The sequence below is a fragment of the Streptomyces botrytidirepellens genome (assembly GCF_003721215.1).
In the GTDB taxonomy this organism is placed as follows: Bacteria; Actinomycetota; Actinomycetes; order Streptomycetales; family Streptomycetaceae; genus Streptomyces; species Streptomyces himastatinicus.
Genome location: NZ_RIBZ01000203.1, coordinates 1 through 47,126 on the forward strand (window position 1 = coordinate 1; position 47,126 = coordinate 47,126).

At 68.3% G+C, this 47,126-nt stretch carries 43 protein-coding genes and 1 pseudogene; 11 read left to right on the plus strand and 33 right to left on the minus strand.

What is annotated here, in order from left to right; translation table 11 throughout:
- Positions 1 to 18: 18 nt before the first annotated feature.
- From EEJ42_RS15550 to EEJ42_RS15560, 3 genes are all read right to left on the minus strand, one after another.
- Positions 19 to 474 carry a DUF6082 family protein gene (locus EEJ42_RS15550; protein ID WP_123100529.1) on the minus strand — a complete coding sequence of 152 codons (456 nt, stop codon included), beginning with the start codon at positions 472 to 474 and terminating at the stop codon, positions 19 to 21.
- Positions 475 to 628: 154 nt separating this feature from the next.
- Complete coding sequence (locus tag EEJ42_RS15555; RefSeq protein WP_123100563.1) at positions 629 to 1,477, minus strand: endonuclease/exonuclease/phosphatase family protein; 849 nt, start codon at positions 1,475 to 1,477, stop codon at positions 629 to 631.
- Between the two features lie 205 nt (positions 1,478 to 1,682).
- A complete protein-coding gene (locus EEJ42_RS15560; RefSeq protein WP_246096747.1) occupies positions 1,683 to 2,105 on the minus strand; it encodes an ATP-binding protein in 423 nt (140 codons plus the stop codon).
- Positions 2,106 to 2,339: 234 nt separating this feature from the next.
- Between EEJ42_RS15560 and EEJ42_RS15565 the strand changes: the two genes are divergently transcribed.
- Positions 2,340 to 3,209: a helix-turn-helix domain-containing protein gene (locus EEJ42_RS15565; RefSeq protein WP_246096748.1), complete on the plus strand. Its 870-nt coding sequence runs from the start codon at positions 2,340 to 2,342 to the stop codon at positions 3,207 to 3,209.
- Positions 3,210 to 3,224: 15 nt separating this feature from the next.
- A complete protein-coding gene (locus EEJ42_RS15570; protein WP_123100531.1) occupies positions 3,225 to 3,428 on the plus strand; it encodes a DUF397 domain-containing protein in 204 nt (67 codons plus the stop codon).
- A gap of 498 nt (positions 3,429 to 3,926) precedes the next feature.
- On the opposite strand, the gene EEJ42_RS15575 is transcribed toward EEJ42_RS15570, so the two are convergent.
- Complete coding sequence (locus tag EEJ42_RS15575; protein WP_148081960.1) at positions 3,927 to 4,781, minus strand: hypothetical protein; 855 nt, start codon at positions 4,779 to 4,781, stop codon at positions 3,927 to 3,929.
- 334 nt (positions 4,782 to 5,115) lie between these two features.
- Here EEJ42_RS15575 and EEJ42_RS50875 point away from each other — a divergent pair, with 334 nt between their 5' ends.
- Entirely contained in the window at positions 5,116 to 5,397 is a 282-nt protein-coding gene (locus EEJ42_RS50875) for a hypothetical protein (RefSeq protein ID WP_184503103.1), read from the plus strand.
- Between the two features lie 60 nt (positions 5,398 to 5,457).
- Here the strand turns inward: EEJ42_RS50875 and EEJ42_RS15585 are convergent, their stop codons facing one another.
- The 3 genes from EEJ42_RS15585 to EEJ42_RS15595 form a co-directional block, all read right to left on the minus strand.
- A complete protein-coding gene (locus EEJ42_RS15585; RefSeq protein ID WP_246096749.1) occupies positions 5,458 to 6,387 on the minus strand; it encodes an XRE family transcriptional regulator in 930 nt (309 codons plus the stop codon).
- A gap of 692 nt (positions 6,388 to 7,079) precedes the next feature.
- Positions 7,080 to 7,754, minus strand: coding sequence for a hypothetical protein (locus EEJ42_RS15590; protein ID WP_123100534.1), 675 nt, complete (start codon positions 7,752 to 7,754; stop codon positions 7,080 to 7,082).
- Positions 7,755 to 7,830: 76 nt separating this feature from the next.
- Positions 7,831 to 8,520, minus strand: coding sequence for a pentapeptide repeat-containing protein (locus EEJ42_RS15595; protein WP_123100535.1), 690 nt, complete (start codon positions 8,518 to 8,520; stop codon positions 7,831 to 7,833).
- A gap of 135 nt (positions 8,521 to 8,655) precedes the next feature.
- Here EEJ42_RS15595 and EEJ42_RS15600 point away from each other — a divergent pair, with 135 nt between their 5' ends.
- Positions 8,656 to 9,123: a MazG nucleotide pyrophosphohydrolase domain-containing protein gene (locus tag EEJ42_RS15600; RefSeq protein WP_246096750.1), complete on the plus strand. Its 468-nt coding sequence runs from the start codon at positions 8,656 to 8,658 to the stop codon at positions 9,121 to 9,123.
- Positions 9,124 to 9,277: 154 nt separating this feature from the next.
- Here EEJ42_RS15600 and EEJ42_RS15605 read toward each other — a convergent pair whose 3' ends face one another.
- From EEJ42_RS15605 to EEJ42_RS15695, 18 genes are all read right to left on the minus strand, one after another.
- Complete coding sequence (locus tag EEJ42_RS15605) at positions 9,278 to 10,684, minus strand: UDP-N-acetylmuramoyl-tripeptide--D-alanyl-D-alanine ligase (protein ID WP_123100537.1); 1,407 nt, start codon at positions 10,682 to 10,684, stop codon at positions 9,278 to 9,280.
- Between the two features lie 894 nt (positions 10,685 to 11,578).
- Positions 11,579 to 12,511 (minus strand): phosphotransferase family protein, encoded by a 933-nt coding sequence (locus EEJ42_RS15615; protein ID WP_123100538.1) that lies wholly within the window; start codon positions 12,509 to 12,511, stop codon positions 11,579 to 11,581.
- 66 nt (positions 12,512 to 12,577) lie between these two features.
- Positions 12,578 to 13,243 (minus strand): PIG-L deacetylase family protein, encoded by a 666-nt coding sequence (locus EEJ42_RS15620; RefSeq protein ID WP_123100539.1) that lies wholly within the window; start codon positions 13,241 to 13,243, stop codon positions 12,578 to 12,580.
- A gap of 11 nt (positions 13,244 to 13,254) precedes the next feature.
- Positions 13,255 to 14,544 carry a phosphodiester glycosidase family protein gene (locus EEJ42_RS15625; protein ID WP_123100540.1) on the minus strand — a complete coding sequence of 430 codons (1,290 nt, stop codon included), beginning with the start codon at positions 14,542 to 14,544 and terminating at the stop codon, positions 13,255 to 13,257.
- Positions 14,541 to 15,548: a phosphotransferase gene (locus EEJ42_RS15630; RefSeq protein WP_184503104.1), complete on the minus strand. Its 1,008-nt coding sequence runs from the start codon at positions 15,546 to 15,548 to the stop codon at positions 14,541 to 14,543. Before EEJ42_RS15630 ends, EEJ42_RS15625 begins: the two co-directional genes overlap by 4 nt.
- The gene (locus tag EEJ42_RS15635) at positions 15,545 to 17,056 is read right to left on the minus strand and encodes a Gfo/Idh/MocA family oxidoreductase (RefSeq protein WP_123100542.1); all 1,512 of its coding nucleotides are present in this window, start codon (positions 17,054 to 17,056) and stop codon (positions 15,545 to 15,547) included. The genes EEJ42_RS15630 and EEJ42_RS15635 overlap by 4 nt, the downstream gene beginning before the upstream one ends.
- 46 nt (positions 17,057 to 17,102) lie before the next feature.
- Positions 17,103 to 18,248 (minus strand): LLM class flavin-dependent oxidoreductase, encoded by a 1,146-nt coding sequence (locus tag EEJ42_RS15640; RefSeq protein ID WP_123100543.1) that lies wholly within the window; start codon positions 18,246 to 18,248, stop codon positions 17,103 to 17,105.
- A 40-nt stretch (positions 18,249 to 18,288) separates the two neighbouring features.
- Positions 18,289 to 19,392: an Ldh family oxidoreductase gene (locus tag EEJ42_RS15645; RefSeq protein ID WP_342778294.1), complete on the minus strand. Its 1,104-nt coding sequence runs from the start codon at positions 19,390 to 19,392 to the stop codon at positions 18,289 to 18,291.
- An 87-nt stretch (positions 19,393 to 19,479) separates the two neighbouring features.
- Positions 19,480 to 20,313 (minus strand): aminoglycoside phosphotransferase family protein, encoded by an 834-nt coding sequence (locus EEJ42_RS15650; RefSeq protein WP_246096751.1) that lies wholly within the window; start codon positions 20,311 to 20,313, stop codon positions 19,480 to 19,482.
- Between the two features lie 239 nt (positions 20,314 to 20,552).
- On the minus strand, positions 20,553 to 21,956 hold the full coding sequence (locus tag EEJ42_RS15655) for an NsdA family TPR-like regulatory protein (RefSeq protein WP_123100546.1): 1,404 nt from the start codon (positions 21,954 to 21,956) through the stop codon (positions 20,553 to 20,555).
- A gap of 112 nt (positions 21,957 to 22,068) precedes the next feature.
- Positions 22,069 to 23,253, minus strand: a complete 1,185-nt coding sequence (locus EEJ42_RS15660) for a GNAT family N-acetyltransferase (protein ID WP_123100547.1) — start codon at positions 23,251 to 23,253, stop codon at positions 22,069 to 22,071.
- 14 nt (positions 23,254 to 23,267) lie between these two features.
- Positions 23,268 to 23,807 carry a MaoC family dehydratase gene (locus EEJ42_RS15665; protein ID WP_246096753.1) on the minus strand — a complete coding sequence of 180 codons (540 nt, stop codon included), beginning with the start codon at positions 23,805 to 23,807 and terminating at the stop codon, positions 23,268 to 23,270.
- Entirely contained in the window at positions 23,804 to 24,676 is an 873-nt protein-coding gene (locus tag EEJ42_RS15670) for an HpcH/HpaI aldolase/citrate lyase family protein (protein WP_123100548.1), read from the minus strand. Before EEJ42_RS15670 ends, EEJ42_RS15665 begins: the two co-directional genes overlap by 4 nt.
- A 5-nt stretch (positions 24,677 to 24,681) precedes the next feature.
- Positions 24,682 to 24,900 (minus strand): acyl carrier protein, encoded by a 219-nt coding sequence (locus EEJ42_RS15675; protein ID WP_246096754.1) that lies wholly within the window; start codon positions 24,898 to 24,900, stop codon positions 24,682 to 24,684.
- 5 nt (positions 24,901 to 24,905) lie between these two features.
- Complete coding sequence (locus tag EEJ42_RS15680) at positions 24,906 to 25,934, minus strand: beta-ketoacyl-ACP synthase 3 (protein ID WP_123100550.1); 1,029 nt, start codon at positions 25,932 to 25,934, stop codon at positions 24,906 to 24,908.
- A complete protein-coding gene (gene dmpG, locus EEJ42_RS15685; RefSeq protein WP_184503108.1) occupies positions 25,931 to 26,935 on the minus strand; it encodes a 4-hydroxy-2-oxovalerate aldolase in 1,005 nt (334 codons plus the stop codon). Before dmpG ends, EEJ42_RS15680 begins: the two co-directional genes overlap by 4 nt.
- Positions 26,936 to 26,942: 7 nt before the next feature.
- On the minus strand, positions 26,943 to 27,878 hold the full coding sequence (locus EEJ42_RS15690) for an acetaldehyde dehydrogenase (protein WP_246096756.1): 936 nt from the start codon (positions 27,876 to 27,878) through the stop codon (positions 26,943 to 26,945).
- On the minus strand, positions 27,868 to 28,656 hold the full coding sequence (locus EEJ42_RS15695) for a 2-keto-4-pentenoate hydratase (protein ID WP_123100567.1): 789 nt from the start codon (positions 28,654 to 28,656) through the stop codon (positions 27,868 to 27,870). Before EEJ42_RS15695 ends, EEJ42_RS15690 begins: the two co-directional genes overlap by 11 nt.
- Before the next feature lie 462 nt (positions 28,657 to 29,118).
- Between EEJ42_RS15695 and EEJ42_RS15700 the strand changes: the two genes are divergently transcribed.
- Positions 29,119 to 30,438 (plus strand): NsdA family TPR-like regulatory protein, encoded by a 1,320-nt coding sequence (locus tag EEJ42_RS15700; protein ID WP_148081961.1) that lies wholly within the window; start codon positions 29,119 to 29,121, stop codon positions 30,436 to 30,438.
- Here the strand turns inward: EEJ42_RS15700 and EEJ42_RS15705 are convergent.
- The 3 genes from EEJ42_RS15705 to EEJ42_RS15715 all read right to left on the minus strand — a co-directional run bounded on the left by EEJ42_RS15705 (position 30,392) and on the right by EEJ42_RS15715 (position 33,531).
- On the minus strand, positions 30,392 to 30,895 hold the full coding sequence (locus EEJ42_RS15705; RefSeq protein ID WP_148081962.1) for an ATP-binding protein: 504 nt from the start codon (positions 30,893 to 30,895) through the stop codon (positions 30,392 to 30,394). The two genes, EEJ42_RS15700 and EEJ42_RS15705, sit on opposite strands and share 47 nt — an antisense overlap.
- A gap of 183 nt (positions 30,896 to 31,078) precedes the next feature.
- Positions 31,079 to 32,320 (minus strand): helix-turn-helix domain-containing protein, encoded by a 1,242-nt coding sequence (locus tag EEJ42_RS15710; RefSeq protein WP_123100568.1) that lies wholly within the window; start codon positions 32,318 to 32,320, stop codon positions 31,079 to 31,081.
- Positions 32,321 to 32,403: 83 nt separating this feature from the next.
- Entirely contained in the window at positions 32,404 to 33,531 is a 1,128-nt protein-coding gene (locus EEJ42_RS15715) for a DNA-binding protein (protein ID WP_123100554.1), read from the minus strand.
- A gap of 911 nt (positions 33,532 to 34,442) precedes the next feature.
- On the opposite strand from EEJ42_RS15715, the gene EEJ42_RS15720 reads away from it, so the two are divergent.
- The 3 genes from EEJ42_RS15720 (at position 34,443) to EEJ42_RS15730 (ending at position 37,276) form a co-directional block, all read left to right on the plus strand.
- Positions 34,443 to 34,943, plus strand: a complete 501-nt coding sequence (locus EEJ42_RS15720) for a TnsA-like heteromeric transposase endonuclease subunit (RefSeq protein WP_184503105.1) — start codon at positions 34,443 to 34,445, stop codon at positions 34,941 to 34,943.
- Positions 34,940 to 35,248 (plus strand): hypothetical protein, encoded by a 309-nt coding sequence (locus EEJ42_RS15725; protein WP_123100556.1) that lies wholly within the window; start codon positions 34,940 to 34,942, stop codon positions 35,246 to 35,248. Before EEJ42_RS15720 ends, EEJ42_RS15725 begins: the two co-directional genes overlap by 4 nt.
- Before the next feature lie 570 nt (positions 35,249 to 35,818).
- The gene (locus EEJ42_RS15730) at positions 35,819 to 37,276 is read left to right on the plus strand and encodes a hypothetical protein (protein WP_148081963.1); all 1,458 of its coding nucleotides are present in this window, start codon (positions 35,819 to 35,821) and stop codon (positions 37,274 to 37,276) included.
- A gap of 385 nt (positions 37,277 to 37,661) precedes the next feature.
- Here EEJ42_RS15730 and EEJ42_RS52840 read toward each other — a convergent pair.
- Positions 37,662 to 37,805, minus strand: a pseudogene (locus EEJ42_RS52840) (IS1380 family transposase); the annotation flags it as partial.
- A gap of 255 nt (positions 37,806 to 38,060) precedes the next feature.
- Here EEJ42_RS52840 and EEJ42_RS50285 point away from each other — a divergent pair.
- A complete protein-coding gene (locus tag EEJ42_RS50285) occupies positions 38,061 to 38,525 on the plus strand; it encodes a hypothetical protein (RefSeq protein ID WP_148081964.1) in 465 nt (154 codons plus the stop codon).
- 15 nt (positions 38,526 to 38,540) lie between these two features.
- Complete coding sequence (locus EEJ42_RS50290; protein WP_148081965.1) at positions 38,541 to 39,287, plus strand: hypothetical protein; 747 nt, start codon at positions 38,541 to 38,543, stop codon at positions 39,285 to 39,287.
- Between the two features lie 415 nt (positions 39,288 to 39,702).
- On the opposite strand, the gene EEJ42_RS15740 is transcribed toward EEJ42_RS50290, so the two are convergent.
- From EEJ42_RS15740 to EEJ42_RS15755, 4 genes are all read right to left on the minus strand, one after another.
- On the minus strand, positions 39,703 to 40,707 hold the full coding sequence (locus tag EEJ42_RS15740) for a hypothetical protein (RefSeq protein ID WP_123100559.1): 1,005 nt from the start codon (positions 40,705 to 40,707) through the stop codon (positions 39,703 to 39,705).
- A gap of 1,164 nt (positions 40,708 to 41,871) precedes the next feature.
- Complete coding sequence (locus tag EEJ42_RS15745; protein WP_246096758.1) at positions 41,872 to 43,635, minus strand: hypothetical protein; 1,764 nt, start codon at positions 43,633 to 43,635, stop codon at positions 41,872 to 41,874.
- Positions 43,636 to 44,419: 784 nt separating this feature from the next.
- Positions 44,420 to 45,700: a helix-turn-helix domain-containing protein gene (locus EEJ42_RS15750; RefSeq protein ID WP_123100560.1), complete on the minus strand. Its 1,281-nt coding sequence runs from the start codon at positions 45,698 to 45,700 to the stop codon at positions 44,420 to 44,422.
- Complete coding sequence (locus tag EEJ42_RS15755; protein WP_123100561.1) at positions 45,700 to 46,026, minus strand: putative quinol monooxygenase; 327 nt, start codon at positions 46,024 to 46,026, stop codon at positions 45,700 to 45,702. Before EEJ42_RS15755 ends, EEJ42_RS15750 begins: the two co-directional genes overlap by 1 nt.
- Before the next feature lie 349 nt (positions 46,027 to 46,375).
- On the opposite strand from EEJ42_RS15755, the gene EEJ42_RS15760 reads away from it, so the two are divergent.
- Positions 46,376 to 47,113, plus strand: coding sequence for a hypothetical protein (locus EEJ42_RS15760; RefSeq protein ID WP_123100562.1), 738 nt, complete (start codon positions 46,376 to 46,378; stop codon positions 47,111 to 47,113).
- The last annotated feature ends 13 nt before the right edge of the window (positions 47,114 to 47,126 follow it).

Consider the following 47,126-nt stretch of genomic DNA (forward strand, 5'->3'; position numbering starts at 1 on the left):
GGTGCCGGCGTACAGAGGTCAGACGCTCTCGGGCCCGGTGTCCAGGCGGGCGTTGAACGCCTTTCGCATGGACCGGCTGAAACGCTTGGCGGACCTGTCGCCTGTCGCCTCCTCTTCGCGGTAGCCACCGCAGGCGGCCCAGTACCCGCGGCCGACTTCCTTCTCCATGAACGTCTTCGTCATGAAGTCCAGTCGCTTCCCGCGGGCGAGGCCCAGCCTGTCCCTCAGAGCAAGGGCACACGCCTGTTGGTTGGCGTTGATGAGCTCCACGAATTTCTTCTCGTCTACCTCCTCATCCATCCACTCGGGCATCCACAGCTTCGCGAGGTGAGGACGGTTGGTCAGGTGGGTCAGCCAGTCGTGATGGATCTGGGCGACGATCGCTTCGTTGCGCTGTCGCTGGTGTAACTGCCTTTGCACGATCAGGGCGACTCCGACGGCTGCGACAACAAGGATGGCGTACGCGATGTTCATCCGGTGGTCCCTTTCTCGTGGTGTGTCTTCGTGGGTCAAGCCGACGCGGGGCGCGCCCCTCCAACGGGAGATGAGTGAGGAGCTGCCGCCCCGCGCCGGGGCTTGGAACCGTCCAACGGGCGGGGCCGAAGCAACCGGCCCGCCGGACGGTGATCTATGCTGCGACGGGCTCCCGTCGCGGCGGGTGGAGCACGCCGGTGCGCGGCAGGTCCTGAAGCGCGTCGAGGTTGAGTGTGGCGACCACAGGCAGGTGGTCGGAGAGGGCCCGCGTGGTCTCCGTATCCACCACCTCGTAGGTGCACAAGGCGGGAGCCATGGCGGGTGAGAGCAGCACGTAGTCGCTCCGGTGGTCCCACAGCTCCGCCTTGTTCCAGTAGCCGGCGGTCCGCTGGGCCGGTTCGTGGAGCTGGACTGGCGGATCTATGAATCCGGCCTTGATCAGGGCGGCCATCGTCCGGCGATCCAGGCCGCCGTAGCTGCCATCTGCCCGGACCAAGCGGTGCCTGGACTGCAGTTGGCGCGGGAACCGGGTCCAGTCCGGGGCCTTGCATTTGAGCCCGACGGTGTTCAGATCACCGATCAGCAGCGAGGCATGCTTGGGGGCGGCGTACTCGGTCAGCCAGCGAGCCTCGCCCAGCCGGGCATCCCCATCCACCGGATTGAGATGAGTGTGGAGCACCCTGATGTCGAGGCCATCGATGGAGAGCACGGCGCGAGATGCGGTGTGGTGAAAGGCGCCGGACACCGCGTGCGCACGGAACCGCCTGCACCGCACCCGCGGCTCCCGGTACAGCGTCACCAGGTGACACCCATGGTTGTTCGACGGCGCGAACAGGGGCTGCATCCCCAGCGCCCATGCGGTGTCGTACACCCGGGCCATGTCATCGCGGTCCCAGTGTTTCGCCTCCTGGAGGCCCAAGACGTCTAGCTGCAGACCGGCCAGAACCTCCATCTGGCCCTGCCAGCGGTCGCCCGAACCGTTGAGGAGGTTGTAGGTGCCCACCCGGAGAGTCATCGCAGACTCCCGGCAGCCGACCTGGACGCCTCTTCGCGCACCCCGAGCAGGCCTCGCGCCTGTCTATCAGCGGGCTCACCACCGAATTGGAACCCCTTCAGGGAGTGCTCGGTCTCGGCGTGGAAGGCGGTTACCTCGGTCCAGTAGCCCCTGGCGGGGGGCCGGGGACGCCGGTGTCGGCTGCGCATCTCGTTCACGCGGCGGGCTCCCCCGAAGTCGTGCTGATCTCGATCTCGAACCACACGTCCTTGCCTTCGGCGGTGGGCTTGACGCCCCAGGAGGTGGCCAACTCCCTTAGGAGAACCAACCCCCGCCCGCTCTCGGCGGCCCAGTCCGGAGCGCGAACTACCGGCAGGTCGGTACTGGTGTCACTGACCGTTACGCGCACGCCAGCAGGTTGACGTTGGAGCGTGAGGACGCAACTCGCGGACTCCGTGTGCTTGTCCACGTTGGACAGCAGCTCGTTAACACCCAGCGTCGCAGCTTCCACTAGCTGGTCGAAGCCCCAATGACGCAGGTGCGCTCTGACCGTCCAACGTAAGACCTTGAGGTCCTGCGGGTGAGCAGTCAGCTCCTGCCTGTACTCCCTGATTGCTGCCTCTGCCATGACGGTCATGGCTCCTCCAGCGCCCTGCATCAGCGCATAGCGAACGGGCCGACGCTCTGTTACCGACTGAGCGCCATAGGTGAACTCGCAACAGGTTGGACCCAACTATGATTGCTGCGCAACCTCATCGAACTACAAAATTGGAGAACTGCAAGAAGCGGCTTAGTCCTCTGGCATATGCCGTCCATTGGAGGGGTAGTGTGCGCGACACTGGTGCCCAACACACCTGCAGAGGGAGTAGCGTTGCCAAGCCACCCACGACCGACAGTGCGACGCCGGAGGCTCGGCAGCGAGCTCAAGCGGCTACGTGAAGAGGCCGGCGTCAAGATGGAGGCAGCCGCCGAGGAGATCGGTGGTGACAAGTCCAAGATCAGTCGACAGGAGAACGGACGGCAGCGCGTCACCAAGCTGGAGATCCAAGCCCTGCTCGACCTCTACGGAGTCCAGGACCAGCGGCTCAGAACCGCCCTGACCACGTTGGCGCGAGAAGGACGACGCAAGGGCTGGTGGGCGCAGTACAGCGTCATACTGCCTGACGGGTTCCAAGAACGGCTGGCCATCGAATCCGACGCAGCCCGCATCCACGTCTTCCAGCCCCTGCTGGTTCCTGGTCTCCTCCAGACCCTCGAGTACGCGACGGAGTCCATCCGGGCCGTCGAGAAGAACGCCGGAGAGGAACAGATCGAGTCCTACGTCTCGGTTCGCATGAGCCGTCAGGAGATCTTGCGTCGGGACAGCGCGCCCCAGTACGTGTGCATCCTCGACGAGGCCGTGCTCCGGCGCGAAATCGGAGGCCCGGAGACGATGGCTTCACAGCTTGAGAAGCTGATCGAGGTGAACAGCCCGCCGGAACTGACGATCCAGGTCATTCCCTTCGGTCACGGCTGGCACGCGGGACTCGACGGAGCGTTCAGTCTCTACTCGTATCCGGACCCGATGGATCTGGACGTCGTCAACCTGGACTATCTCGACGGGGCGCTGTATCTGGAGGAAGATGGCCCCGTTGAGCGCTACAAGCTAGCTTTTGACGACCTCCGAGCATCCGCCCTACCGTCACGGCGGTCTATGGAACTGATCTCGCAAGTGGCGCGAGACTTCAAACAGAGAACTTAGAGGCAGGTACACCAGATGATGCGGCACAACCTCCCCGAGGACGCGTGGAAGAAGTCCTCCTACAGCGGCGATAACGGGGGGACCTGCGTCGAAACCCAGATGACCGCCGACGACCTCGTTGCCGTCGGCGACAGCAAGGACCGCGCCTTGGGCGCCCACACCTTCGGACCGGCCCAGTGGCAGGAATTCGTCACAGCCGTCCGGAACGGTGCCCTCTGAACGTGGGTGCCGTTCTCCGAGAGAAGAGCAACCTGGACGCGATCGATTTGAGCGCCCCGCACAACCGCATCGAGATCACGCACCTCCTCTGAGGCGCGGCCTCCATGAGGAACGTCTCAACTCCCGACGACCTGCCACTCCTCTACACCACAGCGGAGTGGCAGGCGTTCAAGCTCGGTGTTCACATGGTGAGTTCGACGCATAGCTTCCGGAGTTCGCCCCCGTCTCCACCACCAGTGGAGACGGGGGGCTCATCGTTGTAAGGGCGGTCGCCAGCGTGGCGGGGCGCGGGAAGCTCCTCATACGCGGTTCCTTGGGTGTGCGGCCGCGGCGGGATGCCGGGCACATCTGGTGGGAGGTCCGTCGGGCCGCTCACAGGTGGAGCAGCTTACCGATCAGATCACGCAGCCCCGCGCCGCTGCACCACTTGCTCTACGCTGCCCGCGCGGGTAACTGCGTGTCGGAAGACTTCAGCACACTTCCGGGGGGCCGAATGGTTCACGGTGCAGGAGCGCATAGATGGCACAGCTTGTAGTGGCGGCCGCCCTTCGGACCGGTCCGGTCAGTGATCCATTTTCGGGCCTGCTGTGAGGTCATGGCCTCAAAGCGCGGATAGTCGCCTGACCCTTCGAAGTCGTCTTGGGAGCTGTGTGGGTCGACGGTGTGGCTGAAGGCGTGCAGCGCGCTGGTGTAGGCGTCGCCTGTCGGCCGCGCGTAGCTGGAGGGGATCTCACGTTTGACCACGGAGCAGGTGGTCTCGTGGAGGCCGTTCCGTCCCGCGGTGAACGGATAGCTCTCCGGCTCCTGCAGTCGATTCCAGCGGGCGTCCGAGTCATCCAGCAGGGCGTCGAACCAGGAGCGGCGTTCCTCGCACAGTGCACACCCACCGTTCTGGCGACACACGGTGCGCAGTTCGTCAGGGTCTTCTGCTTCAAAGCACCGGAGCGGGTTATAGAGAAGATGCGCCGCCTTCAACAGCACACTTTGTGCATCGCGCGCGTTGGTCCGGCCGTGGTGGATCCCGTCCAGCAGCTCCAGAACGGCCGGCAGCTCCACGGTGTAGCCCCAGCCCTCGCGAATTGTGCGCCGACGCTCCTGGGCGAACAGCTCGCCGAAGCCCATGCGCACGGCTGACAGAGTCCCGGTGGCGAACTCGAGATCGACCGCGGCGCCGCCGAACGAGTAATCCGGCGGTACCGGGTCGGGCCCCCATGGCTCCAGCCCGTCGTCGTACTCTCCGAAGGTTTCGGGCGGGGCGCTGATGCGAGGCGGTGGCACCAACTGGCGCTTCGCGGTGGCTCGCGGGTGCCCTCCCGCACGCCGTGCTCTTTTTTTCGGCTTCTTCTTCGGCACCTGAGCCCTCCTGCTCTCCGTACGTCTGCCCTATCAACTACTGGACACCAGGCTGGTCAAGCACTGCGGCTCGCCGATGGCCAGCTGTCAGACTTGAGCGAGGTCATGTCTACTACGGGTGACGGCCCGATGCGGATGGCTGATCACGGTCTCGCACCGTCCGAGCGATGGCCGCCACAGTCGCGCGATGGACGCAGGACTCGGTGGTACTGGCATGATCCCGGTCCTTGGCCCTCAGTCGATGGCGGCAACACGCCGCCACCCGCGCGCTGGCCGCCACTGGTCTTCCTATCCCGGCACCGCGGCCACACCGGAGGGGGACACGCTCGCCGCGGTGAGCAGCCGCCTGTACGCGCTAACCCCGTGGGCGCCCGGCCGGATGGTGCCCGCCCACTCCTGGAGCCGTCAGCAGGCCGCCTCGGTCGGTGTGCTGCTCGCCGAGCTGCACTGCGCTCGCCGTCGCCATGCCTCCCACGCGTCGGCAGCGGCTGAGTACGTGTTCGGCTGCCCGCGCACCACACCCTTCGCGGGCGCAGAGCCTTTCGGCGAGCGGCACGCCGCGTTCGAGGCCGAAGCCCGTGCGTTGCTCGACGCTCACGCGCCGGTTGTTCCCTGATGGAGGCCGCCGTGTTCACCGTCCTGCTCGCCTGGTCCCCTTGGGCGAGCAGGACGGGCATCAGGTGAGCACGCCGACGCGAGCGGCGAGTCCGCGGAGTTCGGTGGTGGTACGCCCGGAAACCAGTAGCTCGGACACCAGGGCTCTGACCGCTGGGCGGGTCTGGGTCTCCTCGCGGGCATGCTTTTCGGCGGCCAGCAGAGCACGAATGCATTCGTCGCGGCGACTCCACCGCCAGCACGCGGTGGCGATGTCGGTGAAATAGCGTGCACGGCGCTCCGTGCTGGGCAGCCGGTCAGGCGCCACCGACCGGGCCGCGGCGAGGGCCGCTGACGGATTCCCCGCCGAGTTCTCAGCGGAGATGCGGTGGAGCTGGACAGTGGTGAAGCTGAAGCCGCCGTGGTCGCGCAGCAGCGGGGTGGTGTCGCCGAGCTCGGTGGCGATGGCGGCGGCCTCGTCGGTCAACTCGCGCATCCCTGCCGTGTCGCCGACGCGGGCGGCGGTGTAGGCGGCGGACTGGATCAGCAGCCCGCGCGCCGCGGCACGGTCCAGTCCGCCCGCGTGCAGGCTGGGATGGTCGGCGGCAGTCAGGGCGATGGACATCGCCTGCTCATGACAGCCCGATCGTCGGGCAAGGACACTCTGCTGGCGGCAGGCTTCGGCGGCTAGCAGGGCGTCATTGCTGGCTTCGGCGGTCTGGCGAGCGCGGCTGGCAGCCAACTCGCCGAGTTGCTGCTCGTCGAGCTTGATGAGCATGCGCGTGGCCAGCAGGTAGCTCTGCGCCAACAACGCGCCGAGCTCGCTCCCGTCGTCGATCGCGGCGCGTGCGTGCCCGGCACAGATGATCCGGGGCAGGCGGACGGCGAGGCTGCTGTAGCGGCACGCGTGAAAATCGGCGAAGGCGCGGGAGAGATCGGTACGCAGGGCTGCCGTCGGCGGGACGGTGGTGCCGGTGTGCAGGCCGAGCATCGCGTCCCGGACTCGGCTCACGAAGGCTCCTCCGAGGGCGGCTTCGTTCACCGGGCGGCTGCTGACGCAGGCCAGTGGGGCGACAGCTGCTGTAGCGGCGGTGACCGCGAGGTTCGCCAGTAACTGCCGTCGTCGCACCGGACCCTCACCACCCTCCCGAGCCACTCCCGCCAGCCTAGAGCCGGGAAGAGAGGGGCAGGCGGAAATTGACCCGATCGCGTGCCCGTACTGAACACCTGACCGAGAGATCAGGCCGGGCGCCTAGAGCGGTCGCCACCAAACATGATCTGGTGACCAACTTGTCCTGCGGCGACCCGAAGGTCCGTCCATGCCTCCTCGTCCAGATGAGGGGCCAGCTCAGCTCCTCGTGGGGCCGGGGTGTGCGTTGGCCGCGTACCCGCATGGGCTCCACCCGGGCCACCGCGCGGCAGCGCCCCACTCTGCCATCGCCGTAGATCACCGCGACATCCAGCGGCTCCGCGCGTCGCCGCCCCTATTCGCGAACTCCCACCGCACATCACACCGAACCAACGCGGCGAGCATCCCGGGATCAGGTGAGGACGCCGACGCGGGCGACGAGTCCGCGGAGCCTCCCATCGGGCCCATATGCGGAATGGGGGGCCAGGAAAAGGCAGGGCCGAGAGCAGGACGGCGTTGCATCGCGTCCACGCGCCGATCCCCAGGGACTCGGGTTCGATCTCGTGTCTGATCAGTCAGGTCACGTTCGGCGGTCGGCCGAGCCAGAAGGCGGCGACGGAGGGCTGGTCGATTCCGGCGGTGGAGCCGTCGTGAGGCAGGAACTCGGTCGGAGCGATGTACCCCTCGCCCGGTTCGAGGCGGATGCGCAGGCAGCGCAACGGGTGTCCTGCGGCGACGTACTGGCGTAAGTCCTCGGTGTGGGGGTAGTGCCGCTCCAGGTCGGAGTGGAGCGCGTGGCAGATCTGCTGAATGTCGTGGTCGCCAATGAGCAGGTAGCGCGGGCCAGGACCGAGGTTGAGGCAGAGCCGTCGACGGCCCTGGTGGCGCCTTGGGTAGGGCAGCCGGTCGAAATTGTCGACGTGGAGGCCGATGCGGCGCTCGGTGGCGGAGTCCTCGGTGGTGGTGGCCCAGTTCCCGGGGCTGGCCGTGCAGCCAAGGAGCTTGGTGGGCCAGCGGCCGTCGAGGGGGTCCAGGCGGGCGGCGGCTTCGAGACGGCCTGCCGGGTCATCCGGGCCGAGGTTCGGAAGCGGCCGGCGTACAAGTTCGATCCGGAGGCTGTCGGGTGTCGAGGTGTCGGCACGGTGCTGCTCGGCGTCGGCGGCAGTGAGCGGCTCCCAATCGCCGCTGCGGACGACAGCGCCGTCGTCGTACCCGGGTTGTGGGTCAGCCGGACGGGCACGATGTCGCACCGGGCGCGTAGGTCGTCGAACTTGTCGAATACGAGCCGTGGGCCCATGGCTGCGCCTCCCGGGGGACAGGTGCGGGTTACTTGTCGTCGAGGTCGTCGCCGTAGGTGACGTCCAGCTCCGCCGCGAGGGCCTCGGCCATCTGCAGCGTCTGTGCCCGGTCGATGGTCACCTGCTTGAGCGAGGCTAGGCCCCGGAGTTGGGAAAGGTTGTTGCCGCGCAGGTCCATGCCGATGTATTTGCCGCCGTTGAACTCTGTCAGCCGTAGGTCGCAGTCGTCGAGCAGGGCCGCGCTGAGGTCGGCCGCGGCGAACGTGGTCTCCCGCAGGGAGCACTGGGAGACGATGACGGGGCCGGTGGCGCGGATGCCGGTGAGGGTGCTGTAGTCGAGCTTGCAGTTCTCGAACAGGACGTTATCGAGGGTGATGTCTTCCAGTGTGGAGCCCATTAGCTTGCAGCTGTGGAAGACCGTGCGGGAGACCTTGCTGTCGGACCAGTGCAGGGAGGCCAGGTCGCAGCCGGTGAATTCCACGGAGTCGACGCGGAGCTTCTCCAGCCGGGCGCGCTGGGTCTTGAGCCCGGTAATGCGCCCGTCCATCAGGTGTGTGTCGGCCAGGTCGAGCGTGCGCAGGGCCGCGTCGCCGTAGTGGAACTGCGCGACGCGGCCGCGACCGCCTTCGAGTGAGGCAACGTTGGACAGGTACATGCCGGGCTGGTCTTCCAGCGAGGGCAGGGCGACGCTCGTGCGGCGGATCGTGCGGGTTCCCATCGGGATGCCTTCCAACGAGGTGGGTCTGGCGTCCACACTCTCTGCCAGAGTGGTCACCCTGCCGGACACAGGTTCAGACGACGCCTCGGAGGGACAATGGCCCATCCGCAGATCAGAAGTTCCTCAGTCTCTGCTGTGCGTTTCAACCCGGATTACGGGGAGTTGTGGTTTGATGAGCTGCAACAGGCGATGCGTGTCCACGATCTGTACGACCAGCTGAACCTGCACCAACGTGGCCGCGTGTGGACACGGGAGGAGTTCATGCTCGGCTTCGTCGGCGATGTCGGCGATTTGGCCAAGCTGGTGATGGCAGAAGAGGGTGCTCGGGAGGTACCGGGTGGGCGTGCAGCACTGGAACATGAGCTCGCAGACTGCCTATGGTCGGTGCTCATCCTGGCCCACCGCTATGACGTCGATCTGGAGGTGGCGTTCCGCCGCACGATGGCCGAGCTCGGCACAGCGATCAACACACGGCTCCCGAAGAACGAGGGAGCTGTCGCGCCTGCGGGTCCAGCCAACTTGGAGGACGAACTCAGGGAGGGGGCGATCGGGCAGAGCAGCTTGTGTTCGGACGTTGCGCCGAAGGCGACACCGCCCCCGTGAACGGGCTCGACCAGTGGAACGCCCAGCCGCCGCTTGCCGCGCCGACCGACGCTCGCCCGGCTCTGTCATGGAGGGCCGGGCAGGCGTGGGGGTGGTCGAGCTGGGCTGCGGAATGGACGTCTGCACAAGCTGCGGGCGGCGCGGTCACACTGTGCTACACCTCATCCGCCACAAGCGTCACGGAGCGCGGCTCGGCGATCAGAATTTGGACCAGCGTCTGCAGGTTGGCAGCCAAAGATGCCTTCACCAGAACCAGATCCCCGGCCGTCAGCAGACCCCGGAGCAGGCTCTCGGCGGCCGCCGGGTCGGGTACCAGGTGGGTCACCGCACCAGTCTGCGCGGCGCCGGCGACCATTTCCGCGGCGTCCCGGCCGCCGATGCACACCACGACGTCGGTCCCGACCTGGCCAGCCAATACGCCAGCCGCCCGGTGCTCGGCTGCAGACTGGTCACCAAGTTCCCCCATCTCCCCCAGAACCGCTACGGTCCGGCGGCCGAGGCCCATGGCGGCAAGCGCTCGCAAAGCGGCGGCCACGGAGTCGGGATTGGCGTTGTACGCGTCGTCGATCACCGTCACGCCGTCTGCGCGCTCGTGCAGTTGCATGCGGCTGCCCGTCCGTGCGACGGCCGAGCTGAGCGCCTCGGCGATCTGTGCGGTGGTCATGCCCAGCGTGTGGGCGACCGCGGCAGCGGCGAGCGCATTGGCCACGTGGTGTTCCCCGAGCAGCCGCAGGCCCACCGATGCTTTGCCATCGGGCGTGTGGAGCTCGAAGTGCGGTCGGCCACCGGTGTCCATCTGGACAGCCTCTGCCCGGAACTGCGCCTCGGTGGCGTGGCCGAAGAGCAGCACGGGTGCCGCACTGCGGACGGCCATCGCCGCGACCAGCGGATCATCTGCGTTCAGCACTGCCACACCGCCCGGAGCCAGGGCCTCGACCAGTTCGCCCTTTGCCTGGGCGGTGGCCTCAAGTCCACCGAACTCGCCGACATGCGCGGCGCCGACGTTGAGCACGAGCGCGATATCGGGAGGCACGAGCTCAGTCAGGTGGGTCAGATGACCGGCTCCCCGGGCGCCCATCTCCAGGACCAAGTACCGGGTGTCGTGCGAGGCGCGCAGCACGGTCAGCGGCAGGCCGATCTCGTTGTTCTGCGAACCGTGCGTGGCCACCGTCGGGCCCATCCGTGCGAGCACGTGCTCGAGGAGGTCCTTGGTGCTGGTCTTGCCGCTGGAGCCGGTCACGCAGATCCGGGTGATCCCAGTCATGCCGTGGATTGTCCAGGCCGCGAGCTGACCTAAGGCCCGCTGGACGTCAGGTACCACGATGGCGGGAGCCTGCACAGGGCGGGATGCCAGTACGCACACCGCTCCGGCCGCCACAGCGGTGCCCGCGAAGTCATGCCCGTCGAGATGCTGACCGGCGAACGCGATAAACAGGCTGCCCGGGGTCGCCTGCCGGGAGTCGATGATGGCAGGCCCTGCCACCACCGTCCCGGGATCGGGGACTCGGCACAGGTCCCCCTGTACCACCTCAGCGATCTGAGCGACGCTCATCGGAAGCATCAACAGCTCCCTCCAGAAGATTAGAGACCTCTCAACCTACCCGGCCCCGAACGCCGCTGGACGCAGTGACACCAATAGGGACAAACCACACCCCATGGCGGCGAGGACCACCCGCGACCGAACAGGGAGGAACTTCCATGACCACTATCGCCGGAATGATCCCGGACACCGGCCTGAAGGCGGGCATGCGCCCGGACGCCACCGCGCTGAAGCTGGGAATGCGGCCCGACGCGGGTGCCCTGTAGGCCGGTATGCGTCCCGACGCCACCGCGCTGAAGGCCGGCATGAGGCCGGTGGCCCAGTGCCGGATGTGCAGGGCCCGGCACCGGCGGTCGATGACGACGGCGCTGCACGTGACGTGACCGGGCAGCGTCGTGTGGGCGGTCACGTCGGCGGGCCCCTCCAGCGCGGCGAGCAGCCCGGCCAGGGCGTCAAGCTCGTCAGGATGGCGGCCGAGGTACACCTCGACGGTCTTGCGGATCGCGGAAGAGCTGGGGGCATGAGCGTCGTCTCGCATTCGACGTGGGGCGGTTGTGAGGGCCGGGCTGTGGAACTCGCGCTGCTCAACTCGTCGTTTCCTGGTCGGGCGGCTGGGCGCCGCAGCAGCCAGCCGCGGCTTTCGGCAGGTTCCCGGCCCCATCGCTGCCACGTTCGACGTACGTCTATGAGTTCCCCTCGTGGACGTGATGGTGGTGTCGCTGTGCTCAACGACGCCGCACCGGTTTCGAACACCTGCGCTTTCGGGCGGGTTGCGCACCCTCGAGTTGGGTGACTTTTCGGAGGTGCGCGGTGCACCGAGACCCTTGCCGTGCAAGAGCACACGTCCGGTGGTGTATTGGCCGAAACGCCGACGCTCAGGTGTCGTCCGTTCCGGCTCACGTCGGGGCCGGTTCGTCAGCGGGCTGGCACGGCGTCGGGTACCGCCGGGCGAGCCCATTGCCACTTACGGGCGCTCCACGGCTTCGGGGTAGGGCCAGCGGTACCGCGGAGGCACGCCAGGCGGTGGTCCGCTTCGGCGCGGCCTTCCGGGCTGGCGGTCGCGTGGCGCAGGGCGAACAGGGCGGTGCACTGGGAGCGGACGTCGCGGATGACCTGGTAGCCGTGCCAGGTGGTGACGTCGTGGCCGTAGACGTGAGCGAAGGCGGTGTAGTCGTCGGGGCTGGCGCCGAAGACGTCGCGGTGCCAGGCGGCGGTGGCCTGGTCCCATTCGCGGTGGCCGATGGAGAGTCGCTCCCAGTCGATGAGGAACGTCCCGGCCGCGGTCGCCATGGTGTTGCCGGGCCCGGCGTCGCCGTGGATGACGCAGACGTGGGTCGGCCAGTCAAGGGCGAACCACTGCTCGCGAAGCCGGGAGGCGTGGGCCGTCAGCCAGTCCTTCTCCTCAGGGGTGGTGTGGGCGGCGGCGATCTGGGCGGGGAAGCGGGCGAAGGGGTCGTGGGCGGGAAGGATGAAGTCGGTGGGCGCCGGGAGGTGGTGGAGGACGCGGAGCATCCGGGCGACATCGGCGGGGCTAGCGGGAGTACCGGGGCCTAGGTCGGTCCAGAAGGTCACGGGGCGCCCGGCGGCCATCACGGGTTCGGGCCGACGGGGCAGGGGGACGGGGACGCCGTTGCCGTAGAGCCAGTAGGTGCCACGGATCTCGTTCAGGGCGCTGGTCTCAGTGCCGGGCTGGTGGACCCGGGCGACGACACCACCGGGTAGGCGCCAGATGCCGTTGTCAAGAGCACGGATCAACTGCGCCTGCCCGGCGTCGAAGCCGGCGCGGAGGCAGGCTTCCCGCAGGGCGGGGCGGGTTTCCTGGCCACTGTACGTAAGAGTGCTGCTCATCGGGTGTGTCCCTGGTCGGGTGGTGGACGGGGGGCTGGAGGTGTGTGGCTGCGGTCGGTGCCGCGCCTACGGGCGGGCGGCGGCCGAGCGGGAGGCATGGACGATCTGACGGGCGGTGCGGAACATCTCGGCGCCGTGGGCATCATCGGGGAAGCGTTCGACGACGCGGTGGTGCACGTACTGCCGGTACGCCAGTTCGGTCAGGCTGCTGAAGACCGTCATGTCGAGCTGCTTCTGGGAGGCGAAGCAGGCCAGGGCGGCCTGCTTGGCGGCCAGGAGGTCGGGGGTGCCGACAAAGTAGAGGTTCGGCTCGAAGTCGTGGCTGTAGGGGGAGCGGAAGTAGTACAGGTCGTCAGCTTCGCGCAGCGCCACGGTGGTGACCTCGTCTGCCGTGATGCGGTGGTCGAGGTGCTGGTCATCGGGGAAGTGGGTGTAAACGACGTCGGGGCGTCGCTCCCTGAAGACGCGGAAGAGCTCCCGGTTGATCTCCACGCGCCGTTCCACGAACTCGTTGTCGGGGATCCGGGAGAAGGAGTACTGCGCGACTCCGAGAAGTGCGCCGGCGGCCAGGCACTCGGATCGGCGCTGTTCGGCACCCTCGGGGGTGGATGCGCCGGGGCTGAGGCAGTGCACCCGTACGTGGTCGCCGGTGAGGGCGTGATCGCGCATGCGCATGCCCATGGCGATTTCGGCGTCGTCGGGATGGGCCACGACGATCAGGACGTCGGTCACGGGTGGGCCTTTCACGAGCGGGGCTTGAGGATGATGGCGCTGTGCAGGGCGCGGCCTTCCAGTCCCTGCCAGCGGAACGGCTCCGTGGCGGCGGTCGGCCATCGCAGGTAGTGCATGCTGCCGACCACGCGGGGCATACCGGCGTGCCGGTAGGCGATCTTCGAGGAGGCGCCGCCGTCGAGGTGGTAGGCGTGGTGGGGGTCGAGGCCGTCGGCCGCGCAGAGTTCGGCGGTCTCTTGCGGGGTGGCGCCTCGGAACGTGTTCGTGTTGGGGGCGCCGTCGAGGATCTTCAGCACCAGCCGCCCGTCGTGCAGAGCGATCAACGTTCGGGCGTGCCGGGTGCTCCGGAACGGGGACTTGCCCAGGGAGGCGTCGTAGGGGGCGGTGAGCCCGTCCGCGGCGTCGGCGACGCTCGGTCCCAGGGAGATTCCCGATTCGAGAGCGTCCACTTCGTGGCCGGCGATCTCGGTGATCTCCACGGGCACACCGAGAGTCACGTCCGCCACGGGACGGTCGGCGCGCAGGATGAAGCTGCCGCTGAAGAGGTCGCTGCCGCCCCCGGGCCGGATCTGGCTCACCCGCAACCCACGCTCCCGGCTGCCGGTCACCACGTAGTCGACGGTCGAGGCGGACAGGGGGGTGACGTTGGACGGCCGGTCGACGTGGCGGAGGAAGCCGGTACGTGGGTGGTCGCGGTAGCGGATCTGGCAGTTCGCGGCGCCGTAGACGAGTAGGGGCGCGGACGGGTCCGGGGGTGTGCCGGGTTCCTTGGAGCCGATCCATCGGTAGGGCAGGCCGCCGAGGGTAAGTGTCCCGCTGGCCGGGAGGGGCTCGATCACGGGCTGACCGTCGCGCACGAGCAGCACGGGCTTTTCGGCGGTCGGCGCGCTGATCACGGTGCCGTTTCGGCAGCAGAAATCGAGGCACGGTTCGGCAGGCTGGTAGGCGGGATCGTCGGAGATGAATGCGAACGAGCCACTCACGGCCGCCAGGACGCTGCAAGTCACCAGCTCGGGCAGGTGGAAGGTGTCGGTTCGGGAGTGCACCTCGGCCCGGACGGCTTCGAGATCGAGGGTGAGCGTATGGACGTTGGTGAAGCTCCCGGCGCCCAGGTCCACACACCGGCTACGTAGGTGGGCGCCGGGCGCGAGCGGGAGGTCCCGGTCGGTGACGCGGACCGCGAAGGCGCGCTGATCCCGGGCCAGGGCCTGGACATCCGGAACGTCGTAGCCGTGGGCGCGAAGCATCCGGATCGCTTCTTGGTCTTCGTCGCTGCGAGCAAGTGCGGTGGGCGTCGTCATGCGGGAACCGTCCCTGGCTGGGCGGCGCGGACGAGGTCCTGGAGAGTGAGCGTCCCGTGGTCGAGCAGGGTGCGCGTCCGCCCGCGGTAACGGTCGGCGAGCGCGGCCGGTTGACCGAGCGAGTAGGGGACGATGCCGTCGCCGAGGCGGTAGAGGACGACGCCAGCGGCCACGGTGGCGGCCAGCACTGCGTCCTGCCGCCTGAGGGTCCGCTTGCCCTGGTAGCCCATGAGCAGCGCCGTGACCAGAGCGGGAAGTTCGTGCGGGCGGGTGAGGTGGTGGATCAGCAGGTGTCCGGCGAAGTAGCCGAGGTCGTAGAGCGGCCAGCCGTGATGGGCGTTGTCGAGGTCGCACAGGCCGATCTGCGCGTCGGTGATGCTGATGTTCTTCGGCGCCAGGTCCCCCAGGACGAGCTGGCGTTCGGAGCGGCCAGCCATCTCCGCACAGGCTGCGTCCAGAACGGGGTGACCCAGGGAGCGGAGGGCGAAGTCCCGCTGATAGGCGGGGAATCGCGAGTCGAGGTTCTGCCGTTGGGGTGCGCGTGCGTCGCGGGTGGCCTGGTGGACGCGGCGCAGCGTGCGGCCCAGGCGTGCCACTTCGGCGGCGGTGGCGGATCGCTCGATCAGGTGCTGGTGGTAGGTACGGCCGTCGGGGAACACGTCGCTGAGCACCATCGCGCGCGTGTCGTCGTGGAAGGCGAGAACGCGCGGGAAGACGCCGGGCGCTGCGGCGTGGTAGAGCTCCAGCAACCGGCGCTCGTCGCCGATGAGCGCCGGGTCGGCGCGCAGGGACGGGATGCGGGCGAAGTGTTCCCGGCGGATCTTGATGATCACGCGGTCGGCGGGGCCGCGTACGGAGAAGACGTGGGCGACGTTGCCTCCGCTGACCCGCTTGGTCACGAGGGGAACGCCCGTGTGAGGGCGGCAGTCGGCGAGCACGCGGGGCAGGGCCGGGCCCAGGAGCTCAGCCAGGGACGGCAGGGGCACCGTGGTTGAGGCGATCACCGCACGATCACCTCCCGGGCCCGGACCGGTGCGGGGATCGCGGCGAGCGTCGGCGTCAGACTCAACGTGGCCTCGGGCGAGGCGCCGCTCCACCGGTGGGCCATCGACAGGTAGGTGCCGGCCATCAAGGCGGCGGCCGTTCGGTGGGTGGTGAGGTCGGAGCGCATTTGGTGACGACTGCGCCGCCCGTTGAGGTAGAGGAGGAACTCGCTCACGCTGCGCCGCCGCGAGGACTGCTGGGTCGGCGCCGCGATCCGGCCGTCCACGGTGGTGAGGGCGTCGTGGTCGAGGCGTGTGTACGGCTTCCAGCCGGGCCGGAAGCGGTCGTTTCGGAAGACGTGCACCTCAACGTGCCGGTCCCCACCGGTCGCGTACCGGTCGCCAGCGCAGGAGTCGTCCTCCAGGGTCTGCAGGGAGTGCAGGTGCAGTGCCTGGAAGGGGCCTTGCTGGATGATGTGCGTCTCCTGCCGTACGCGGCCGTTGCCCTTGTAGAGCGCGGCGGCGGGGGCGAGATTCCCTCGCTGGGAGAAGCCGTTGTGGAACAGGTTGAGGGTGCCGAGGGTGAGGGTGCGTCCGGCCCTGGTGAAGGCCAGGGAGATGCTCGCGTCCACTTCGCCGAAGCCGTGCAGCCCGGTGTGCAGCTCGGCCTCGGTGTACCGGTTGCGGGCGGCGAAGCCGTCGAAGAGCCGCTCGTAGTCGTCGACGCCGAGCTGCGCCAGGAGGTCGACCGGCCGGGTGACCTCGGTATGGACGCGCACGGCGTCGGCGATCTTGCCGCTGGCGTCACCCGCGGCCAGCAGCCACGGGATGATGTCGAAGAAGTGGTAGCCGCTGTGGGCGCACTTGCCGTAGCCGCGGTCGTAGCCGTGGTAGTCGAGGTCGAGCAGTTCGTCCGGCAGGCGCCACTGGCCGTCGCTGTGGAAGGACTGCACGGAGGTGACCGGGCATCCGGTCGCCTCGGCGACCTCGGCGATGAGGTCGCGCAGCTGCCAGAACGCCGGATGGTAGCGGCGCTGGGACTGCACGCTCACCACGACGTCCGGACGGTGCCGGCGAGCGAGCTCGTAGCGGGCGAGGAGGTCGTCCACGTCGGTGAGGATCGCGCCAGCCTGCGCGGGGTCGGTGGAGGCGCTCGGGCGCACTCCCAGCGGCTTGTCCAGCAGGACGCTCAGGCCCCGCTCGAGCGCCCAGCGGGCGTAGACCATGTGTAAGGCGGGTTCGGTGGCCACCACCACCGCGTCGATGCCGCGACGGACCACGAGGCCGTCCAGGGTCTGGCGTACGGCGTCCGGCAGCGTCTGTTCTCCAGCGGGGAACGGCACGATGGGGGTCACCGGCAGGTCGCGCGGTCCGTCGTCGCTGTCGAAGACGGTCAGGACGCTGGCGGCGCCGAGGACGTCCACCCCGCAGACCGTGCCGACCAGGCCGTCGCGCTGTCCGGCGGCCAGGGCGGGCAGATGGGAGCGGCGGGCGTGCGGACCGACGCCGATCACCAGCACGTTCTTCATGTCCTCTCCTCCCACTTCCGCATGCGGGGGCGGTGGGGCGCGGGCCTCATCGGCGTATCTCCGGCGCGAGCCCGCGGCGGCGCAGCTCGGGCAGGATGCCTTCGCCGACCATGTACGCCTCCTCCAGGTGCGGGAAGCCGGACAGGATGAACTCGTCGATGCCCAGGCCCGCGTACTCGGCGATCCGGTCGGCGACCTCGGTGTGGCTGCCGACCAGCGCCGTTCCGGCGCCGCCGCGCAGCAGCCCCACCCCAGCCCAGACGTTGGGGTAGATCTCCAGGTCGGACGGGGTCCAAGAGCCGTCGCGGAACCGTGCGTGCAGGGCGCTCATCCGTGCCTGGCCGGTCGACTCGCTGGCCGCCAGCAGGCCCTGCACCCGCTCGACGTGAGCGGGGTCGAGACCGACGAGGAGGCGCTCGGCCGCGGCCCAGGCTTCGGCGCTACTGTCGCGGGTCACGACGTGGAAGCGGATACCGAACCGCACCTGTCGGCCGCAGTGATGGGCGAGTTCGCGTATCCAGGAGATCTTCTTGGCAACCTGGTCGGGCGGCTCGCCCCAGGTGAGGTAGGTGTCCGTGTGACGGGCCGCAACGGGCCCGGCCTCCGGCGAGGACCCGCCGAAGTACAGGCGCGGCAGCGGGTCGGGCAGAGCGAGAACCGTCGCACCGACGACGTCGTAGTGCTTGCCCTTGAAGGTGAACGGCTCGCCGCTCCAGGCGCCGCGCAGTACGGTGAGGAACTCGTCCGTGCGCGCGTAGCGGTCGGCTTTGGTCAGATGGTCACCGAAGCGGGCATGCTCGTCCCGTTCACCCCCGGTGACGACGTTCAGCAGCAGCCGCCCGGCGGACAGGCGCTGGAAGGTGGTGGCCTGCTGCGCGGCCAGGGTGGGCGAGATCAGGCCAGGGCGGAAGGCGACCAGGAACTGCAGTTGCTCGGTCTCCCGCGCGAGCGCGGCGCACGTCAGCCAGGCGTCCTCGCACCATGTCCCGGTCGGGGTGAGGACGGTGTCGAAGCCGACCGTCTCGGCGGCCTGGGCGATCTGTGTCAGGTAGCCGATCGTCGGGGCCCGGAACCGGTCGGCCGTGACGCGGGCCGGTCCGTCATCGGCGGCCTCGGGGCCGTGTGTACCTCGGGTGCCGACGGTCAGGGACCGGCCGTCGCTGGCGGTGGGCAGGAACCAGTGGAAACGCATTTCGCGCACACTCCAGAGTCGAGAGGATGAGGTGAGGGGGTCAGTCGGAGGTGAAGTCGCCGGTGGCGCGGGCCCGCAGCCGTCCGTAGAGCTCTTCGCCGAGTTCGATGCGTCCGGCGTGCCGGGCGCGCGCCGCGCGGTCCTTGCCCGCCTGGCCGGGCAGGCGTACAGTCCCGCCCTCGCACGTCGCCGCTTGCCGGATCGTCTCGACCAGTTGGGTGTTGGCTGCCAGGTGGCTGTCGCCCTGGTCAACGAAGGTGGGGTTGAGGGCGATGAATGTGTAGCCGGTGGTCCAGGTGGAGTCCACGCCGTCGCTCATGGGGAAGCCGAAGAGCGAGCCGGTGAGGATCTGGATGAGCAGGGAGAGAGCGAAGCCGCGGTGTTCGCCGAAGACCATCGCCGCACGGGCTGCGTCGGGGTCCTCGGTGAACGCGCCGTGCTCGTCGACGAAGCAGTCCCGGGGCAGCGGGGAGCCGGAGCGCCGTGCCTCCCAGAGCACGCCCATGGGGGCCAGCGTGGTCGACATGTCCGCGCTGACCGTGCCGTCGTTGGTCGGGAAGGCGAAGGTGACCGGGTTGACGCCGAGGAAGGGGGTCTGGGCGTCATGCACCGTGGCTTCCGGGCGGGAGGTGTTCGCGACCAGGCCGACCAGGCCGCGCTCGGCGAGCTGCTCACTCCACGGCGCGAGGATGCCGTACCGCTGGGTATTGATCATGCCGACGATGCCCACGCCGTGTCGGCGTGCCTTGCGGGCAGCGAGGCGGACGGCGAAGTCGGCGCTGAGCGGACCGATTTCACGCTGACCGTCCACGACCGCCATGGCGCCGCGCTCATGCTTGATGCGGGGTGGGCCGATGCGCTGGGAGAAGAACTGCGACTCGAAGACGAACTTGGCCACACCGTGCGACGGCTTTCCCCGCAGCTCGCCGTCGAGGTAGTGCTCGACGACGCGGCCGATCCCGTCGCCGGGGACGCCGGCCAGGGTGCAGGCGGCCGTCATGAGCGCGTGGACGTCGTCGATATCGACGTCCAGGCGGGCAGCTCTTGCTGGGCCGGGCCGGGCCGAAGCAGGACTATTCCTCTCGGCGGGCCGCACGCAGGGATGTAAGGGGTGGTCGGGGCCGCTCTCGTGGACAGGTATCACGCGCGTCTCCGTACGTGGTGGTGGGCGGGAAGGCGGCCGGGCCCCGGGCGGCGATCCGTGGCACCCGGGGCGGGCGGGGCAGGCGCGTCAGCGGGGGGCGCGCACCATGTGTTCCAGGACAGTGCGACCCCGGTCGATGAGGACGGTGTCCGCCTTGGTTAGGCCGGTGTTGAGGTAGGAGACACCCAGGCGGGCGGTGAGCAGCACGAGCGCGCGCTGCTCGGATGACGACAGCAGTCGGCCGTATCCGGCCAGGAAGGCGTCGCGCAGGTCGGGGCGGGTGGGCCACGCGGCGCCGCACAACCACACGAGGTCTTCGATCGCGACTCCCGGCGCGGACTCCTCGAAGTCGATCAGGCTGTGGTGCCCCGGCGCCGCGTCCCACAGCCAGTTGCGGGGGGAGTAGTCGCCGTGCCGGTAGGCCAGTGGGAGGCTCTGGGCGAGGTGGGGCAGGCCGCAGGCCGCGTCCCGGACCAGGTCCTGCTCGGCAGGGGAGAGCTGATCGCCGATCCGTTCCAAGATCATGGCGGCCTCGTCGGCCTGCATGTTCACCGACGCCATGATGCGCTGGAGCTCGAGGTCGCTGATCAGCTCCGGGGCGTCGTGCCAGCGGCGCAGCAGATTGCCGGCGAGCCGGTGAACATGCTGTTCCTCGGTCCTTTCCAGGGGCAGTCCCCGTACGACGCGGCCCGGAAGCGCGGACAGGACGACCGCCGACCGATCCGGATCACTGGCCAGCAAGTGCGGCGCCTCGTCCGGGGCGAGCGCCTGCGTCGCATGCTCGCACCCCAGTACCTCCCGCTCGTACTTCTCGGTGGAGGGGTACAGCTTGACGAAGATCTCACCGAGGTCCGCACATACGCGCCAGACCCTGGAGTCCCCGCGCGGCCAGGAGGCATCTGTCACGGTGGCGGTGTCCATGCCAGGGACGTGACGGGTGACCCACTGGTGCAGGCCCGGGGGGAGAGAGGCGGCGTGTGTCATAGGGCTGGCTCTTTCACTAGGTACGAAGGAGGGCATGGTGCGCATTGCGGGCGGCCACTCGGGCAGGTGTCGAATCTATTCAGCGGCCGTGCCCGGCGCGTGGGCATCCGGCACGCGCGGCGGGCCCCGGATCGTGTCCGCTCGCTGCCCGGGTCGCCCGGTGTGTGTCGGCGTTGTCATCTCGCTGCTCCCGCTCCAGTGGTCAACTCGCCGTGTTCCAGGCGTTGAAGGAAGGCGCTCGCCCGAGGCTCGGCGGCCCACGGTGCAAGGGCCCTGGCCACGTCTTCGAGATACTTCCGAGCCCGGGTCGACTCCACCCGCTGCAGCAGGACCAGGGCCCGGTTGCCGTAGTCGAGCGCTTGATCGAGATCGCGTGCCTGGCAAGCGGCGGTGGCCGCGACGGCCATGCGCAGGCCCACGGCGCGCGTCTGGTGGACGTCGGACAGTTCCCCCGCTTGCCGGTTCCAGCCGAGGGCGGCCTTGGGTTTGCACAGGTCGCGGAAGATCTCGGTGGCGTCCGCTGCCAGTCGGCCGTGAGTGACGTAGGAGAGCCGCTCGGAGTCCTGGGACCCGGGGTGGATCTTGTCGAGCCAGGATTCGGCCCGGCTCAGCGCGGTGGTTGCCCCGGTCGCGTCTCCCATACGGCCCAGAGCGCGCGCCTCAGCCAGCTTGGCGAAGGCCAGGACCCGGCGGGAAGCGTGGCGGCGGCCGCGGTGGAAGGCCCCCTGGGCCATGTCGAGAGCCTGGTCCGGCGCGCCCTCCAGGATGGTGTGCAGGGCCATGGTGGTCAGGACGTAGGTGCCCATCTCGATGTCGCCGCCGGCGCGGGCCAGGCGCAGGGCCTGCACGAAGTGCTGCTGGGCGGACGCGCTGCGCCCGCTGTCGAACGCCGCCCAGGCAGCGACGCGGGACAGTTCCGAGGTGATGGAGAACAGCTCGCGCGCAATGGCCTCGCAGTGTCGGACTTCGAGTAGCGGCAGGGCGCGTTCGTTCAGGCAACGCCGGACTGAGCTGATCCACCAGTTGCCGCCTCCGAATTGAGCGTCCCAGAGGCGGGCTTGCTCGGCCGCGTCCTGGAGCTCCTTAAGATCCTCCGCGCCAATCAGCCGTTCGGCGTCACTGCTGTTCTTCTCGGCAGAGTCCGCTGCGTCCGCGGAGTCGGCGGGCACGGCGAGCCATCGAGTGACGGGCAGCACGTAGCCAGCCGCGGCGAACGCGCCGCCCGGCCCGTCGGCGGCGCTCCAGTGGGCGCGTGCGCCCTTGATGGCTTCCTCGCGGTCGCGAGGGAAGTCCCAGCCGCGCGGTGCCGCGTCGGGGGCTACTCCCATGCCGATCTCCTCCACCGTGACCGTTCTACCGATCCGTTCGGTCAACGCGGTGGCGATGTACTGGGGCACGGGGCCCTTGGGTGTTGCTCCGGCGAGCCACCGAGCGACACTGCTGTGCTTGTACGCCGTGGTGATTCCATCCCGCTCGGCCAGCTGGTTGACACGGAAGGCGAGACCCTTGTGACTCATCCCGTGCCCGTTAAGGAGCACAGCGAGCGCCGCGTTCGGCGTTCTGGGACGACTGCCGGTCATCGAGCCTCCATGTTGGGGGAAATTGAGGGTGCCGCGAGTGCTCCGGGGCGGGATCGGCGGGGCCGGCTCCGGCCCCTGTGTGCGGCGGGGCGGTCTGGGCAGTACACAACGGTCAGAAGTACTCAGGCATCCACGGTTCGCGGTCGGCCGTGGCGCGTACGAGCTCCCCCACCGCGCGGGGCTCGCCGTGAACGCCGTCGAGGAGAGCTGCGGCCGGTGTGCGGTAGCCACCCGCGTACCAGTGGGCGAACTGGCGGGGAGTGAGAGCGAGCTCGTGCCGCTCGCCGGGGTAGTGCGTCAGGTCTCCGGCGCCGGACGTGATGCGCAGGAGCAGGGGCGCAGACGGGCTGTCGTCATCGGCGCGCAGGGTGAGCGGGAGGGTGAGGTCGATGTCCTCGGGCCAGCCGCGGCGGCGCACTGCCTCGGCGGGGTCGAGGATGCGCAGCATCCAGGGGTGCCAGGAGGTGGCGGCGGCCGCCCCGGCGCGGCGCAGATGGTTCTGCAGCAGCGGGCCGGGCGGCAGGGCGGTGCGCTGGAACATGACGGTCGGAATGCGGCTGTGGTGGCGTCCGAGGAAGCCGAGCATGGCCGTGGCCGCCTCGCCGGTCGCCGCCCAGAAGTCATGGACGACCAGGCGGCGGCCGTCGGCGCGGTCCAGGTCGAAGGCGATCGCGAGCAGCCCGTCCGAGGCCCGGCCGGGCAGGGCGAAGCGGTAGTGCGTCATGCCGGGGTGTTCGGCCTGCTGCCACTCCGGCCACCAGGAGGGCCGCTGCCACGGCCCGTTCCAGTCCCCGGCGAGCTTCTGCTGCCGCTCCCGGTCCCGGTCGTCGGCGCCGTGGACGATGTCGAAGCCGCAGCCGTCGGTGATGCCGCGCAGCTCCTCGGTGGGAACCGTCCAAGAGTAGACCTGACTCGGCGCGGCCCAGCCCATGCGGTGCCCGTACCCGGTGGAGGCGGTCCATGCCGTCGCCAGGACGGCATCCTGCTCCTTCAGAGGCCGCAGCCTCTCCTCGAGCAGCGTCGACCACAACCGGCTGCCCCGGGCTTCGGGGGCGATGCAGCCGCCCGCCAGGCAGGCGCCCGGGACCGGCCTGCCGCCGAAGAACAGGGGGACCGCGAGAGCCAGGCCGCCGCCGATGACGCGGCCGTCGCGCACGGCCACCCGGGCGTCCGCGTGCTCGCGCAGCCGGGCGACGTCCTCCACCCGGTGCCCGTAGCTGCGCAGCGTCAGGTCCTGATACTCCTGCCACAGCGCGTCGTCGGCTTCGACGACGACCATCGGTGTGCTGCCCGGCATCGGTACTCCCTTCTTCAGTAGGCGGTGGCGGTACGGACCGCCGTCGCGTCGGCGGGGACGAGGAAGGCACGGCTGAGGGTGATGACGCGCTGGTCGAACTGGTTGAAGGCGGTGGTGCGGACCGTGACGACGCCCTGGTCAGGGCGGCTCGCCGAGGGACGGGCCGAGAGGATCTCGGTCTCGGCGCGCAGGGTGTCTCCGACATGCACGGGCTGTTCGAAGCGCACGTCGTCCAAGGCAAGGTTGGCGGTGGTCAGGCCGCTGGTGGAGCGGACGCTCACGCCGATGACCAGGCCCAGCGTGACGACTCCGCACACCAAGGGCCGCTCCCTGCCCGTCCGTTCGCAGAACTGCACGTCGGAGTGGACGGGGGCCACGTTGCCGGTCAGCGCCAAGGTCATGGCGTGATCGGTGTCCGTGACGGTCCGGGCCGGACGGTGCTCGATGGTCTGGCCGACGAGGGCGCCGAACTCCTCCAAGCCGCGGCCGACCACCTCACGCAGCCGGCCCTCGCCGACGGCCCGGTAGCCCTGCACCATGGTCGTCTCTTTCACTGGATGCCTCCGTGGCTGGGTTCGGTACGGCTCCCGGCCCGGTCGAGCACGGCGCGGGCCGCTACGACGAGCGGAGGTCCCACCATCTGGCCGCCGGACCGGACCAGCTGGCCGCCGGACCGGCCAGCGGCGCTCACGACCGCCTGGGCCTGCGCCACCTCTTCGTCGGTGGGGCAGAACGCCGCCCGGATGAGGGGGAGTTGGTCGGGGTGCACGGCGCCTTTGCCGGTGAACCCCAGATCTCGGGCCTCCTGCGCGTCGCGCCGCAGGCCCTCCGGGTTCCCGAGGTCGAAGTACGGCGAGTCGATCGACGGGATGCCGTGGGCGGCGGCCGCCGCGGCGATGGACGAGCGTGCCCACCACAGGGCACTGCTGGTGCGGCGGCACCCGCTGGCGGCCGCGTAGTCGGCCGCCCCGAAGACGACACCGCCCAGCACCGGCGAGGCGAAGATGTCGTCGAGGCGAAGCAGCGCACGGGGCGTCTCGATCAAGGCGCAGACACGCACGCCCGTCGCCGTCTCCTTCAGGACCTGGGCCACCAGCTCCAACTCGCGGGCGGACTCCACCTTCGGCACAAGCAGGACGACGTCGTGCAGACCAGCGTCGGCAACCGCCACCAGGTCCTTCAGCCCGTGTACGGTGCCCGGCGCATTCACGCGCAGCCCGAGCACCGTCGCGCCGTGCACCGGTGCGGCGCCGAGATGGGCCACGGCCGCCGTACGGGCGGTGTCCTTGCCATACGGCGGGACGGAGTCCTCCAGGTCCAGCAGGGCGACGTCGGGCTCCGCGCGCAGCGCCGCTTCCAGCCGGCCGTCCGAGGGCGGCGTGATCAGCCAGGTTCCGCCGGGGCCGGTACGGGGCGTGGTCATGGCCGTCACCTACCGGCGAGGTGCTTGTCGACCAGCTGGTCGAGGGCGCCCACGGTCGTGACCGATGCGAGCCGGTCCTCGCCGATGGTGACGCCGTGCTCGGCCAGCAGCAGGTCCAGCTCGGCGATCGCCAGCGAGTCGAGACCGGCGTCCTCCAGGCTCGCCTCCGGGCGCAAAGACTGCTCGCCCACCTGCAGATGGCCGGTCAGGATGTCTTTCAGCATCGGGTTCACCGGGCTGCCTCCAATCGGTGTGAAGGGTCCGGCCGGTCGGCCACGCAGGGCACGTCCGGCCAGGTGAGGGTGGTGGCGCCCCAGGTCAGGCCCGCACCGAACGCGGCCAGCAGGACCCGGTGCCCGGGGCGCAGCGCGCCGTCGCACGCCGCGTGGGCGAGGGCGAAGAGGATCGACGCGGCGCTGGTGTTGCCCAGGTGGGCGATGTCCCCCAGCACACGCCCCCCGTCGAAGTGGAGCCGGCGGCCGACGGCCTCGGTGATACGGGAGTTGGCCTGGTGGGGCACGAACCGGTCGACGTCGCCGAGGCTCCACCCGGCCGCAGCCGCGGCCTGTTCGGCGGCCTGAGACATGCGGGTGACCGCGTGCTGGAACACCTCCCGGCCGCGCATGCGCATGAACTGTCCGTGCGGAACGACCAGGGCGTCCGCGTGCCGACCGTCGGCGCCCAGAATCACCGGTCCCACCGCGCCCGGCTCACCCACCTGCCCGCGGCGCACCACGAGCGCGGCGGCTCCGTCCCCGAACAGCGCGGCCGTCGTGCGGTCGTCCGGGTCGGTCAGGTGCGACAACCGATCGACCGTGATGACCAGCGCCCGCTGCGCCGCGCCGTCGGCGACGAATCCCCTCGCGACCTGGAGGGCGTAGGACAGGCCGGTGCACGCGGCAGCGATGTCGAAGGCGGCGATCCCGTGCAGGCCCAGGCGCGCGGCCACTTCCGGCGCCGTGCCCGGCATCCGGTGGTCGGGGGTCGCGGTCGCCAGGATCACCACGTCGACGGTTTCGGTCCCCGAGGACTTCAGCGCGGCCGCGGCCGCCCGGACGGCGAGATCGGCCGTCGAGGTGCCCGCGCTCGCGCGCCGCCTCTCGACGATCCCGGTCCGGGTGAGAATCCAGTCGTCGGCCACGCCCAAGCGCGCGGAGATCGCCGCGTTGGGGACTCGGAGCTCCGCCTGCGCGGTGCCCAGACCGCACAGCACAGCAGCGGGGGGATGCTGCCCGCCGCTGGCGGCGAGCGCGGTCACGACGCCACCTTGAGGCCGCGGACGACCTCGTCGATCAGGTCCTCCTGCCCGGCCACGACCTGGCGCCGTCCCAGTTCGGCGAAGACCTCCAGGGGGTCAACGCCCGCGGCCCCGGCGGCCGCCAGCACGCGCGGCTTGAAACCGGAGAACACCCCGGCCAGACCCGAGGCCAGGCTCACCGAGTCGATGACCGGCGGCCCGGCTATCAGCCGGTCATGGGCGACGTCCGCCGCGCGCAGCAGCGCCGGCAGGTCGATGCCGATCTCGTGCCCCGACCGGTGCAGCACGGCGACGAGAACCTCGAGGGACGTGTTGCCCGCGCCCGCCCCGAAGCCGCGCGCGCACGCGTCGATGACGCGGGCCCCGGCCTCGACGGCGGCGATCGAGTTCGCCACGGCCATGGACAGGTTGTTGTGCCCGTGGAAGATCACCGGCACGTCCACCGCGGCGACGATGGCCCCGATGCGCTCGGTCACATCGGCGGGCAGGTAGTGCCCGGCCGAATCCATGATCCCTACCGCCTGCGCCCCGTACTCCGCAGCCCGCCGGCACTCCTCGGCGAGCCGCGCGGCACCGGTCATGTGACTCATCAGGAGCACGGCCTGCGCCTCCAGGCCCAACTCCCGCGTGATACCCAGATGGCGGCGCAACACATTGGCCTCGGTGCAGTGCGCGGCGATCCGCACCACGTCCGCGCCGCAGGCGGCGGCCTGGCGGATGTCCGCACCGGTTCCCCAGCCGGGGACCATGAACACGCCCATCCGACTGGTGCCCGTCAGCACCTCGCGGACGGTCTCCAGCATCGTGACGTCGTCCAGACGCGCGTACCCGATCTGGCGTGAGGACGCGCCGAGCCCGTTGCCGTGCCCGACCTCGACCACCGGCACACCGGCCGCGCTCGCGGCCAGGGCGTACGCCCGCAACTGCGGCACGTCGAGCTGGTGCTGCACCGCGTGCTGCCCGTCGCGGAGCGTCGCATCGTGGACGGTCAACTGCGAGATGTGGCTGCTAACCACGGTGTCCCACCTCCCGGGAGCGCGCGTAGCGCTCGGCCAGCGTCACGGCGGCGGCGTTGATGATCTCCACGTTCCCGGCGTAGGACGGCAACCGCCCTCCCCGGGCAGTGACCGTGACGGTCGCCCGCACCAGGTCATCGACTACGGACAGCGCACTCACCTGGTAGCCGGGGGCGTATTGGCGCACGGCGACGGCCGCGGCCTCGACCGCGTCGCTCAGCGCGCGGGTCTGGATGCCGTACGCGCACGCGGTGATCTGCGCGCGGAAGGCCGGTGCGGGCAGGGCCGGGCTGATGGTGGCCATCACCTTCGCCCGCGTCGCGCCGGTCAGCCGCTGTACCGCGTAGCCGGTGGTGGCGAGGTACTCGTCGAGGTTGTCCCGCGTGGCAGGACCCACGCTGGCCGAGGCCACGGTGGTGACCACCTCGACGTCCTCGACCCGCGTGCTGTTCCTGGCCACCGCGTCCAGCACCGGGAGTACGGCCTGCCCGCCGCAGCTCACCAGGCTCAGATGACGGTCGGACTCCGCCCGGACGGCGTTGACCGTCGGGGTGAGCATGCTGCCGCCGCTGCTCGGCGTGAGATCCACCAGCAGCACGTCGGCCGAGGCGAGCGCGGCCCAGTGGGCGGGGTGCGCCTCGGCCGAACTCGCGTCGAAGACCACGTCGACGCCCGCACGGACCACCGCCGTGATGCCTTCGGTAGAGACTTCACAGCCCAGTTGGGCGGCGCGGCGCAGCGCGCTGGCGCTGCTCTGCCGACTGGCCACGAGTTCGCAGCTCAGCACGGGCGAGGCGTTCAGGCGCTCGGCCAGATCGAGGCCGAGCATGCCAGCGCCGATCACGGCCGCCTTCAGACGGGGCGCGGCGGTCACACGGTCGGTGGTGGAATCGTGGGACGCGCGCGGGGCGATGGCGCTATGCGACATGGAGCACCGCCTGCGGAAGACGGGGAGAGCCGACCGCCACGGTCTGCCCGGCGCCCAGCGGGAGGCTGGCGTGCACGGCTCCGGCCAGCACGACGTCACCGGCCCGCAGTCCCGTTCCGAAGGAGGCCAGCCGGTGCACCAGCCAAGCCACAGAGCGGATCGGGTCGCCCAGGATCGCCCGGCCGAACCCGGAGGCCGCCACGGCACCGTCCACCGTGAGGGTCAGATGCTCCCCGCCCAACTCCGGCACCAGCCCAGGCACGGCCGCGCCGAGGACGAACCGCCCGCAGGCCGCGTTGTCCGCCACGCTGTCGGCGAGCGCCAACCCCTCGAATCCGTACCGGCTGTCGATGACCTCCAGGGCGAGGAACGTGTCCGCAACCGCGTCTCGGATCGCCTTCTCGCCCACGCAGGCGCCGGACAGGTCCGCCCCCAGCCGGAAGGCGAGCTCACCCTCGACGCGCGGCGCCACCAGGTCGCCGATCCGCAACTCGCGGTCCTGTGCAACGGCCATGTAGTCAAGCAGGAGCCCGGAGTCGGGCTGGTCGATGCCGAACTGCTCCTGTATGGCCGCCGAGGTGAGCCCCACCTTGTGTCCGACCACGCGCGCACCGTCTGCAACGCGAAGCGCCGCCCCGTGCCACTGGATCCGGTAGGCGTCGTTCAGCGAGATCTTGGGCTGACGGTGGCTCAGCAAGGACACCGGCTGCCGCGTCGTCTCCGCGCTGCGCAGACGTTGGGCCTCCGCGTGCTCCCACAGCCACACCCGACCCTCCATGAGGTGAAGGCCGGCCGATCCAGGCCGCGAGTGCGACTCTGCGGAGATGAGGAGCGCCTCGAGGAGCCCCGGCTCGTTATCGGTTCTCATTCGTGCAACTCCCTGCTATAGGGCGGGTATACATCGCCGACGGATCCACATCCCACCGCGTGGCCCCACTCGTGGGCAGGGCTCGTGAAGGGGCCTACGGATCGCGATGGGGCTCGCGGCAGACACGGCGGGGATGGCAGGCGAACGTCTTCCCGTGAGTGTGAGGCGGCTCCCTGAACCTGTCTTACAAGACGCAGTGCAGAAGGGTGCGCTACCTGTAGGTGCCTGGTGCTGTGGTGGCGCAGCCGTGCCCGCAGTACAGCCCAACGACGAGATCAGCACCAGCACCAGCGGTCCCTAGGTGTCATCTCTCTGTCATCACTTTGCGGGGATTCCCAGCATCGCGCTGCTCCAGCGTGCTGTGATAGCCACGTGGACGAGCTGATTGGGCATCCGCTGACCTACGCCCGAAGACTCAAGGACTTATCGCAGGCAGGCCTGGCGCTTCAGATGAAGTACCACGCCAAGCGCCGACGAGTCCCCTGCGGCGCCACCCGACAGCGGGTTTCCTTGTGGGAACAGTGGCGAGGCCGCCCCAACGGTCGGTCACAGATGCTGATCGGGGATGCCCTTGACGTGCCCGAAGGACTCGTAGGCGCCTACGACTGGCCGCTGTGGTTACCCGGATACGAGACGCTGTCACCTCTGGGAACCGGGTTGACCATCACCGTCCTGAGAGAGGCCATCGACATGGATCTGGACCGTCGTACCTTCATGTCCCACACAGCCGCGGCCCTGACAGCCAGCGCCCATCAGTGGGCCACCACGAGCCCGGTCCCTATCGTTCGGGCGGGACGGAGTCGCGCAGTCGATCCCGACGTCCTTGATTGGATCGAGTCAACAGCTCAGCGACTCAACAGCTTGGCCACCGCCCAGCGCCAGAACATCGCCCACATTCTCGTCGGCTTCTACCAGGACGTGGTGGACCTTCTGGAAAACGCCACCTACAGCGACAGGGATGAGGTTCGCCTCTACACCCTCGCCGCAACCCTCGCCCAGACCATCGCGTGGCACCGATTCGACCATCAACACCACACCGCCGCCACCACCTACTGGAACGCTGCTCTCCACTCCGCCCACCAGGCCAAAGCCACCGATTTGGGTGCCGGCATCATCGCAGACATCGCGTACCAGAGTGTCTGGCTCGACCAGCCCGCAACCGCCGTGGACAGCCTCACTAACGCTCTCACCCGTGCCACCGACCCCACTGCACGCTCACTGCTCCACCTCCGCCGAGCCCGAGCCCACGCCATGCTCGGCACCCCCCACGCCCGCGCCTGCTACCGCGACCTTGCCGCCGCCGAGCATCACCTCACCACAGCCACAGCTGACCCACCCCCCTGGTGCGCCTGGATGATTCCCGCAGACATTGCGGTGGACACCGGCCGTTGCCTCAGCCTCCTGGACCAACCGCGGCAGGCCGACCACCAGATCACCCAAGGCATCGCCCTCCTTCCCGAGAGACGCACCAAAACCAAAGCGATCTTCTACGCCTACCAGGCGGACAACCTGCTCAGCCAAGGTGACGTGGACCAAGCTGCTGTTACCGCCCGCCAAGCCGTCCAGCTCGCTCAGCCCCTAGGTGCGTCACGATGCATCCAACAAATCAGCGACCTCATCCCCCGATTCATCCCTCACACCAAGATCAGCGCTGTTGAACACCTCCTGCATGACCTCGCGCCACACACGTAGAGTGCTCGCCCAATGCATCGGTCATGGGCAGTCGGGCGGTGATCGTTTTGACGCCCGTGTCCTGGTCCCTGACCATGTGGAGACTCCCGCCACACCCATTCGCCAGGTTCTGGACGATGCGCAGTCCCAGCCCCAGGCCGAGGCTTCCGTCCCCCTCCTGGCGATGCGGAGCCGCAGCCTGAAGGGGGACAGGGACGTAGGGGTGCGTGTCCGAGACGGCCAGCACCAGCACACCCTTCTCGGTTCGCAGGGAGATCGATGCCTCCGGCGATCGCACGGCAGCGTGTCGCACGACGTTGGTCACCAGCTCGGAGACCACCAGCAAAGCGACGTCGATGAATTCCGGGGCCGCCTCCCATTCCCTCAGCACGTTACGCACCGCGTGCCGGGCCAGCGGAACGAATCGAGCGACGGATGGCACTTGGAGATCATGGCAGCGTTCAGTGTCAGTGAGCATGACGATCCTCTCTCCCCGGGACGGCTCAACGCCCAGGGAGGGGAACTGTAAGGCCAGAATCACCCGTTGGTGTTCACCGCTGTGAACTCTGCGGAAGAAAGTTCTGTGCGCGCGGCCGTCTGAACCAGCCTGCGCCGATTCTCTACCTGGCGGCGGAGCTTCCTTACGCGGGGTATCAGCTGGTCAGAGAGGTAGGGCCATCCGGTCGGCCAGCGCGAGGAGACGGCGCGCCTGGCCCGCCGGGAGCTGACGATCGACCAGAGCGCCGACGGCATCACGCACAAGCGCGTTGGCATGCACCCGCTGCGGGGCGATCTTCTCGGCGGTCAGCAGCTCGGCAACGGCCTGGGATTCACGGCCCCGCAGACGGACCAGGGACCGGCCGAGGTCCACGTGGAAAGCTGCTTGGCGGCCCGGTGCTTTGTCCAGGGTCTCGGGATGCACTCCGTCCTGGGCGCGAACGGCGTCCTCGTACATGCCGAGATCGCAATTCAGGCTCACCCGGTGGATACCGACGTTGGTCGGACCGAAGTTGAGATGCCAGTCCTGAGTTTCCCCAGTGTGCTCCGCCAGTCTCGCCGCCTCCGCCAGATGAGCATGGACGTCATCCGCCCGGTCCTCGCCCGGACGCAGTTTGTCCACCGTGATGGATGTGGCCGAGATCAGGTGCAGCTCCCCGAGCAGCGCGTGAGCCGCGGGGGTGATCAGGTGCTGCTCCAAGAGGTTGACCGCGGCGGTGGCCTGCGCCAAGGCCTGAGAGGGGCTGCCAGCGCCCAGCAGGACGTGGGTACGCCAGAACCCGGACAATGCCGTGTGCACCGGATCATCGATCTCGGCGATGACCTCGGCTGCTCGGGTGACGGCGATGAAAGCAAGATCGATGTACCCGAGGTATTTCAGGAGCAGAGTGCAGGCAGGGTGGTAGGTGGCCGCCAGTAGTTTCAGGGCCTTCTGACGTTGCGTTCCCCTCCGGGCATCGGCTGCCGCGTGGAGATCGACTAACAAGCCGGGCAGACGCGACGCCACCTCTCCGTACTCGGCCGCGTGGTAGAGCCGGTTCGTCTCGGCTACCCGGGTGGCCAACGGCGCCAGCGCGTCGGCAGGCGACTGTCGGCCCGGGGGCGCAGCGGGGCTCATGCCCATCAGCGCGAGACGCAAGGTTGGGATCGTCTCATGAGCGGCAGAGGTACCCGAACCGCTCGATAGGAAGGGCTGGCCCAACAGTTCGGTGGGCGTTAGCCCCACTGCTCCGGCAATGGCAATGATGTGGCTGGATCGGTCGAGCAGCCGCTGACCGTTTTCGACCATCGATATGAAGCCGGCCGACACTCCGGCGAACTCTGCCAACTGCCGCACGCTCAACCTCGCGTGCTGGCGCGCGTCTCGCACCCGTGTACCGATCCGCTCGGCACGCTGCTCGTCCACCGCCGACCTCATTTCCATCGCTGTTGGAACAGCGTAGGACCGACTACAGGTCCATGACACTGGCTATGCGAAGTGCTGGAAGGTCAGTGCAGACCTGCGAGAGCGGCGATGCGCCGGAGAGTTGCGGCATCCTCCGCTGTGGCCCGGGCGGGCAGGACGCTGAGGAGCTCGCGGGCGACCGGGCTCAGCCGTACCCGCAGAGGCGACAGGGAATGCGCGGCCACCAGATGTGCGCTGGCTTGACTGATTCGCCCTTGGCGGGCCGTGGCGGTCGCGGCGACAACACGGGCGTCTACGTGCTCAGCACCGACCATCGTGCGGAAGTCCACCGCACCAGCGTGAGCGGCCGCTTCATCTGCGGCGCCGACTTCCAGCGCGATAACAACCCTTGCGCTGGCCGCCGCCGCCATCTGGCGGTCATTCTGGGCCCGCGCGGCAGCAGTGGCGATGTGCTGCTCGGCTCGGTCGCGCCGACCGGCCACCGCGTGAGCGACTGCGGCCAGCAGCAGCTCCGGGTTGCTCCCGTGTCCCTCCTCGCCCCTCCTGGCCCGATTCAGGGCGTGGTCGGGAAACCCTAGATCGAGGAGCAACCGCATCTCTTCAATGAGGACTGCACGCACACCGCGTTCCGGCCCCACCTGGTGCAGGAGCATCCACACCAGATCCCGATAACCGACCCGCCGCAGCAGACCTGCGGCCACCGCATACACCTGTGCCCGCAGTCGGGCAGTCGGCTCTCGACCGGTCACGGAGGCGGCGACCGTCTGATCGGCCAGCGCCAACAGCCCCGGGAGCGCCAGCCCGAGCCCATACTCGTCACCTGCTTCCTCAGCGGTGAGAGCGGCTTCGGTGCGTGCTTCAAGGTCACCGAGCGTTCCAGCCGAGCCCTCCTGGCCAAGGGAAACCTGGATCAGGTGACGCCGTACGTGGGAGGCGACCGCACGAACAACGTGATGCTCCCTGTCGGAAGGGCGGTAGGGCTGACCGGTCAGTTCGGTGAGATCGAGCCGCATCGCTTGGGCAAGAGCTGCCACCAGGCTGCGGCGATCGGCCCAATCCTCACCAGTCTCCAGGGCAAGAAGCTGCTGGCGACTCAGACCCACCTGGTCGGCAAAAGCGGACGCAGCGACGTTCTGCCGTCGACGCCACCTGGCCAGCCGGCGGCCTATCGGGCCTATGGCCCGATCCTCACGGTGTACTTCGTCTCTCACCAGGTCTACTCGCCTACTCCTCGCATACGCCGATGAGGATCAGCCACCAGGCGTACGTCGCGTGTACTTCCTACCTGCAACGCAGGACATCCTCGCGCCACAGGGTAGTCATTCCCTTTCCGAGTTCACGTCCACCGCACTCTGAAGAGCGATCGCCACCCGCGATACATGGCCCAGTCGGTGACGTAGAGACCAGGCGAACGGGTGCCCGCGCCCTGGCGAGGGGCGACGTTCACGGTGCGAGGTAGATAGCAAGAAGGTCACCGGCGCCGTGCGTGAGGGCGGCGCGTCAGGCCCTGCCAGCAGGCGGGGTGTCCAGTCGATGTGTGCGGCGACCCATCCGGCCAGGCCGTGTTCATCGCTCGCCGCAGGCAGGTCGGGATCGCAGACCAGTCGAGGAACTGACGTTCTTCTCGCGCACGGTCGCACACGCAACGACCTGGAGCCCCGCATAGTACCTGCTTCTGAACTCCGTATCAGCAGGTCAAAGGGTGCCAGACCTGAATGGGAACGCTGGAAAAGTGTTCGGGGAACGGTCACCGTGATCGTGCCCCGAACGGGAACAGCTGAGGTCCCTTTCACTAAGAGGTTCAGCAGGGGGAGAAACTAGGAGGTTTGGTCGCGTCGTAGGTCGATGTCCCGTCTCGCCGGATGTTCTCGCTGTCTCAGGTGAGCTTGTTGGATTCGCTGCTGGTCTCGGCGAACGTTGTCGTTGCCGCGTTGGGGTACGCCAGCGGTCTCATGTGATGTTCTCCGTCGGGTAGGTGCGTCTCAGGTCGTGTTGTCGCTGATCTTCGCTTTTCTCACGTGGTCTTCGCTCTCTCGGGCGGTTTGAGCCCGTATTGCTGGCGGCCGGTGCCTGCCGGCGGGTTTTGCTCGGATCAGTTCTGCGTGATCGATCCGGAGGCTGGGTGGTGGATGTCGGAAGGCTGGGGCAGGCCGCGTTCGAGGTGGGGTACGTCGATGACGATTGCGTACGCCGTCGCGAGCCGTTGTCGGTCTGCTGGACGTTGAGGTTCGAGCGGTTGTCGCCGGTGCGTACGATCAAGTCCTATCGAGGGCAGATGTCCGTGACGCGTGACTACTGGGTGGCTACGACGGCCGGGCAGTTGTCATGCGAGTCACACCTGGAACGGCACCACGCGATGATGATGGACTTCGATCCGCAGGTCACGGATCTGGCCGGTCAGCCGTTCCGGCTGTTCTGGCCCGGCCGACGAGGCCCTCGGGGACACGTCCCGGACTTCATTGCCCGGCTCAATGACGGCGGCGGCCTGGTCGTGGACGTGCGTCCGGACGATCGGATCGAGCCGGACGGCACAAAAGACGTTGGTAGGTTCTTCAGAACCGCACCAAGAGTTCAGTCCGCTCGTCGCGACGTGCGGGCGCGGAGGGAAGAGGAGGACCCGTGAGCCACGCACACGGCCCCCTGCCGCAATGGGACATTATCGGCGGGTACGGCAGTGGGACTTACGAGGCCGAGGGCTCGAACGGCATCGTCTGGCGACTGTGGCTGGTCGAGCGGCCCGTCGACGGTGACCCGCTAGCTCCTGGGTACCGTCTGGCGCCCCGCGACAACCTGATCAGCGCCACGTTCATCAGCGGAGAGCATGGCCTGTACCACGCGCTGGACCAGGCAGGGATGCGGATCGCGGCTGACGCCGTCCGAGCCGATCCGGACGGCGCCTTGCGACAGCTCGGGCTCGATGGCCAGTGATGCGCGACGGCACTCGGCACCGCGGCGAGGACCGCGCGAGCCCGATCTTCGAACTGTGCCAGCTCGCCCAGAACTACCTGCAGCGCAACGAGCACTGACCGCGCCGCCGGGGCGGCAAACGGCCCGGCGGGCTCCTGCCCCGGCCCGGCAGCCGGGTTCCCCCCTTCCCTCCCACCCGAGAGAGAGGTACATGAGCGACGACACCACCCGGGCCCTGCTCCCGGCCGTCCCCGAGCCCCCGCCGCACCGCTGGTCCCCACCGGCGGCGCGGCGCCCGCGCACCGCCCCCGGGGCGAGCAGGTGTGGACCACCGCCGACTACCAGCTCACCGAGGCCACCAGGCGATGCTCTCGGCGCCCGTCCGATACTGGGTGGCTGGAGAGCGGGCCGCGAAGGGGCGGGCGGTGACGCTGACCCTGCGGGCGTGATGTGAAGCCCGACAGACCGGAGCTGCTCCTCGTGTAGGAATCTCCAACACAGGAGTTGTCAGAGAGACCTCTTGTAGCTACGGTTTCTTGTGTAGGAAATTCCTACACAAGAAACACAGGGGGCTTCATGGCTGGCACGTCCGTGACCGAGGACGACCTTCGGGAGTTGGGACTGGACCTGTCCGAGGTCGAGGACATCACCGCTATTGCCGACTCCCACGCCTGCCTTGGCAATCTCGCCACGCAGACGCGGGACCTCAACGTCGCCGTCGTCCCCGTCGGCGATCGATGGTTGCACTTCAGTTGCGGCGAGAATCTCGTCCTCTACGACACGTCAGAGGAGGCCAACGCCGCAATGGCCCGGGACATCGCAGACACCATCGAGCTGGTGGTCGATCCTGATTCCCCGGATTGCCACGACGTGCATGAACGCCTCGACGACACCGACGACTCCGTCACCGTATGCGGAGTCGGATCCACGAGCGACGGCTACGACCATGATCTGGTCCTGACCGTGTGGCGCCACAACGGCACCCCCGGCTGGGACTCTCACACCAGCTACGAGTCCGCCCTTCAATCCGCCCTGTACGAGGCCAACCGCATCGCCGAACGTGTCGGCAGCGCCACGGCAGCGCCCCTGGTACAGGCCGTCGAAATCAGCATCTTCGAGGCCGCGATGGACGATGACGGCGGCAGCGTACCCGACGACTACGAGCGTCACATGGCAATCTCCGACGACGGGGAGACGCATTTCCTGGTCGAAGTGGGCGGCCTGTGGACGCACGCGAACGATGGCTACCCCAACGCCATCAGCTGGAAGGAGACCCGTGCCGACGCAGCCCGGAACCTCCTCAACGCCGTCGGCATCAAGAATCTGATCTTGAAAGAGGGCTACAACTGGGTCTCTCCCGATGAACAGGATCGCATCTGTGTCATCGAGCAAGAGGGCAGCTACGCCCTGGTGTGGGTGCTTGGCGACACCGCTGGGCTTGAACCCTGCGACCTCGACCTGGACGACGAGGGCTTGGCCGAAGCCAGTGCCCGAGCTGCCCGAATCCTGCGCGACCACCAGGAATACCAGGAAGCAAACCGCACCACCGAGCTGTCCAGAACGGAGCAGATCAACGCCGACGCCATGCGCCGACGCGTGCTCCTCGACCAAGTGGAAGCCGTGGAGACTGCCCTGGGCGACAATATCCGCCGGGGCCATCACGAGAACTTGATCGGCCGATACCGGCCATCCGGGATCTCCTGGAAGTCCCTCACCAACTCCCTCGGAGAGGACCGCGTGAAGGTCTATGAGATCCGCGACGGCAAGTTCTGGCCCAAGGACTGCACGGTTGTCTATGACCTGGTCACCGACTACCACGGGACAGCGGGCGTACAGGTCGGACCGGACTTCGACTACCTGCCCCCACAAGTAGAGGACAAGTTCGCCAAGCATGGATACGGCCCCGATGAACCGGGCCTGTGGATCCTGGTCTCCCCTGAAGGCGCCGTGGAGACGAACTCACCGGAACCGGCAGCCTCTGTCACCATCGGCATCCCCAGTGACCAGATGCGCGCCCTGCACCGCGCGATCGACGCCCAAAACATGTAGGTGCAAACGACGCGCCGTTCCCCGATGCACAGCGGGGCAGGACCATCTAGGCGTCGCCGACCTGACCGGATGCGGCGGCCTGCTGCCGCCTGCCGATCCACCCACGAGCAGCAGACGCCGGAAGCGGTGGCCGCAGGTTCGTCGGAGCACCGAGCGGCATGCTGTCCTGCGGCCAGTCGCGGTCGCCTTGGTGCAGATGCGTCGCCGGAGGTCGGCAGTGCCCCTCGCGCCGGGCCGCGAAGGCCAGGCGCGCAGTTTGTGTCCGCGCACAGGGGAAGAACGCGAGAACCGGGCAGCTCAGCCGACACACGCTCTCGCGCTGTAACGACGGGCTCAGCACTGCGCGAGCCAGGCGACGAACTCGTGGGTGCCACCGCCACTTGGGCAGCAGTCCCACGACCAGCTCGCCAGACCCGCCTTGGCGGCGGCCGACGAACCTCATCAGCGGGTCGTTGCCGAACGTCTTCTTCCATATCGCGGCGGCGTCCTGCTTCTCGGAGTGCGCCAGGACGAGGACGCCGTCGATTTCACCGCCGTTCGGGCGACGCCCAGCATTTTCGATTCCTGGTACATCGCTTGTGCACGCGGTATCGCACGCCATGCCCAACCGTCAGCCTGCGCGGCATCAATTCGACCGCTCAGAAGTCCCACACGTCACGACCCTAACTCCGGTTTTCACCCATGAGAGGGATACCCCGCGACGGCATTTCGCTGGCATACTGCCGTCGCGCTTGCGAGTTGCGCCGTCAGCGCAATCGTGAACAACAGTGAACGGAGATCACCCGTGTCTCACTTTTCACGAGTTTTCACCCTCACAGCCGCCGCAGCTTCAGCGACCCTGATCGGCGGAATGGTGCCTGCCGCCGCGAGCACCTCTCCAGCACTCGCATCTCGATCCCTTCACCGCCACTGCAAGTTCTACCAGGCGGCCGACAAGGCCCACTACAAAGATAGAGAAAACGCGGTATCCGGCCACGGATGGTGGATGAACGTCGACTGTCCCAGGGGAGTCAAGGCTGTCGTCACACTGCAACTGCAGGTGAAAATTCAGAATAAGTGGAAAAACCGCGGCGACCCCAAGAAACGCGCCCTGAAGTCTGGTCGCAGTAAAAGCACCAACGTGCGCCTCAAGTGCCACAGTCACCGCAACACGGTGTGGCGCGGGATGGTCGATGTTGATTTGATTGGCATGCCCGACACGCCGAAGAAGGGCTACGGCTACTCGACTAAAATTCCCTGCAGGCGGTAAGTTAGGTCTGTGCCCATGGACAGCGCCACGCACAACATGAGGATCGCTTTGCACGGTCGTCGCACCGGTGGCAGAGACCCGGATTGGGAGGCAGCTGGCGCCTTCTACACCAGGGCCACCACGATGGGGTGGCTTGCAACTGCTGACAGCGGCGGCGGTCGACTATGGGACACCAGTGATGCAGAAGATGATCCGGAAGAAGGCATCATTGCTTCCTACGAGGTGTCACTCGGTCACCGGTTGCCGACACATGAGCCCCTTTCGATAATTCCGTTTATGGCATGTGCATTCGATGCAACCCATCGACTCGGGAAAGTGTGCCTCGATGGCGCCGACATCACACTTCCCCTGCACGCCATGCGCAAGCCCGAGAGCAGCAGTTTCCCCCGCCAGCACGCCGTCGCATCACTATTGGCCACAGCGCAGTGGTATGAACGACCCAGCAGCACCGAGAAGGTGCCCGTGGTCTATCGCCTCGCCATGTCCGACTCCTCTGATCAGTCCGATATCACTCCATGGCTACTGGAGCTGCAGCAAGAGGTTGCGGAATTCATTCCCGACCCAGCGCCCCACCGTCTAGCCGCAGGAGAACAGAGCGCCGCCGGAACGTGTGCCTTGGTTGAATGGTCAGCGGAACTCATCGGATGGACCGCTGCGGTCTTCGCTGAAGCCGCACGCCAGAATTGCGCAAGCGAGTCCGCCACACTCACCATCTACCGAGCACCTCACGAAGGCCGAAGCATGACTCGAACCAGCCTCTGATCCCGAGAGGCGAGCAAGTGGTCTGGCGGTCGTCACCCTGTCGCAGGAGACGCCGAAACGGCTTGGAGGAGCTGCGCAGCTGGACGAAGGAGCGCGGCGAGGCGATGCACTCCAGCGCGGTGTGACGCCCGCACGTGGCCCGGGGCAGGGCCCAAGGTTCCTGCAGGGAATTCGACCCCTCAGTAGCACCGGAGACTGGTGTACACGGCGGACCCGCGGCCGACCTTCGCCTCAGCACCAGTTGGCGCGCAGAACCTCGCCTGCGGCCACGTTCCCGTGCCCAGCCAGCATGGTTCAACGGGGTTGTGGTATCGGTTCGAAATCTCTGGGCTACGCGGGCACCGGGCGTCGAGGACGACGTCGAGCATGGTGCTGGCGGACGAACGTGTGACCCCTGGGCGCTGGCGGCCGGGGGTTAGGCGCTGCCGCGGCCTTTCGCCATCTCCCGCAGCCGCTCCACGACCGCACGACAGTCCGAAACCGCCCGGTGATCTCCTCCGCGCAGCGGCTGCCAGGCGTAGTTTCCCCAGAAATCGGACCAGTCTCCGAACCAGTCCGAGTACGGCACCATCGCGTCCTCGGTCCGCACCTCACCGAGCCACGAGGCGGCGGCGGCCTGGGGGTCCTCAGCGGCTATCCGCACCGCTGGAGTGGCCAGTTCCGGGGCCGCGGCGAGCCCCTTGCGGAGTACGGCCAGCGTTCCGTCTTGGTGGCCGCGGTCCTTCAGCCCGGTGAGCGCCGCGTCCAGGAGCTGCGAGGCCGCCCGCCGGGTCTCCCACAGCTCCTGGGCGTCCCGCTCGCTGTTGCCGGCGCGCTGCACGAAGGGCTTGCGCTCGTGGGTGCCGGACAGGGCGAGCATGTCGGGGCGACCGTCCGGACGGCGGGTGTCGTCGGGGCAGGTGCGGTGGATGTTGGCCAGCAGCGCGCCGAGGGCGCGCGGGACGTCCCGTGTCTTCGCCAGGATCGCGCCGATCGCATCGATCAGTTCCTCATCCCCGTCTCGTGCGGCTTCGACCAACAGGGTGATGTAGTGGACGAGCTGGTCCTCGTTCTCGTTGTGGGGCTGAAGGGCACCGATCTTGTCGATCAGGAGGTTCAGGGCGGCGGCGCGCTCCCGATCGGCCTGGCTTTGGCCCCCAGGTCCGTTGAGCCTCCGTGCCGCCGCCCCGAGACGGTCGGCAGCTGCCTGCTCCAGCTCCTCCAGGTCGACGCCGTCGCGGCGGGCCTGTTCGAGGACTCCGTCGACCGAGACGTGGCCAGTGATCGTGTCGAGGTAGGCGCCGACCCCGGCGCCCGGCGGGAGGAGGGCGGCGTCGTTGTCCGCGGCAGCGGCCTCGGTCAGCTCATCGACGGGCCCGGAGGTCTTGTCACCGTCGAGCCGGGCCGAGGGGAGCAGTGTGCGGGGAATGCGTGACGTCAAAGCACCTGTCCCTACTTTCCGTTTGGCGTCGACTTCATAGTGTGGTTCCTACCGGGCTGGCTTGGCTGGTATTCGCGTAACCCGGCGCTCGCGAAGCCTTGTGGGACGCGGAGTGTTCCGGTGCGCTCACGGTCGTCCGGGACCGGCCCGCTGAGGCCCGCTTGGGCCCATCCCTCTCCACGGGACGGGATGACAACTCGTTTCCCGTGGAGCGCGACCTTCCCGTCCGTGCAACCCGGTCGAGTCGCTTGGTACGCACAAGCTGGCAGGGCGGCGATCCACGGCAGGGTGGCCCTCGCTGCAACGACCGGCCAACACCACGCAGCGTCCCTGACGCTCGCGGACCGACGCATCAATGCCAGCAGCAGCGGCCCAACTGTGCGGCCGCAGAACGGGACTGTCCATATGCATTCACTTCCGGAGGCGCTCGTGTTCGCCGCCGTAGACCAACGGCTGCGGAAAGCTGCACGCCATCGCCTGATCACTCGCGCGATCGCAGTGCGGCGGCAGCAACGGCGCGCTGCCCGCAAGCAGCGACGTGATCGCCGGGCCTTGAAGCAGCTACCGCCCCTGGATCTCCCGGATATCGTCGTGCAGCGCCATTCGTCGTGAACCCCGGTCTTGCCCTTGCCGGGTCGCTGGCGGCCAGGCAGTGCACGGCCCGGTGCACCACCGGCTCGGCTCTCATGCCTCAACTCGCCCCCGAGCGCGCACTTCACGGTTGAACCGCACCTCTCGCAGCCCAGGCACAGCCCGTCCGGGGTGAGCCTCCGAACGTCTCCTCTGCACTCTGCGCAGACCGGTTCATGGGCCGCCGGCTCAGGCGTCGTACGGGTCGCCGCCCGCAGCCGGGCCAGCTGGATCGAACCATTCCTGTGGGTACGGTAGGCCCCCAAATGCGCATGAAGACGGGCCGCAAGCGGGTAGCCGCCCGAGCACGTCCCAAAAACCTCAGCCGTAACGGGCTCATAGCCTGGATTTGCCGCAGCCGCCGCTCCGGGTGATTCGAAACGCCGATCTTGACAACAGACGAGGCGAGCGTGCCGATCACGTAGACCTGAGCTTGCATGGGACCCCCTGATCAAGTTGGCTTGTCTGTCCTCGCTGCGGCAACCAGACAGAACGCCCGCCCGAACGGTAGCGAGCAGGTCTGACACCCTGCGGTCACGCACTCCCGGCCAGCTCCTGGACGCGGTGACGGGCACAGACGCTGCGGGTTGGCAGGGCTTCACGGTCGCATCGCGCATCTCCGTCCCGACCGGAACAGGTCTCCTGCTGAGCCGGCGCGGCGCGAGCTGCCGATGTGAAGACGGCCATCACGGAAGATTCCTCGCGGCAGGGCTTGCACAGCCCGTCAGCGAGGGCGCGGCCGGTCATGAAGATCCGGGCGCCACAGTCGCTACAGCAGCCGCGCGGTGGACCTTCCAACTTGTGCTGCACCGGTACGCGGGCGGGGGTGCGGATCGCGTCGTCCAGCTCGCAGTCAGCGCAACGCCCCGCTGGGCCGGGGCGGGTGCCGTGGGCGGGACATAGCCCCTGGGCGATGCGCTGGGTACGCTGCCGGGCGGTGTACTTCTCCTGGACGATTTCGGTGCACACCTCGCACTTCCTGCCGGTCGTCCAGAGGACCCCGGCTTCGCAGTCGTGGTGGCCGCAGCCCCAGCGTGGCAAGGCCACTCCGAGCAGCCATCGTCCCGGGTCGCGGATGTCGGCGAGCATTACCTTGGCGAACCGGGTGGTCAGCCGGTGATGGAGGCGTTCGGCGGCCGTACCGCCGCGGAGCTGGCGGCCCACCTCCCGGGCGATTTTCCGGACGATGAAGTCGTTGTGCACGCGCTCCAGCAGGAGGTGCACCGGCTCCAGCACAGCGTAAATGTGCGAGCTCATGGCCAACTGCGGACCGTTGTACGACGGCCGTGCAGACCCCCGGCCCCTGCTGCGGCGTTCGAGTTTTGAGGGGGCGGGGTGGTTGTTTCCACCCGCGCGAAGCGCGAGACCACCACAGCCTTCAGCCGGCGCGGCGGCATCAGCCGGGTTTTCCACAGGCCCAGCGTCCCCTACCGGTACATCGCCTATGGCGGGTGAGACGAGTGCGCGCGCGTCATCGGGTGAGTCAGTCCTAGGTGATTCCTCATTCGCGAGGGACCCCTCACCAACCGGCGAACCCGATCCCTCACCAACTTGGGAACAGCCCGCCCCTTGTGCCTCTTTTTCCACAGCCGCCTCAAGCACCCCGCCGGCCCCCTCGCCGACACCATCCGGCCGAGCCTCGGGCGCCATGTCGTGCGCGATGTACCGATTGCGTCCCTGCGTCCCCGCACGCCGCTGCACCGTCACCCAGCGCGCGGCCTCCACCTCGTCCACGACCGCCGAGGCCGCCGTTACCGACAGCGGCTCACCCGCCTTCTTCCCCGAGTGGTGCCGCAGACCGGCCGCCAGCTCCGCCTGCGTCAGCGCGATCCCCCGCGCCTGCGCATACGCGATCAGCGCGTATGCGCGCAGCTGCCGGGACGTCAGGTCCTCCGCGGCAGCCACCGGCACCCACACGAATGCCTCCGTACGGCTCATCGGCCGCACCGTGCGCAGAGCAGACCGTCCACGGCCGCTCGGCAGTGTCCGACGCTCCGAGAAGAGCTCCACTACACCATCCGGGTCCGGGCGGCGTAGCTGCGTCATCCCACGCTCCACCGACGCCGGCGACAGCCCCAGGTAGGAGGCGATCGTCACCGACTTCGCCTGACATCCCTCCGGACGCGCTGCCAGCGCCTTCACCTTCACGTACACCGACAGCGCCACGTCCTGGTAGTACGGCGACATCACCAGACGCATCGGCACCCGAACCCGCTGTCGACGCACCGGCCCGGTTTCGATGACAGAGCTGGTGGCGACTTCCGGCATCACAGCAGCTTCCGCCGCCGCGGCACTCACCAGTCCTCCCTGCCTGGACCTTGCGAAACAGATACCAGGGTGAATGTGTTCATACCGCCCGATAGGGCGAATATCGCCCCCTCGGCGACACGGAGGGTTGTGATCTCAGTCTCAGGCGAGGGGTGGTTTCGCCAGGTAATTGGCTCGATCAGTGATACGCAGGCATGCCAAAACTGGCGTGCCCTCGTGCAGTCATGCACAATGCTCCTGTCGCGGGCTTCCGCCTGACGGCACGACGAAGCCCCTAACGGTGCTTCTGGTTCTGGAGAACCTGAAAATTGAACTGTTCGCCTGGTCTGCCAACCGGCGAACGATCCCTTCGGGGGGTCCTGCCAGACCCTCCGGTGTCATGAGGGGCGCTGAGCTGAGGTGACTGCCATATCACCTGAGCTGAGCGCCCCGGCGGCCCAGCCGCCCCAGAGCTAGATCATCCCAACCCCCTCCACACCAGAGGTGTGTGTCGAGGCGGCCTCAGAGAGCACGAACACCCCGCCGAAGAGCCAGCGACGCCTATGCGGCTGCTGGCACCACGGCGGGGTGCGGTGTGTCTGCGGGAGGGGAGCGGTACCCTGGTCCATGTCGATCATCCTCGTATGGCTATAAGGGTGTTCGGCAGGCCTTCGGATCCCCATCACAAGATCCGGCGGCCACTGTGGCCCCTCCCGGCTTGTCAGGCCGGTCGACGGGGCCACTCTTCTTTTTGATCAACGTCGGGGACACGCTACTCCTCCGACTGGGCGTTAGAGATGTCAGGGGGCGCCCGTGTTGCCGTCAGGGAGTTCGGTTAGTCAAGGGCATCTGCTCGTTCGGCCAGTTCAAGCAGTTCTCGCGGCGCATTCGTGCCAGCAACGAGAACCAGCTCATGAATGGTCGCGCGGGCGGCCTTGTGGGTCTGGACGATCTCTGGTGCGATCGCCTCTGCGCGCAGCAGACAGTCGAGGGCTTCGCTCCCATGTCGCCTCTGCGCGTGGGCTCGTCCCAGGTCCATCAGCAACCTCCCCTGACGCTCTGAGGAGAGGTCGTCAGCGTTGATGGTGAGACCGATGTCCAGGGCTACCCCGGCGTCGCCGAGCTCGACGGCGGTACTCACTGCCTGGATCTCGACGTTGACCGGGCCGAACTCCAAGTTGAAGTCGTTCCTGTTTTCGCCCAGTTGCGCAGCGATTTCGCGAGCCCTGGCAATCTCTTCATTGGCCTTGGACCGGGCGCTGGCGCGTGAGTGAACAAGGGCGAGTCCTAGATGCAGGGAGCCGAGGACGGACAGGGTCGGCGGTGAGCTGCTGCCCTGTTCCTCCAAGGCGTCGATGGCCGTGCGGGCGGCGTGTTCGGCTTGGCCGAGGCTGCGTAGCCGCACGAAAGCCTGCACCATGCGGAAGATGCTTGCGCTGACATGCAGCGGGTCACCGGAACGTTCTGCGGCGAAGACAGCACGGTCGGCGGCGACCCACGCCGCGTCGGCTTCGTCTTGCCGAACGAAGGCCGCAGACAGGGCCTGGTAGGTGCGGGAAAGCAGCAGGTACAACTCCGAGTGCTGCTGTTCACCGGCCATCCGAGCTGCCCGCTCCAGCTCAGGCAGCAGCTCGACCGTCAAGGCGCTGACCTGTGCCAGTTGTCCCGCGTGCGTGAGTTCCCAAAGGTCGTTGACGTCGCGGCGCAGTGCCTCCAAGTCGCCGCGCAGTTCCTTCCCGCTCTTGCCTTTGATGATGCCGGCCGGACTGACCAGCAGGGTGCGGAGGGCGGGATGGCCGGAGATCAGCCGCCGCGTTTCGTCAAGGTCATTGGACAGTGAGAGCGAAGCCGGAGCCGGTGACTGCTTTCCCAGGTCTGCAGGCGCGCCCGGACGCAGCTGCCCCATAGATACCCCCAACTCATCGGCAAGTTGTTGGAGCAGATCGACCCGCTGCACGGGCTGAACGCCTCGCTCAACCTGCGACATCCAGCTGCTGGTCTTCCCGAGCGCGGCGGCTAGCGCGGCCTGTGTCCGTCCCCGCTCCTTGCGGTACTTCTGAACGCGCCGACCAAATGCGCGGTCCTGTGGGGCCACGTTCTTCCCAGTCGGCTTCATCACCCCGCCGCCTCGGGGCGCTTGCTGAGATCCCCTAGTTCGTTGAGAACAGTCACCTCAGTGCTGGCCAGGAACTGCCCGCGCGCGGCAAGGAAGCGTTTGGTATGGGCCTGCTCCTCGTGGGCCTGGAAGGCGTCCTGGTCGGCGTAAAGCTCGTAGAAGACGCGCACCAACGGTTCGCTGACCGGTGTGTGTACGACGTAGACCAGCGTGCCAGGTTCCGTGCGGATTCCGACTGCCGTCTGGGCAACCAGCTCATCGAACTGCCGGGCAGCTGTGGCGTCTCGCATGGTGAATCGCACCGTCAGTGCATATCCGCTGGACATGGGGCGCCTCCCTCTCTACGTCTCACTGTCACGGGATACTTTCTCACACTGGGTACAGCAGTACTAGCACGCACTTCTAGTGTTGACTCGCACTAGAAGTGCGATTACCTTCGAAGTGCGGCACCGAGCCTCCTCCTAGACGGGGCGAAGTAGCCCCCAACCGCATAGCGCAGCACCGCTCCGAGCTCTGTGTCCGCCCACTTGGTGGGTGCCGGGAGACGAACCACGAGGTCCCCGGTCGGCTCTTTGCGGGTGCAGCCCGACAGCAGTTGCGCTGCCTGTCCGTCATGGCCCTCGTAAGTCCGTGACGGGCAGGGAAGGCAGCCGTCGTCGTTCGAAGGAAGCTCTGATGAAGCACAACGGCCGGCCCCCGATCAGGGCGAGCAAGGTCGACGCCGACCGCATCAACCTGCGAGAAGGTGAGAAGCGGACCGTCGTCTGCGGCGACTGCGGCACCTGGCGAGTCATCGAGGGCCGCATGGTCGCCGCGCACCGGGCCGAGCCGCGAAGCAGCAAGCCCCGCAAGCGTCGCCAGCTCCCCGAGGACCGCGTGCCCCGTTGCCTTGGCAGTGGTCAGCGCATCTGGTTCGACATCACTCCCGACCAGTGGCGGGCCCGATACGAAAGGCTGAGCAGCCACCGGCAGGACCAGGGCATGAACCCCGGATCGCGGCGCACCACCCGCGTCAAGCGGATGAGCAACACGCCCCCGCCGCCAGCCAGCAAGCTGATCCCCTCCCTGCCCACGGCGAAACGGGCCTTCGAGAAGTACAAGGCCCACCGGAACGGCTGCTCGACCTGCACCGGCCGCACCCACTGCACCGACGGTGCGCGCCTCGCCGCCGAATACGTGCGGCTCCTGGACATGGAGCCGCAGAGCCAGCGAGTGCGCGCGGGAATGGAGCAACTACGGAAGCTAATCGAGCGATTCCTGGCCGAACAACTGCCGCGACGCCGAGCCACCGAGTGGGCCGCAGTCCTCCCGGATGTGCAGGACGCCGACACCCGACGTACGCAGCGCCCCAATGGAGCCGCCCCGATCACCGATTTCGACGTGCCGCTCAAGAATCTGCACCCAGCACGCTGACATCACCACGACG

Coding starts and splice junctions, on each gene's coding strand:
- EEJ42_RS15660 (WP_123100547.1), bottom strand. CDS start 23,253: ATGCCGGGCAGCACACCGATGGTCGTCGTCGAAGCCGACGACGCGCTG.
- EEJ42_RS15640 (WP_123100543.1), bottom strand. CDS start 18,248: ATGCGTTTCCACTGGTTCCTGCCCACCGCCAGCGACGGCCGGTCCCTG.
- EEJ42_RS15755 (WP_123100561.1), bottom strand. CDS start 46,026: ATGTCCAGCGGATATGCACTGACGGTGCGATTCACCATGCGAGACGCC.
- EEJ42_RS15615 (WP_123100538.1), bottom strand. CDS start 12,511: ATGAGCAGCACTCTTACGTACAGTGGCCAGGAAACCCGCCCCGCCCTG.
- EEJ42_RS15650 (WP_246096751.1), bottom strand. CDS start 20,313: ATGGACACCGCCACCGTGACAGATGCCTCCTGGCCGCGCGGGGACTCC.
- EEJ42_RS15560 (WP_246096747.1), bottom strand. CDS start 2,105: ATGACCGTCATGGCAGAGGCAGCAATCAGGGAGTACAGGCAGGAGCTG.
- EEJ42_RS15655 (WP_123100546.1), bottom strand. CDS start 21,956: ATGACCGGCAGTCGTCCCAGAACGCCGAACGCGGCGCTCGCTGTGCTC.
- EEJ42_RS15670 (WP_123100548.1), bottom strand. CDS start 24,676: ATGACCACGCCCCGTACCGGCCCCGGCGGAACCTGGCTGATCACGCCG.
- EEJ42_RS15705 (WP_148081962.1), bottom strand. CDS start 30,895: ATGCTCACTGACACTGAACGCTGCCATGATCTCCAAGTGCCATCCGTC.
- EEJ42_RS15750 (WP_123100560.1), bottom strand. CDS start 45,700: ATGAAGCCGACTGGGAAGAACGTGGCCCCACAGGACCGCGCATTTGGT.
- EEJ42_RS15570 (WP_123100531.1), top strand. CDS start 3,225: ATGATGCGGCACAACCTCCCCGAGGACGCGTGGAAGAAGTCCTCCTAC.
- EEJ42_RS15675 (WP_246096754.1), bottom strand. CDS start 24,900: ATGCTGAAAGACATCCTGACCGGCCATCTGCAGGTGGGCGAGCAGTCT.
- EEJ42_RS15635 (WP_123100542.1), bottom strand. CDS start 17,056: ATGAAGAACGTGCTGGTGATCGGCGTCGGTCCGCACGCCCGCCGCTCC.
- EEJ42_RS15550 (WP_123100529.1), bottom strand. CDS start 474: ATGAACATCGCGTACGCCATCCTTGTTGTCGCAGCCGTCGGAGTCGCC.
- EEJ42_RS15625 (WP_123100540.1), bottom strand. CDS start 14,544: ATGACGACGCCCACCGCACTTGCTCGCAGCGACGAAGACCAAGAAGCG.
- EEJ42_RS15690 (WP_246096756.1), bottom strand. CDS start 27,878: ATGTCGCATAGCGCCATCGCCCCGCGCGCGTCCCACGATTCCACCACC.
- EEJ42_RS15605 (WP_123100537.1), bottom strand. CDS start 10,684: ATGCTTCCGATGAGCGTCGCTCAGATCGCTGAGGTGGTACAGGGGGAC.
- EEJ42_RS15595 (WP_123100535.1), bottom strand. CDS start 8,520: ATGGGAACCCGCACGATCCGCCGCACGAGCGTCGCCCTGCCCTCGCTG.
- EEJ42_RS50290 (WP_148081965.1), top strand. CDS start 38,541: ATGGACAGCGCCACGCACAACATGAGGATCGCTTTGCACGGTCGTCGC.
- EEJ42_RS15695 (WP_123100567.1), bottom strand. CDS start 28,656: ATGGAGGGTCGGGTGTGGCTGTGGGAGCACGCGGAGGCCCAACGTCTG.
- EEJ42_RS15760 (WP_123100562.1), top strand. CDS start 46,376: ATGAAGCACAACGGCCGGCCCCCGATCAGGGCGAGCAAGGTCGACGCC.